This window comes from Streptomyces sp. TAA040 (assembly GCF_000424845.1).
The window spans coordinates 284011-341681 of record NZ_AUKR01000001.1 but is presented as its reverse complement, the minus strand read 5'-3'; the positions used below and the strand labels follow the sequence as shown (position 1 = coordinate 341681).

Below are 57671 nucleotides of genomic sequence, written 5' to 3'. Positions count from 1 at the left end.
CCTGGGAGCGCGCACCGAGGTCGACCATCGTGGGGATCAGGGCCGGGGGCAGGTTGTCGACGACGAACCAGCCCAGGTCCTCCAGGCACTTCGCCGCGGTGCTGCGGCCCGCCCCCGACATCCCTGAGATGATCACCAGTTCGGGGATCTTCGCGTTCTCGGCGCCGGGCTCGGCCGGCGTGGCGGTGTTCACCTGTGCTCCCGTTCCATCTGCGTCGCTCATGGGGTCCCCCGGATCTCGGCTGTGCCTGTGCGGTGTGGAGCTCTCACTCCCCATCATCGTCGATGAGCTCACCGGTCGCCGTGTTGACCGCCGGCCGGGCGGCCGGGCGCTCGCCCAGAGCGGCCACCACCGTCTCCGCCGTGCGCCGTCCGACGCCCGGGACCTCGCAGAGCTGTTCGACGGTGGCGCTCCGAAGGCGCCTGACGGAGCCGAAGTGCTTGATCAGCGCCTGCTTGCGGCTCTCACCCAGCCCCGGCACGGAGTCCAACGGACCGGCCCTGAGGGACTTGGCCCGCTTGCTCCGCTGGTAGCGCAACGCGAAACGGTGCGCCTCGTCCCGTACCCGCTGGAGCAGGTAGAGGCCCTCGCTGCTACGCGGGAGCACCACCGGGTCGTCGTCCCCCGGCACCCACACCTCCTCCAGCCGCTTGGCCAGCCCGCAGACCGCGACGTCGTCGATGCCGAGGGCGTCCAGCGCCTCCTGCGCGGCGGCGACCTGCGGCTGCCCGCCGTCCACCACCACCAGTTGCGGCGGGTAGGCGAACCGCCTGGGCCGCCCGTCCTCCTCCCGGCCCCCGGCCGCGGCTCCCCCGGCTCCGGCCTCGCCGGGGGCCGGAGCCGCGGCGGAGGCTCCGGGGGGCCGTGCCGCCTCCGGGGCGGAGGCCCCCTCCGGCCCGGAGGCGGCGCCCGGCTCCGGATGGTCCGGCGCCGGGGTGCCGTCCCACTCGCCGGAGCTCTGCTTCTCCTGGAGGTAGCGGCGGAAACGGCGGTCGACCACCTCGCGCATCGCGCGGGCGTCGTCCTGCCCCTCGAATCCCTTGATCTGAAAGCGGCGGTACTCGCTCTTGCGGGCCAGTCCGTCCTCGAAGACCACCATCGAGGCGACCACGTCGTCCCCCTGGAGATGGGAAATGTCGAAGCACTCGATGCGCAGGGGCACGGAGTCCAGCTCCAGTGCCTCGGAGATCTCCTCCAAGGCCCGGGAGCGGGTGGTGAGGTCGGAGGCCCGCTTCGTCTTGTGCAGGGTCAGGGCGTGCTGGGCGTTGCGCTCCACCGTCTCCATCAGCGCGCGCTTGTCGCCGCGCTGCGGGACCCGCAGGCTCACCCGGGCCCCCCGGCGCTCGGTGAGCCACGCCGCCACCGGCTCCTCCGGTTCGGGCAGCGCCGGCACCAGGACCTCGCGCGGCACCCCGCCGCTGCCGCCGGAACGGCCGGTGTCGCCGCGCTCCTCACCGTAGAGCTGCTGCAGGGCGTGCTCGACGAGGTCCGCCGTGGTCACGGCCTCGACCTTGTCCGTGACCCAGCCGCGCTGCCCGCGCACCCGGCCGCCGCGGACGTGGAAGATCTGCACGGCGGCCTCCAGCTCGTCCTCCGCCAGGGCGATCAGGTCCGCGTCGGTGGCGTCGGCGAGCACCACCGCGTTCTTCTCCATCGCCCGCCGCAAGGCTCCGATGTCGTCGCGCAACCGGCCGGCGCGCTCGTACTCCATCTCCTCGGCGGCCTCCTGCATCTGCTCCTCCAGCCGGCGCAGGTAGGCGCCCGTCCGACCAGCGGTGAAGTCGCAGAAGTCCTCGGCGAGTGCGCGGTGCTCCTGCGGGCTGACCCGGCCGACGCAGGGCGCCGCGCACTTGCCGATGTAGCCCAGCAGGCAGGGGCGGCCGATCTGCGCGGAGCGCTTGAACACCCCGGCGGAGCAGGTGCGCACCGGGAAGACCCGCAGCAGCAGGTCGACCGTCTCGCGGATCGCCCAGGCATGCGAGTAAGGCCCGAAGTAGCGCACGCCCTTCCGCTTCGCGCCCCGCAGCACCTGTACCCGGGGGAACTCCTCGTTCATGGTCACCGCGAGGTAGGGATAGCTCTTGTCGTCGCGGTACTTGACGTTGAACCGGGGGTCGAACTCCTTGATCCAGGTGTACTCGAGCTGGAGCGCCTCGACCTCCGTGCCGACGACCGTCCACTCCACGGAGGCGGCCGTGGTGACCATCGTCGCCGTCCGGGGGTGCAGGCCGGCCAGGTCCTGGAAGTAGGAGGAGAGCCGCTGGCGCAGGCTCTTCGCCTTCCCCACGTAGATCACCCGGCGGTGCTCGTCACGGAAGCGGTAGACCCCCGGCGAGTCGGGGATCTCCCCCGGTCGGGGCCGGTAGGTGGAGGGATCTGCCATGCCGGACACCCTACGGCCCGGCTCCGACACCCCGCCGGGGGCGCCGGGGTGTCACCAGCCGCGCTCCCGCCACTCCCGCAGCGCGGGGCGCTCGGCACCGAGCGTGGTGTCGGCGCCGTGTCCGGGGTAGACCCATGTCTCGTCGGGGAGCACGGCGAACAACCGGTTCTCCACGTCGTCCAGCAGCCGGGCGAAGTTGTCCGCGTCGCCGAAGGTGTTGCCGACGCCCCCGGGGAAGAGGCAGTCACCGGTGAAGACGTGCGGGTGACCGTGCGGGTCGTCGTAGACGAGCGCCACCGAGCCGGGGGTGTGGCCAGCCAGGTGGCGGACGGTGAGCGTGCAGGCGCCCACCTCCACCGTGTCGCCGTCCGCGAGCGGCAGATCGGTGGCCACCGGAATGCCCTCGGCATCGTGCTCTCCGGCGCAGGTGCGGGCGCCGGTGGTCGCCACGACGGCCTCCAGCGCCTGCCAGTGGTCCCCGTGCCGGTGGGTGGTGACGACCGTGCGGACACCGTCGTCCCCGATGAGCCGCAGCAGGGTCGCGGCCTCGTCGGCCGCGTCGATCAGCAACTGCTCACCCGTGGCGCGGCAGCGCAGCAGGTACGCGTTGTTGTTCATCGGGCCGACGGCGACCTTGGAGATCATCAGGTCGGCCAGTTCATGGACATCGGCCGGTCCGCCGACGGTGACGTTGCCGGTGTAGGGCATCGGTGGTCCTCATTCCTCGGTGGGAGGGGGCGGGTTCCCCGCGGGTCCGGGAGACACCACCCCGCGGGACGGGTTCTTCGGACGGGTCCTTCGGGGCATACAAAGGCGCGAGCGGTGCGGGCAGGTCTCCTCGGGGCACCGCGGGGCGCGTCAGAGCGCAGGCAGCACCGGCAGGGCCCCGCCGTCCGTGCCGAGGTCGGCCCCGGGGGCGCGGCCGGACAACCATCCGACCAGCGCGCCGGGCGTGCCGGTGACCAGCACCGGCCGGTCGGGGCCCGCCGCGGCCTCCGCACGGCGGCCGGTGCGCCAAATCCGGCCGTCCGCCGTGCGCACCTCGGCGGGTGAAACCTCGGGACGGCCCGCGAACCGGTCGGCGAGGTACCCGATCGCCCGGTCGGCGAAGTCCTCCGGAAGGTCGTCGGAGGTCGGCCCGATACCCAGGTCGACGAGGTGCAGCTCGACCTCGACCCGCCGCCGGAACGGGATGTTCAGCAGCAGGTCGGTGACACCGTTGCGCAGCTCCACGCGCTGACGCCACCGCTCGGCCGGCACGTCGGCCAGCAGCGCCGCCAGCCGTTCCGCGCTCACCCGCACGTCCTCGACCTGCTCGGGCAGCGGCCGGGGGGCGCCGGCCTCGATGTCCGCGTCCCGCGCCTCGACGCCGGTGTACATCGGGCGGCCGCTCACGACGTTCCGCAGGGCGTCGGCGTTGCGGGCAAGATGGGTCAGGACGTGTCCGCGGGTCCACCCGGGCAGCAGCGAGGGCGCGCGCACCTCCGGGGCTTCCCCGGTGGCGCCGGACACGGCGGCCAGCAGCCGGTCGGTGGACTGCCGCAGTACGGCGAGTTCCGCTCGGGCGGGCTCGGGCTGCGCGGCGTGCTCGGGGGGAGTCATGATCCAACGCTAGCCGGGCCACACCTTCGAGTGAAGTGGGTGGACATCGGCATCAATTCGAATACGCGTGCTATAAGCTCACCGTGAAGCATCTCACCGTCATCCGCCTCGCGTCCGCCCTACTCTGGGTGGGGGCGGCGTCCGTTCCCGCTCCCACCACACACGAAAGGTGCCAACCGGCGTGGTCGACCGTCTCATCGTCCGTGGCGCTCGCGAGCACAACCTCAAGAACGTCTCGCTCGACCTCCCCCGCGACTCGCTCATCGTCTTCACCGGGCTCTCCGGGTCGGGCAAGTCCTCGCTCGCCTTCGACACGATCTTCGCCGAGGGGCAGCGTCGCTACGTCGAGTCGCTCTCCTCCTACGCCCGGCAGTTCCTCGGGCAGATGGACAAGCCCGATGTCGACTTCATCGAGGGCCTCTCTCCCGCGGTCTCGATCGACCAGAAGTCGACCTCGCGCAACCCCCGCTCCACCGTAGGCACCATCACGGAGGTCTACGACTACCTTCGGCTGCTGTTCGCCCGCGTCGGAAAGCCGCACTGCCCCGAGTGCGCGCGCCCGATCAGCCGGCAGTCGCCACAGGCCATCGTGGACAAGGTCCTCGGGCTGGAGGAGGGCAGCCGGTTCCAGGTGCTCTCCCCCCTGGTGCGCGAGCGCAAGGGCGAGTTCGTCGACCTCTTCGCCGACCTCCAGGCGAAGGGGTACAGCAGGGCCCGGGTGGACGGCAGCACGATCCAGCTCTCCGAGCCTCCCGCACTCAAGAAGCAGGAGAAGCACACCATCGAGGTGGTCGTCGACCGCCTGACGGTCAAGGACAGCGCCAAGCGCCGCCTGACCGACTCCGTGGAGACGGCTCTGGGCCTCTCCGGCGGCATGGTCGTGCTGGACTTCGTCGACCTCGACGCGGACGAGCCGCAGCGCGAGCGGATGTACTCCGAGCACCTCTACTGCCCGTACGACGACCTCTCCTTCGAGGAGCTGGAGCCCCGCTCCTTCTCCTTCAACTCGCCGTTCGGGGCGTGCCCGCAGTGCACCGGCATCGGCACCCGCATGGAGGTCGACGCGGACCTCGTCGTCCCCGACGAGGAGAAGTCCCTCGACGAGGGCGCCGTCCACCCCTGGTCCCACGGCCACAACCGCGAGTACTTCGGCCGGCTGATCGGAGCCCTGGCCGACGCCCTGGGCTTCCGTACGGACATCCCGTGGGCCGGTCTCCCGCAGCGGGCCAAGAAGGCCCTGCTCAACGGCCACCGCACCCGCATCGACGTCCGCTACCGGAACCGCTTCGGCCGGGAGCGCTCGTACACCACCGCGTTCGAGGGGGCCCTGCCGTTCGTCCGGCGCCGGCACGCGGAGGCGGAGTCGGACAGCGGCCGGGAGCGCTTCGAGGGGTACATGCGCGAGATCCCCTGCCCCGCCTGCGAGGGCACCCGGCTCAAGCCGATCGTGCTCGCCGTCTCGGTGCAGGGGAAGTCCATCGCCGATGTCGCGGCGATGTCGATCAGCGAGTGCGCCGACTTCCTCCGGGACATGACCCTGACCGCGCGCGAGAAGACCATCGCCGAACGGGTGCTCAAGGAGGTCAACGAGCGGCTGCGGTTCCTGGTCGACGTCGGCCTGGACTACCTCTCGCTGAACCGCGCAGCCGGCACGCTCTCCGGGGGCGAGGCGCAGCGGATCCGGCTGGCCACCCAGATCGGCTCCGGCCTGGTGGGCGTGCTCTACGTCCTGGACGAACCCTCCATCGGGCTGCACCAGCGGGACAACCACCGGCTGATCGAGACGCTCGTCCGTCTCCGGGACCTGGGCAACACCCTGATCGTCGTCGAGCACGACGAGGACACCATCAAGACCTCGGACTGGGTCGTGGACATCGGCCCCGGTGCCGGTGAGCACGGCGGCAAGGTGGTGCACAGCGGCCCGTACCAGGAGCTGCTCTCCAACGAGGAGTCGATGACCGGCCTCTACCTCGCGGGGAAGAAGAACATTCCGATCCCGGAGGCACGCCGACCTGTCGACCCGCAGCGCAAGCTGACGGTGCACGGCGCGCGGGAGCACAACCTGCAGAACCTCAGTGCGGACTTCCCTCTCGGCGTGCTGACGGCCGTCACCGGGGTTTCCGGCTCCGGCAAGTCCACCCTGGTGAACGACATCCTCTACGCGCACCTGGCCCGGGAGTTGAACGGCGCCAAGGTCGTGCCGGGCCGGCACACCCGGGTCACCGGGGACGACCTGGTGGACAAGGTCGTCCACGTCGACCAGTCCCCCATCGGGCGCACCCCGCGCTCGAACCCGGCCACCTACACCGGCGTCTTCGACCACGTCCGCCGCCTGTTCGCGGAGACGATGGAGGCCAAGGTCCGGGGGTACCTGCCCGGCCGCTTCTCCTTCAACGTGAAGGGCGGCCGGTGCGAGAACTGCTCCGGCGACGGCACCATCAAGATCGAGATGAACTTCCTGCCGGACGTCTACGTGCCGTGCGAGGTCTGTCACGGCGCCCGGTACAACCGGGAGACTCTGGAGGTGCACTACAAGGGCAAGAGCATCGCCGAGGTGCTCGACATGCCCATCGAGCAGGGTTTGGAGTTCTTCGAGGCGGTCCCGGCGATCGCCCGCCATCTTCGTACCCTCAACGATGTCGGCCTGGGGTACGTCCGCCTCGGGCAGTCCGCGCCGACTCTCTCCGGGGGCGAGGCCCAGCGGGTCAAGCTCGCCGCGGAGCTGCAGAAGCGCTCCACCGGCCGGACGGTGTACGTGCTGGACGAGCCGACCACCGGTCTGCACTTCGAGGACATCCGCAAGCTGATCAAGGTGCTGGACGGCCTGGTCGACAAGGGCAACTCGGTGATCGTGATCGAGCACAACCTCGACGTCGTCAAGACGGCGGACTGGGTGGTCGACATGGGGCCGGAGGGCGGCTACGGCGGCGGCCTGATCGTCGCGGAGGGCACCCCGGAGCAGGTCGCCGGCGTTCCGACGAGCCACACCGGGAAGTTCCTCCGGGAGGTGCTGGGCAGCCGGGTCAGCGACGCCGCGACGAGCACGGCCAAGGGCCGGAACGCGGGCGCCGGACGCAGGTCCGGCGCGGGTGAGCCGGCCGGGGCCGCGTCCTCGTCGGCCGCGGGCAAGCGTGCTCCGGCGAAGAAGGCCACGAAGAAGGCCGCCGCTTCGAAGGGCTGAGAACGGCTCGCTCCTCGCGGCCAGGGCACGCACGCCCGCACCGCGAGGAGCGAGGACGGAACACAGCACGGTGGCCGGTGCCTTGAGGCACCGGCCACCGTGCTGTGTTCCGTCCGTCCGCGCCCGGGCCGGGCACGGACGGACGTGTGTCAGCGTCGTTCGCTGTCCGCGTCCCGGTGCTCACCGGATGCCGTTCCGCGGCCCTCGGCAAGCGTGTCGGCGTTCGTGCCCAGGGCGGCCGCCCTCGCGGCAGCGGGCCCCTCCCCGACGGCGGCCTCCTCCGTGCCCTGTCGCCGGCTGGCGAGCAGGCTCGTGACCGTGGTGATCACGAGGACCCCGCAGATGAAGCTGAGGGACACCGGGATGCTGATCTCCGGCACACCGACACCCGCCTCGTGCAGGGCGTGCAGTACCAGCTTGACCCCGATGAAGCCGAGGATGACCGAGAGCCCGTACGAGAGGTGGACCAGCTTCTTGAGCAGTCCGCCGATCAGGAAGTAGAGCTGCCGCAGACCCATCAGGGCGAAGGCGTTGGCGGTGAAGACGATGTACGGGTCCTGGGTGAGGCCGAAGATCGCCGGAATCGAGTCCAGGGCGAACAGTACGTCGGTGGTCCCGATCGCCAGCATCACGATCAGCATGGGCGTCATCAGCCGCTTGCCCGCCCGCGTGACGAACAGCTTCGTGCCGTGGTACTGGTCCGTGGAGGGGAAGCGCCGCTCCACCATCTTGAGCAGGCGGCTCTCCTCGTAGGCCTCCTCGTCCTTGTCCGTCGCCCGAGCCTCCTCGATCAGCTTCCAGGCGGTCCAGATCAGGAAGCCGCCGAAGATGAAGAAGACCCAGGAGAAGGTGGAGACCAGGGCAGCACCGGCGGCGATGAAACCGGCCCGGAGGACCAGCGCGATCAGCACACCGATCATCAGCACCCGCTGCTGGTAGATGGCGGGCACCGAGAACTTCGCCATGATGAGCACGAAGACGAAAAGGTTGTCGACGCTCAGGGACTTCTCGGTGATGAATCCGGCGAAGAACTCACCTGCGGGCTGGGGACCGACCACGAGGTACAGGCCGATTCCGAAGATCACGGCCAAGGTGATCCAGACGGTCGTCCAGATGCCGGCCTCCTTGAGGGAGACCTCGTGCGGTTTTCGGCCCCCGATGAAGAAGTCGACGGCGATCAGGGCGCACAGGACGACCAGGGTAAGCGCCCAGGTCTGGACGGTGACATCCATGCAGCTCTCCTCCGGCTGTGGTTGCCGGAGGTCTCTTCCACCCGCGCTTTCGCGTGGGCCGGTGCCCCGGGATCGGATGTGCCGATCCGTATTGACGAGAACACCGCAGCAGGGAGTACTCCCCTCCGTTGGATGAAGCATACAGCTTGGTCAAACGGAGGCAAAGAAAAGATCATTCGGAAGTAAAGCCCCTCACCCGGCCGCTCTGCGCCGGGCTTCCGCGAACGTTCCGAGAACCTCCTCGACGACCCGGCTGCCCACCGGGGCGGACGGGGGTTCGAACGTCCAGGCGTGCCCGACCCACGGGTCGGCGAGGTACGCGTCCGGCACCGGGGTGATCCGCAGCAGCCCCCGCCACAGCGGGTCGAGCACCGGTCCGAACTCCTCGGCGTCCGCCCGGTCGGCCACCATCATCAGGTGCACCCCGACCGCCGGACCCTCCTCCGCGAGGTACCGCAGCTGGGTGACGCCCCGGTCGTCGAAACCGTGCGGGAAGTCGTGGACGACGAGGAGCTGCTCCGAGGTGTCCAGCTCCGGAGGGAGCGAGTCGAGCGCACCGCTGCGCCGGGCCATCTGGACCAGGTCGATGCGTCGGGTGAGGGCGCCGAGCACCGCCGCCACCCCGGCCGCCCCCGCCACGGGCGGTTCGGCCGGCGCCCCGGCCGCGACGAGCGGGGCGAGCGTGGCGGCCGACGCCCCGGCCGCGTCGATCACCCGCACGGTGAAGTCCCCGACCGGGTACACCGCCAGGAGCCGAGCGGCGATGGCGGTGGCCAGCTCGCCCGCGAGCCGTCGGACCTCCTCGGGGGCGAGCAGCGCCGCCGCCTGGGAGCCGCGGCCCGCGTCGACCCACAGTCCGCGCTCCAGCGGCAGCCGCACCAGCATCGGGATGCGCAGACCGGCGCGTTCGGGAAGGCTGAGATCGCCCATCCGGACGGCCATCGGCGTCTCCATCGGCATCCGGTGGCCGTGCCAGACCGGGTTGTCCCAGCGGGCGAAGGCAGCAGGGAGTGCCGGCTCGACGACCTCGGACTCCGCCACCAGCCGCCGGAGATCGCGATCCAGAACGGACTGCGCCCGTGCAGCGAGTTCCGCGTGCCGCTGCTGCGCCTCCTCGCGGACGGCCTCCGCCGCCGGACCGTTGCGGGTGCGGGGATCGGAGGGCACCCCGTCGAGCTCGCGCTCCTGACGGGCGTCGGCGAAGTCGATCGCACTGCGGAAGGCGGCCACCGTGCGGGCGAGGTCCTCGAACATTCCCCACGCCTGGTTGTACAGCCGCTCTTCCCGGGACCAGCCGGGTGCGTCCCCCGCCACCGGCTCCCCCGCCGTCCGGCCCGCCGGAGCGGGCCGCGGCGGGGCCGGAGGCACCGGGGCCGCGGCGGTCGGCGGGCCTCCCGGAGCCGCCGCGGGCCTCGACGGGTGGCGGTAGTCGACGCCACCGCCCGCGGTACGGGCCCCGGCCTCCGGACGCGCCGGATCCGAGGCGGGCGCCCCGGACGGGTCCGCGCGGCGGCCGCCGCGGTCCTGCGGCCCCGCACCGGGCGGGCCGGCACGGCCGGTGACGGCGGCGCGGTCGGTGGGGGCCGCGGCCACGGACCGGGCCATTCCGCCGGCCACCGCCTCGTGGATCTCCGCAGCCAATTCCCGGTGCCGCTGCACCCCCTGGTCGGCGAGCATCGCGGGCAGTCCGTCGGCGTAGCCCTGGCCGATCGCCCGGACCTTCCAGCGGTCCGCGCGCCGGTACAGCTCCAGGGCGACCACCGCGGACTCCGCCGTCAGGCCGAGCAGGGTGTAGGTCACGAGCTCGTCACCGTCCTGCCCGAGCACGGCGACGAAGGGCGCGGCGAGCTCGGCGAAGTCGGCCGGACCACCGAGGCCGAGGGGGAGCGCCAGCAGCACGTGGGTCCGGTGGACCGCCTCGGGCAGGGCCCCCAGGTCCACCGCGAGCCGGTGCTCGGCGGCGGCCTGGACGGACACCTCCACGCCGGGCAACCGGGGCGAGCCGGGGTGCGCGAGCCAGCCGTCGTCGCGCATCCTGTCCTGCGCGTCCGCCAGGGCGACACCGGCCAGCACCGGCTTCCCCGCGGAGACCCGGATCTCCAGCCGGGTCTGCGGCAGGGGGTGGTTCTGCCCGCGGACCAGCTCGACGGCCATCGCTGTGCCCTTTCGCTCAAGGCCACGTCCACGCGGGGGCGGCGGCCGGTCGGGTCCGCACGGCGGACCGGTGGGAACGGGAGTCGGCCCGGCGACGTGTCGCCGGGCCGACTCCCGTTCAGGAGTGCTGTCGGGTGCCGGAGTGCCGGGAGCGACGGCCATCGCGTCCGGCGCAGCGCCGCCTCCGGTACGGCGCCGCGTCCGGCGGGCGCGTACCGGGGGCGCTCAGAGGTGCGGGACGATCGTCGGCATCAGGTCCTGGAAGGTGCGGCCGTTGGCCGGGGCGCCGATGGCGGTCATCGACCAGCCGCCCCCCTGCCGGTGCACCTTGGCCATGATCTGGGCGGTGTACTGACCGCCGCCGGCGAGAGTGTAGCGGGCCAGCTCCTGGCCGTTGGTCTCGTCCACCAGTCGGCAGAAGGCGTTCTCCACCTCGGCGAAGGTCTGCCCGGTGAAGGAGTTCACGGTGAAGACGATCTGGTCCACGTGGACCGGCACCCGCTGGAGGTCCACCAGTACGGCCTCGTCGTCACCACCCTGGCCCGCGCCGCCCACGAGGTTGTCGCCGGTGTGCTGCACCGAGCCGTCGTCGCTCGTCAGGTGGCGGAAGAAGACCACGTCGATCGGCTGCTTGTCGGCGAAGAGGACCGCTGAGGCGTCGAGGTCGATCTCCTTCGTGCGCTTGCCGAAGAGCCCGCGGCGGGGAGCGGCCTGCCAGCCGAGCCCCATGCGCACGGCGGTCAGCGTGCCTCCGTCGCTCTTCTGCAGGCTGATGGCCTGCCCCTTGGACATGTTGACCGACACGTGCGTTCCCCTCTCGACATTCTCCCCGCCGAAAACCGTCGACGGCTTGGTGGCACCCTATGCACTGGTCCCGACCAGCGGGAGCGAGCGGGACGTTTGTGGCGCTCCTGCAACACGGCACGGCGCGTCCGCCCCGAGCGGGCCGGAGGCAGGGCGGTGCCTCCCCGCCGGTCCTCAGCGCAGCCCGGCTTCCCTCATCTGCCGCAGCTCCTTCTTGAGTTCGCGCACCTCGTCCCGGAGCCGGGCGGCGACCTCGAACTGGAGCTCCGCCGCGGCGACCCGCATTCGCTCGGTCATCTGCTCGATCAGCTCGGCGAGCTCGGTGGCCGGACGGTCCGTGGGAGCCTCGCCCTCCGAGGCCTCGCGGGCGGCTTTCCGGCCGCCGAGGGCGGGCACCGGGGCGCGGCCCCTGCGTTCGCCGTCCGTTGTCCTGCGGTAGCCGGTGCCGAGCAGCTCCTCGGTGTCGACCTCCTCCCGCGCGATGTTGGCCACGATGTCACCGATCTTCTTCCGCAGAGGCTGCGGGTCGACGCCGCGCTCCTCGTTGTACGCGATCTGCTTGGCCCGCCGGCGGTTGGTCTCGTCGATGGCTCGCTCCATCGCCGGGGTGACCTTGTCGGCGTACATGTGCACCTGCCCGGAGACGTTGCGCGCCGCTCGGCCGATCGTCTGGATCAGCGAAGTGCCGGACCGCAGGAACCCTTCCTTGTCGGCGTCCAGAATGGCGACCAGCGAGACCTCGGGCAGGTCCAGCCCCTCGCGGAGCAGGTTGATGCCCACCAGGACGTCGTACTCGCCGGAGCGCAGCTCCCGCAGGAGCTCGACGCGGCGCAGCGTGTCGACGTCGCTGTGCAGGTAGCGCACCTGGATGCCGAGTTCGAGGAAGTAGTCGGTGAGGTCCTCGGCCATCTTCTTGGTGAGGGTGGTCACCAGGACGCGCTCGTCCTTCTCGGTGCGGGTGCGGATCTCGTGCACCAGGTCATCGATCTGGCCGTCCGTCGGTTTGACCACGACCTCCGGGTCCACCAGGCCGGTGGGCCGGATGATCTGCTCCACGACGCCGTCGGACCGGCTGACCTCGTAGTTGCCCGGGGTGGCCGAGAGGTAGACCGCCTGGTCGATGCGCTTCTGGAACTCCTCCCACTTCAGGGGGCGGTTGTCCATCGCGGACGGCAACCGGAACCCGTGGTCGACCAGGGTGCGCTTCCGGGAGGCGTCGCCCTCGTACATCGCGCCGATCTGCGGGACGGTGACGTGGGACTCGTCGATGACCAGCAGGAAGTCCTCGGGGAAGTAGTCCAGAAGGGTGTGCGGCGGCGAGCCGGGCTCCCGGCCGTCGATGTGCAGCGAGTAGTTCTCGATGCCCGAGCAGGTGCCGATCTGCTGCATCATCTCCAGGTCGTAGATGGTGCGCATCCGCAGCCGCTGGGCCTCCAGCAGCTTGCCCTGCTTCTCCATCCGTGCCAGCGTCTCCTGGAGCTCGGCCTCGATCGCGGCGACGGCCCGGTGCATCCGCTCCTCCCCCGCCACGTAGTGGGTCGCGGGAAAGATGTAGGTCTCGCGGTCCTCGGTGATGACCTCGCCGGTGAGCGGGTGCAGCATGGAGAGCGCCTCGATCTCGTCCCCGAACATCTCGATCCGGACGGCCAGCTCCTCGTAGACGGGGAAGACCTCGACGGTGTCCCCGCGGACCCGGAAGGTCCCCCGGGTGAACGAGACGTCGTTGCGGGTGTACTGGATCTCGACCAGGCGGCGCAGCAGGGAGTCCCGGTCGACCTCCTGGCCGACCTTGAGCGGCACCATGCGGTCGACGTACTCCTGCGGGGTGCCGAGACCGTAGATGCACGAGACCGAGGCCACCACGACGACGTCGCGCCGGGTGAGCAGTGAGTTGGTGGCACTGTGCCGCAGCCGCTCGACCTCCTCGTTGATCGAGGAGTCCTTCTCGATGTACGTGTCGGACTGCGGGACATAGGCCTCGGGCTGGTAGTAATCGTAATACGAAACGAAATACTCCACCGCGTTGTTCGGCAGCAGCTCACGGAACTCGTTGGCGAGCTGAGCGGCGAGTGTCTTGTTCGGGGCCATGACCAGTGTCGGCCGCTGCAGCTTCTCGATCATCCACGCGGTGGTCGCCGACTTGCCCGTGCCGGTGGCGCCGAGCAGGACGACGTCCTTCTCGCCGGCCTCGACCCGCCGGGCGAGCTCGGTGATCGCCGCCGGCTGGTCTCCGCTGGGCTGGTAGGGGCTGACGACCTCGAAGGGCGCCACCTTGCGTTCGATCTCGGATACGGGCCGCATGATTCCACGGTACGACCCGGCACTGACAAAGTTCGCCTCGCCGCCATCCCGCGCCCACCGTCCGCCCGCCCCACCGCCCGGCGGGGCGGGCAGGCTCCCCGGGAGTGCGGCTCACCGAACCGCCCCCGCTGTGACACCCGCCCCCGAGCACCCCGGCTGACATCCGGCGCCCCGCCGACACCGCCCCGAGCCCCCTCACACCGCACCATCCCGCCCGGTGTGATGCCCACGCGTCACCCAAGCCCGTCGCCACGCCCGGCACCGGTCACTTTCCGCAACCATGAGGAGCCCCTGTGTCTCTGCGCACCGCCGTCATCGCCACCGGATCGATCCTGGGAGCACTGGCCCTGGCACTCACGGGGCCCGCCGCGGCCCACTCCGGGACGGGCGCTCCCGGCCCGGGGCCGTCCGGGGCGCACTCGCCCCGAGCCGCCTCCCAGGCCCCGGTCACCGTCGCCCATCGCGGCGCCTCCGGCTACGCCCCCGAGAACACCCTCGCCGCCGCGGACCGCGCCGCCGCGCTGGACATCGACTGGGTGGAGACCGACGTCCAGCGCACCCGCGACGGCGTGCTCGTCCTGCTGCACGACGCATCACTCGAACGCACCACGAACGCCCGCCAGCTCTTCCCCGACCGGTCTCCGTGGCGGGTGGCCGACTTCACCTCGAAAGAGGTCGCCCGCCTGGACGCGGGTAGCTGGTTCGGGTCGGACTTCGCCGGTGAGCGGGTTCCCACTCTCGGCCGCTTCCTCGACAGACTCACGGGCAACGGCCAGAAGCTCCTGCTGGAGCTCAAGAACCCCGCCCTGTACCCGGGCATCGAGCGGGAGGTGCTCGGGGAGCTCGGCGACCGGGGATGGCTGGACCGGTCGGGTTTGCGCAGCCGCCTGGTCGTGCAGAGCTTCGACGCCAACTCGGTGCGGACCGTCCACCAGCGGGAACCGGCGGTGAAGACCGGGTTCCTCGGCAGCCCCGACACCTCCGAGCTCGCCTCCTACACCGCGTTCGCCGACCAGATCAACCCCCGCTGGACGGCGCTCACCGCGGAGTACGTCTCGGCGGTGCAGTCCCTCCGCGGGCCGCACGGCACGCCGATGGAGGTGTACACCTGGACGGTCGACGACGCGGCCACCGCCGTACGGACGGCCGCGCTGGGGGTGGACGGCGTCATCTCCAACCGGCCCGACGTGGTGCGGGGCGCCACCGGGACCCCGCGCACGGCCACCTCCGCACCCGGCCGGGCGGACGCCCCCGCGGTCGGGCTGCCGCGCGCCCCCTCCGGGGAGGCCGCCCCGGCGGCCCGCCGCTGAGCATCGCGCCGGCCGCGGGTGGCTGCGCCCCGCGCGGGGTCCCGCGGCAGGCGCGGCGCGGAAGGGCCGTCCGGGCGGGTTGGTACCGGGCCCGGAGCGGAAAGAATCCCGGTGTCCCCCGCTGCGTTCCCCGGCCAAGGAGTGTGACGATGGCGCCTTCCCCCGAGCCGACGACCCTCACCTACCTCTCCCAGGACACCCTGCTCGCCCGCGGCTGGTCCCCCGCGCTGATCAGCGCGTACCTCGGCGCACCGGACCTGCGGAAGCCCGACCTGCTGTTCCTCACCCCCCGGGTCGAGCAGGCCGAGGGGCAGGCGGACTTCCTGCGTGAGCGCTCCCTGCGGCGCAGGCGCTCGCAGGCCCTGCGGGCGGCCGCCGCCCGGCGGCGCGAACGCGCGCTCGCCGCCATCCGGAACACCCCGCTGGAGCTGCCCGCGCTGAGCGGCCCGGAACTCGCACGGCGCGCGGTGGCGCACCACAACCTCCTCGACGCGCAGCGGGCCTGCCACCAGTGGGGCCATCGCCCCCGCCGGGCCACCACGGAGGCACTCACCCCCGCCGAACTGGCCCAGTGGCAGGTGGACTACCTGCTGAACCTGCTCGCTCCGCACCGACTCCTGCTGGAGGCGCTGCCGCCCGGGGACTGCCGTCCGCTCGGCGTCGGGCTGCTCCGCGAGCGGATGCACGAGGCGGTGGCCGCGGCCTATCCCGAACTGGGCCGGGAGTGCCGGCGGCGGCTCGGCCGCGCCCGGGCGGCCTGACGGAGCGGACGCCGCCCCGCCGCCGGGGCGGGTGCGCGTGCCCGGGTGCCCCGGCCGCACTGTGCCGGTGGCGAAACCCGGTGTTGCCGTGCACGAGCCCGCTGGCACACTGCCCGGGTGAAGAACACGGCCGGAACTCCCCGCCCCGCAGTCGGCCCGCCCGCCGGGGAACCGGCCGCCACCGCGGCCGGCTCCGCGCCGGCCGCGCTGCGCCGCCGCACCACCGCGGTACTGATGGCGAGCCAGGTACTCGGCGGGCTGGGCGTGGCGACGGCCATCGCGCTCGCCGCCGTCCTGGCCGAGGAGATCAGCGGCTCGCGGGCGCTGGCCGGGCTGGCGACGACCTCGTCGGTCGTCGGCGCCGCCGCGCTCTCCCTGCCGCTGGCCGCGCTGATGTCCGCCCGCGGCAGGCGGCCTGGGCTGACCCTGGCCTATCTGATCGGCGCGGTCGGCGGCGTCCTGGTGGTGACGGCAGCGCTGGTGGAGAGCTTTCCGCTGCTGCTGGTCGGCATGGCGGGCTTCGGAGCCGGTTCGGCGGCCAACCTCCAGGCCCGCTTCGCCGCGGCGGACCTCGCGGAGCCGACCGTCCGCGGCCGGGCCATCGCACTCGTCGTCTGGGCGACCACGATCGGTGCCGTCGCCGGGCCGAACATCGCGGGGCCGGCGGGCCGCAGTGTCGCGGGGTGGGGCGTACCCGAGGCCGCCGGGCCCTTCGTCTGGGGCACCGCGATATTCGTCCTGGCCGCGCTGCTCGTCTGGACGCTGCTCCGCCCCGACCCGCTGCTGACCGCCCGGACCCTGGCGGATGCGGATGCCGGTGGTCCCGCTCCCGGCGGGCGGTCGCTGCGGGCGGGCCTGACCGCGGTGGCCGCGTCCCGGCGGGCCGGACTGGCGCTGCTGACGATCACCGGCACGCACACGGTGATGGTCTCGGTCATGGTGATGACACCAGTCGACCTGCACCACCACGGCGCGGACATCGAACTGATCGGGCTGGTGATCAGCGGCCACATCGCCGGGATGTACGCGTTCTCCCCGTTGATGGGCTGGCTGGCCGACCGGTTCGGGCGACTCGCGGTGATCGGCGCGGGCGTCGCCCTGCTGGCCGCCGCCGCGCTGGTGGCCGGGACGGCCGGCGCTGACCACCGGCAGAGCGCGGCGGGCCTGTTCCTGCTCGGGCTGGGCTGGTCGGCCGGGCTGGTGGCGGGCTCCGCGCTGCTCACCGACTCGGTCCCCCAGGCGGCTCGGGCGGCGGTGCAGGGCCTGTCGGACATGTCGATGAACGCGGCGGCGGGGCTCGGCGGCGCGCTGTCCGGCCTGGTCGTGGCGCAGGCGGGGTACGGCCGGCTGAACGCCCTGGCCGCGACGCTGCTGGTACCGGTCGCCGGGGCCCTGCTCCTGACCCGCCTGCGCCGGACCGGCTGACCGCCGCCCTCCCCGCCCCCGGGTACCCCACGCCCGGGCGGGGCGGGGCACCCGTACCGCTGCCGGAGCCACCAGGGGACGCGGCCTGCCCTGCTGCGGCTCGGGTCAGCGCCAGCCGTACCGCTGCTGGAGCCGGTGCACGACCAGGCCGAAGCGGGCCCGGTCCAGCGCACAGGCCTCCCGCCGCATGCCCGCCGGGTGGATGCGCAGCACCCGGTCGAGATCGACCCAGGAGTCCCGGCCCCGCCGGTCCCAGGGACCGCTGCCGATCGGCACCCACTCGTGGGTCTCGTCCCGGCGCCGGCTGGTCAGCTGCACGGCGAGCAGGGTCTCCCCCGCCTCCCTGGCCACGACCAGGACCGGCCGGTCCTTTCCGCGCCCGTCGTTCTCCTCGTAGGGCACCCAGGTCCAGACGATCTCGCCCGGGTCGGGGTCGCCGTCCGGCTCCGGGGCGTACGCCGTCCGCACCGGACCCACCCGCTCCGGGTGGGCCTCCCGGGTGGCTCCGGGGCCATGCCGGCCGGGCGAGGCGACTGCGGGCTCGTGCTGATCGTTGAGCGGGTTCACGCCGCTCACCGTACCGTCCGGGACCGCCCGGCGGTGCCGGGAACGCGGCCGTCCCCGTCCCGGCACCGCACGTTGCGCCGGGACGGGGACGGCCGCGTCCACGGCGGGTCAGCCGCGGGGGCGGCGCACCAGCAGGTAGCCGCCGAGGGCGGCGACCGCGGCGAGCACGCCGCCGGCGGCACTCCACAACCAGCGGCCGGACCACCAGGAGCCCGACCAGCCGGCCTCGGGCTCGGTGAGTGCAACGGTGCCGTCCTGCTCCCCGGGGGCGGTGTCCTCGTCCGCACCGTCCTCGGGGTCTCCGGACTCGGTGCCGGCGTCCGAGGGCTGCTCGGCACCGGGCGGCGACCCGGCCCGGACGGCGGGCAGCAACGGCGAAGGCAGCGAACCGCCGGTGCGCACGGCCCCGTCGGCGGCCGTCGCGGACGGGACCACCTCTGCCGTGACCGGCAGGCCGCGATCCTCCTCCGCCATGCCCACCGCCGTCAGCCGCACGTAGTAGGCGCCCGGCAGCGGGGCGCTCGACCACTGCTCGGCCCAGGGCCGGACGGCGCGCAGCGTGCAGCTCAGTTCGAGCGTTCCGGTCTGCGCGTCCTCGGTCCGGCGCGGTGTGCCGCCGGCGCAGGGCTGCAGTCTGCGCAGTCCGTCGTAGAGGTCCAGCTGCCAGGTCATGCGCCCCTCGCGGCTGGAGGGCTCCGGCAGTTCGACGGTGGCCCGTACGGTCGGCACCTGTCCGACGGCGGCCGGGAAGACCCAGTACAGGTAGTCGCCGCTGGCGGCCACGGCCTCCGCGCGGGTGTCCTGCTCCAGTACCGCCGCTGTGCGGAACCCGGTGCCCGCCTCGATCCGCTCGACCTCCGCGGAGTCCGCGGAGGCGCTCTCCGCGGTGTCGTCGGCGGCGGCCGGCAGTGCCGCGCCCATCAGTGTCGCGACAGCCGCCGCAGCGGCCGCCGTCAGTCTCACGCCACGCATCAGTGGGTCCTCCGGACGGGGTTGCGAAGTCGGCCGAGCCAGCCGCAGAGCACTCCGGCCAGCAGTCCCACCGCGGTCAGCAGCACCAGCGGCACCCAGCCGCGGGCGAGTCCCAGCCAGGCCGCGTCCCCCGGGCCGCCGGGCGCCTCGACCACGTCGAGGGTGAGCTCCACCGGCATGCCGGGTTCGCGCTGGACAGAAGCGGGAGCGGAGAACGAGTGGCTCGCCTCCAGGCACACCGTCCGGTCCTCCTCACCGGTCCACGGGTACCGCAGCCCGGTGGAGACCACGTCCGTGCGTCCGTACCCGGCGCCGTCCCCGCGGACCAGTTCGCGGCCCTCCTCCGTCACCGCGCGCAGCAGCACCCCGTAGTCGCGGTCGACCGCCCGGTCGGCGGCCACGCTGACCGAAGCACGCAGCTCCTGACCGGACTCCAGGTCCACCCGGTACCAGCGGTGGGCGCCGAACTCCGCCCGGTCGCTGTACACCCCGGCGGACAGACGCGGCGCCTCGGCACAGCGTTCGGCGCCCCGAGCGGGCTCCGGGTCCTCCAGCGGGGTGTCGGCGGAGCGCCGGACGAGTTGCTGGAGCCGGCCCGAGAGCTGCTCGGTGTCCTGGACGGCCGAATAGGTGCCGCCGGTCGCCTCAGCGATGCAGTTGAGCTGCTCGCGCACGGCGGGGTCCGCGGCGAGGCCGAGGGTGTCCACCGTGAGACGGGTGCCGTCGGCGGCGAGCTCCCGGGCGACCTCGCAGGGATCGGGCTGCCCACAGGAGTCCTCGCCGTCGGTGATCAGCACGATCCGGCGCGTTCCCCCGCTGTCGCCGAGGTCCTTCACCGCGCCGCGGAGCGCGTAGCCGATGGGCGTCCAACCGGTGGGCCGCAGGGTGGCCACTGCGGTCTTGGCCTCGGTGCGGTCCACCTCCCCCACCGGGTAGAGCTGTGCGCTGTCTGTACAGCCCCGCTCCTTGTCCTCCCCGGGGTAGTCGGCACCCAGGGTGCGGATACCGAGGTGCACTCCCTGGGGCACCGCGTCGATGACCTCGTTGAAGGCCTGCTGGGCGGCCGCCATCCGGGATGCGCCGTCCACGTCCTTCTCGCCCATCGATCCGCTCACGTCGAGGACGAGTTCGACCTTGGGCGGATCGGGCGGTTGCTGCTCGTCGGGGGCCGATGGTTCCGCGGCCGCGCCGGAGGGCAGCGCGCCGAGTGCCAGAGCCGTCAGAAGTCCGCACAGGACTGCCGCGGGCCGTCTTCCTATGATCATTCGGCGGATCCTATTGACGGCCGGGCGATCCGCCAAACCGCTGCCACAAAGGCGACATGACGCCCCGTCGAGCGTCACGCGCGCCCCTGTCGCGCGCCGTGCTCCCCGCGGCGTCCGGCACCCCTCGACAGGCAAGTGCTTGCTTGCCTATTGTGGGGCCATGGCCGAGGACATATTCAAGGCCCTTGCCGATCCGACCCGCCGAAAGATCCTCGACGAACTCGCCGAGCACGACGGACAGACCCTGTTCGAGCTCTGCGCGCGACTCACCACCAGGCACGGCCTGAACTCCTCCCGGCAGGCCGTGTCCCAGCACCTCGCCGTGCTCGAAGCGGCCGCCCTGCTGACGACCCGCCGCGAGGGGCGCTACAAGTTCCATCACCTCGACACCACGCCGCTGGAGCACCTGCTCGGGCGGTGGCTCACGGACCGGCCCACGGAGAACCGATGCGCATCACCCTGACCAACGTTTTCGTGGACGATCAGCGCAAGGCCCTGCGCTTCTACACCGAGGTGCTCGGCTTCGTGAAGAAGACACAGGTCCCGCTGGGCGACGTCGACTGGCTGACGGTCGTCGCACCCGACGACCGGGACGGCACCCAACTCGTCCTCGAACCCGACGGCCATCCCGCTGTCGGACCGTTCAAGGACGCGCTCGTCGCCGACGGCATCCCCTGGAACTCCTTCGCGGTCGAGGACGTGCACGCGGAATACGCCCGGCTGCGCGGGCTCGGCGTCCGGTTCACACAGGAGCCCACCGAGATGGGCCCGATCACCACCGCCGTGTTCGACGACACCTGCGGCAACCTGATCCAGATCGCCCACCAGAGTTGACCGTCCGGCAGCCGCTGAACACGGGCTGCCCGATCCACGTACAGAAGGTCAGGACCAACCGCGGCCCGCAGGGTCCGCACCTGTAGGAGGCACCGTCTTGACTGTCGCCGTCGGCAACGCGCTCGACCTCTTCCACACCTCCGGGGCGCACAGCCCGTCGCTCTTCGCGCTGAACCGCGCGGCCCAGCAGGCGGGCGGCTACAGCGGGACGGGTCTCGTCGACTTCTGCATACCCTGCAACCCGTACTTCCCCACCCCCGAGATGTTCGACCAGCTCATGACGCGGATGCGGGAGATCCTCACCTACTACCCCAGCAGCACCGAGACCATCACCGAACGCCTCTGCGCCACCCTCGGCCTCAACCCCCGCACGGTGGCCATGGGAAACGGCTCCACCGAACTCATCACCTGGATCGACCACCTCCTCGTCAGGGACTCGCTGGCCGTGCCCGTCCCCACCTTCGGCCGATGGACGGACCAACCCATGGAGACGGACAAGCGGGTGGACATGTTCGTCCTCCCGGAAGAGGCCGGCTTCACCCTCGACCCGGCCGCCTTCATCAACTTCGTGCGGATTCGCGGCTCCCGGACCGCGGTGATCTGCAATCCGAACAACCCGGACGGCGGCTACCTGCCGCGACAGGCCGTGCTCACCATGCTGGACGCCCTGGTCGACCTCGATCTGGTGGTGGTCGACGAGTCCTTCCTCGACTTCGTCGACGCCGAGGCCTGGCCCAGCGTGGTCGACGAGGCGGTGCTCCGGCCGAACGTCGTCGTCCTGCGCAGCCTCGGGAAGAACTTCGGCCTGCACGGGGTCCGCTTCGGCTATCTCGTCGCCAACCCCGGCCTCGCCGGCCGGATACGAGACGCCCTGCCCAAGTGGAACCTGAACTCCTTCGCCGAGGCGGTGGTGTTCATGCTCGCGGAGTACCGGCAGGAGTACGGGGACAGTCTGCACCGGGTGAGCTGGGACCGCCAGGAGATGTACCGCCAGCTGCGGACGCTTCCGGGACTGACGGTCTACCCCTCCCAGGGCAACTTCCTCTTGGTCCGCCTACCCGAGGGGGCCGACGGCACCGTGCTGCGCGACCGGCTGTACGCCGAGCACGGCGTACTGGTCCGCGAGTGCGGCAACAAGCTCGGCAGCAGCAGCAGGTTCCTGAGACTGGTGGTCCGGCCCCAGGCGGATGTCGGCCGGCTGCTCAACGGGCTCAGCCGGGTCCTGTACGGCAGCGAGTGGTACGCCCCACCGCCCTCGCCCCACGGCTTCCGGGCACCGGCAGCCCCCGCCCGGCTCCCGGCACCCGCCGGGCAGCTCCCCGCAGTAACGTACGGCACCGACCCGCAGTTCGCCGGAGCCCAGTTCCTCAGCGCTCCGTTCCCCGAACCGCACCTGGGCGATCCGTACCTCGGCGGCGCCCAGTACCCCACCCGACCCGCCCTCTCGTACGCGGTCCAGCCCCCGTACGGCGAACAACCCGCGTACCCGTCGCAACCTTCGTACGCGGCACCCGCCTCGTACCCGGCGCAGGGGTACCCCGACGCCGCGCCCGCGCACGCGTACTCCGAGGCGTTCGGACAGTCCGGCGGACCAGCCCTGCCCGGATACCCTCTGCCCGCCCCCGGCCGGTACCCCGGTGACAGCGACCACCGCCCCGCCGCGCTGCCATCGGCCAGTTCGCAGGACCTCACCCCCGCCATACCGACCGGCTACCCCGTCGGGCCGCCCTTCTCCGAAGCCATACCGCAGCAGCCCGGCCTCCGGCAGAGTGACGCCCCGCCGTACGTGCCCGGCACGCCCTACGGCACGGGCCCCGCTGCCGACGGCGGATACTCCGCGGCCGGTTCCGCGGAGACCGCCCTGCTGGAGCCGGTACCGGCAGAGGCGGCCACCGCGTCGGCGGAGCGCTTCCCGGATCAGGGGCCGGTCCCACCGGGCCCGCCGCTCGATCTGGCCCATCTGCCCGCCCCGATGCTCCTGGCCCGGTGACAGCCCGGGCCGTCCCCGTCCCCTGCCGCCGGCCGCCCCTCGGCCGCGGTAACGCCGGAACGCCCCGGCGCATCGGGAACTGGCAGCCGGGGGACCCAGCTGCCACACTTCGGGAGGTCGCCGTCCCCGCCCCCGCGCCCGGACGGCGGCACGGGCGGTATGGCCTTCCGGCCAGCGCGGACCCCGGTCCGCGGGCCGTCCCGCCTCCGACCGCCGGTTCCGTGCAGGGTCACGGGCCGCTCGCGCCACCAGGAACGGATCCCCAACGATGCACTCCCCCCGTCCGGAGCCGACCGGCCCGGAACCGGCCGGCCAGGGCAGCTCCCCGCCCGACGCCGAGCGCCTGATCGGCCGCAGCGGCGCCCTCAAGCGTGAACTGGTGGAGTTCGCGCAGGGCCCGCGGTTCGCCCGTCCCCTGCGTGCCGCCCTCGAAGCGGCCGCGGGGGCCAGGGGCGGTGAGCTCGACGAGGACTCCGCCGTCCTCGCCTTCGACCGTTTCGCCCTGGAGCACCGGCTCCCCGACGGGCGTGCCCTGCCCGCACGGTTCGCCGCCGAACGTCGCCCGGCCCTGGACCCCGCGGAGCGGGCCATGGTGGTGGGCTGGCAGGACGTGGTAGAGGGCTGTTTCGAGGTGTTGCGACTCGACGGCGAGGCCGTGGAGCTGCACAACCTCGTCGATGACCTGCCCTACCGGGCCCGCTCCAACGTCGGCAGCACCGTCTTCGGCGATCTCGAGCCCGGTGCGTTCCTGATCGGCCGGCTGGTCCCGGTGCATCCCACGCACCCGGAGTGGCTGGTCAGCGGCGGCTTCGGCGTCCACCCCGCAGCCGCCGCCCATGAGGTCGCCCGGGTGGCCGCGGAGACAGTGGTGGCCGCCCCGGACCTCCTACGCCGCAACCCCACGCTGGTGCGCCGCGCCTGGGAGGTCCAGGAGGCGCACCACGAGACCTTCGTCGAGTTCTTCGGCGGCCCGCTGGTGATCCTCCCGCCGGACGAGGCCCGCGAGAAACTGCGCGCCTTCCACCTCCGCCTCGCCCGCACGGCCCCGGATGGGGAGCCGCGGGAACTGCCGTCCGGAGGGGACACGGATCTGCCCGCGAGCGCCGGGACGGAGTCCGTGGCACTCGTCCACGACCGGCTCGAAGGGCTGCGCCTGTACGCCGGATTCGACCGGCTGGACGCGATGTTCGCGGACCCGGCGCGGGCCGCGACCCCGCAGGATCTGGCGCTCCTGCGCTCCTACCTCCAGGACGACTCGGTATCCGCCCTCCCGTTCCGGCTGCTGGCCGAGCGCCATCCCCAGGGCGTGGACCCGGTGTTCCGGGCACTGCTTCGCAGACCCGGCTTCCGCTGGGAGCGAGACGGCGCGGAGCTCCTCCGGCAGCGCAAGCCGTATGCCCCGGGGCACGGCGAGGTCGAGCCGGTGCCGGCCGTCTCCGTACTCGGGGAGCGGCTGAACGAGCTGCTCACGGCCCACCGGCCATGACCCGGCAGGAGCAGGGCCGTGGCCGTCGCTCGGCCCAGGACGAGTTGGCGGCCGCCGTCGCACTGCTGCGGCACCCGGGTACGGCACCGAGCACGGCGGAGCTGGACGCCGCCGCGTCCCGGTTGTCCGCGGACGAGCGGCAATGGGCGTCGCTGAGCCGGGCGCTGCTCGCCGTCAGCACCCCCCTCCTCGTCTCGCTGTGGCACCGCGGGTGGCAGCCGGACGATCTCCTGCGGGCCGTCCGCAAGGAGCTCGGGCCCGCGCACCTGCGCCTGACTGCGCTGCTCGTCGCGGCGGAGTCCCTGCGCTACCCGGCCGCCCACCTCCCCCCGCACTGGACCGCACAGCTGCGGGAACTGGACGCACCGCAGCCGTGGCCGGGCGACGACGCGTTCCTCTCCGGCTGGACCACGGCGGAGAGGCTGGACCGGTTCGGCGCGGCAGGAGCGGTCCTGGAGCTGCTCCGCCTGGTCTGCCGGCTCCCCCCACTGGAGCTCCTGGCCCCGCCCCCGGGAGCGGCCGCTGCTCCCGGGACACCGCCGCCGGGCGGCGGGGCCGGGCTTCCCCTCCCGGGGGACGCCCGCGCCCGACGCCGGGGCGACACGCGTCTGCTGGGCCGGGTGCGAGCCCTGCTGGCGAAGGCCGAGTCGACCGGGTACGGCCCGGAGGCCGAGGCGCTCTCCGCAAAGGCGCAGTGGCTGATGACCGAGCACAACCTCTCCGAAGCACTGCTGGACTGCCGGCTCGGGGGCGGTGAAGCGCCGGCCGGGCGGCGGCTGACGGTCGAGGGGCCCTACGAGCAGGCCAGGGCCCTGCTGCTGGACGCGGTGGCCTCGGCGAACCGTTGCCGTTCGGTGTGGTCCGAGGACCTCGGATTCGCCACCGTCATCGGCTATCCGCCCGATCTGGCATCCGTGGAACTGCTCTACACCTCGCTGCTGGTGCAGGCCGGGACGGCGCTCCGGGAGGAGGCCGACCGCCGGACCGCGACGCGGGGTTCGCGCTCCCGCGCCTTTCGCCGTTCGTTCCTGGTGGGCTACGCCGCCCGGGTCGGTGAACGGCTCAGGGCGGCCGAGTCGGAAGCGGCGGCGGCAGCGGGGGGCGTGGCGGACGGCTCCCACGGGAGCGCGCTGCTGCCGGTGCTCGCCGCCCGCCACCGGGCGGTGGACGACGCGATGGCGCAGGTCTTCCCCCGGCTCACCACCTCGCGGGCCCGGCAGGCCCGCCACGCGGAGGGGCTGGACCGCGGCCGGGTCGCGGCGGATCGGGCGGGCCTGGGCCGGGGCCGGGATGCGCTGCCGGACGGCTGAGCGGGCGGCAGCGGCACCCCGCGGGGAAACCGCCGCGGCCCGTCAGCCGGCGCTGAAGCGCGACGGCGCCTCGGTCGGGGCGTTGCCGGTGGGGAGGCCCTGGTCGGTGCAGGTTTCCAGCACTCCGGACATCGCCTTCTTCTCCGCCTCGGTGACCCAGAGTTCGTACTTCTTCTTCACCGCGACCTGCGAGGCGACGTAGGCGCAGCGGTACTCCTTGTTCGCCGGCAGCCAGGTGGCCGTGTCGCCGTCCCCTTTCTGCCGGTTGGCCGAGGCCTCGACGGCCAGCAGGTTCAGCGGGTCGTTGGCCAGTGCTATCCGCTTGGCCGGCTCCCAGTTTTGCGCGCCCTTCTGCCAGGCGTCCGACAGGGCGACGAGATGGTCGATGTCGACTTCGCTGCGCCCGCGTTCGAAGGTGATCTCGGTGCCCGTGTAGGGGTCGTCCGTGAGCACGCCGGACTCGACCTCGCAGCCGTCCTCCCCCGTCTTCACCTCGTCGAGGTCCCGCTGGAGGATGTCGTCGCGGGTGGGGCAGCTGTTGCCGTCGACGTCCGCCCAGGGCGAGCCGAAGGCGTCCCGGTCGTAACCCGTCTTGGGCGCCCGGCCCTTGACGGTCAGTCCGGCCAGGGCGGAACTCGCCCGGTCCGAGCCGCCGGGGGCGGCGTCCGTCGGCGCTTCCGAGGCAGCACCCGGCCGCTCGGGGAGATCCTCCGGGGAGCAGCCGACGGCTAGCAGCCCGATCAGCAGGACGGCGGCGGCAGGTGTGCGTGGTTTCACGGTGGGGCCCCCGAGTCGGCGAAGCGCGTGTGCAGAGGGCGGAGTACGCCCACCGTGATAATAGGCCCCGGGAACTCGTCCGGACAGAATCCTCCCGGTGCCGCCGGCGGCACCGGGAGGGCGGCGCCGGACGGGGCCGGGCGGGGTCAGGCTGCCGGGCCGCCGTCCCCCTCGGGTTCGGCGAAGTCGGCGGCGTGCCAGAAGTCGGGGCGCGGATCCAGCGCGGCGGCCAGCCGGAAGTGACGTGTGGCCTCGTCAGGGCGGCCTGCCCGCTCCAGCGTTCGGCCGAGGGCGAAGTGCGCGAAAGCGTTGTCCGGTTCGCGCTCCAGAACAACACCGAACTCCTTCTCGGCGGCCCGCAACTGGGCTGCGAGGAAGAAGGCGCGTGCGCGGAGTTGCCGTACCGCGGTGTTGTCCGGGTACTCCTCGACCACGGGGTCGAGGAGCTTCACCGCGCCCCGCGGGTCCCTGGCGGCCAACAGGTGCTCCGCGGCGCGGAAGCCGATGATGTGCGTCTCGGGCGTTGCGGACATGAGTGCCTCCTCTTGCCGGGACAACGGCGGCATCGGGCGGAGCATTCCCGCGCACCGCCACGGCCACGCGCGGACCCCGGGGGACTGCTCAGATCCGCGTACGCAGTTCCTCCCACACCGCCCGCACTTGCGGGCCGAGGGCCTCCAGCGGGCCGTCGTTGCCGATGATGAGGTCGGCGATCGCCATCCGCTCCTCCCGGTCGGCCTGGGCGGCGATCCGTTCCCGGGCATCCGCCTCGCGCATGCCGCGCACGCGGACCAGCCGGTCGAGCCGGGTCTCGAAGGAGGCGTCGACGACGACCACCACGTCATAGTGCGGGGCAAGGCCGTTCTCGGTGAGCAACGGCACGTCGTGCACGACGACCGCGTCTTCGCCGGCGGCCCGCTCCAGCTCGGCGGAGCGCTCGGCGACGAGCGGATGGACGAGTGCGTTCAGCGCCGCGAGACGTTCCGAATCCCCGAAGACGATCCGTCCCAGCCGGGGCCGGTCGATACCGCCCTCCGGCAGGACCACCTCGGGGCCGAACTCCTCGGCCACCGCGGCGTGTCCCGCAGTACCCGGTGCGACGACCTCCCGGGCGATCCGGTCCGCGTCGACGACCACGGCCCCCCGCTCGGCCAGCAGCCGGGCCACCTCGCTCTTGCCTGCCCCGATCCCGCCCGTCAATCCGACCTTCAGCATGCCCCCAGGATACGACCGGGCGGGCCCCGCTCCCGCGGGGGCGGGGGCGGGGGCGGGGGCGGGGGCGAGCTCAGTTCTCGGAGTCGCCGTCGCCCCGCTCGCGGTCGGCGAGAAACCGCTCGAACACCTCGCCGAGTTCCTCCGCCGAGGGGAGTTCCGCCGGTTCGGCGACCAGGTTCCCGCGGCTGGCGGACCCGGCCAGGGCGTCGTACTGCTGCTCCAGCCCCTGGACGACCGACACGAGTTCCTCGTCGCCCTCGGCGAGTTGCCGCTCGATCTCGTTCTGCGCACGGTGCGCCCGGTTGCGCAGCTCGTGAGTCACGCCCGGCAGCACCAGCCCGGTGGCGGAGGTGAGCACCTCGACGATCACCAGGGCCGCGTCCGGGTAGGCGGACCGGGCGAGGTAGTGCGGCACATGCGCGGCGATGCCCAGGGTGTCGTGCCCGGTCTCGGACAGCCGCAGCTCGGTGAGCGCGGCGGCGCTCCCGGGCACCTGGGCCTCGTCGAAGAGGTCGGGCTGGCCGGGGACGAGCTCGGCTCGGCTGCCGTGCGGGGTCACGCCCACCGGGCGGGTGTGCGGCACGCCCATCGGGATGCCGTGGAAGGTGACCGAGATGCGCACCCCGAGCCGCTCGACGATCTCCCGGATCGCGGAGGTGAACAGCTCCCACTCGGTGTCCGGCTCGGGGCCGGAAAGCAGGAGGAACGGCGTACCGGTGGCGTCCCTCAGCAGTTGCAGCTCCAGCGCGGGAGCGTCGTAGCCGACCCACTGGTTGCGGCGGAAGGTCATCAGCGGCCGACGGGCCCGGTAGTCGATCAACCGGTCCACATCGAAACGGGCCACCGGGACCGCCGACTGGCCGTCGAGCAGGCGCTCGATGATCAGCTCGCCAGTCTCCCCGGCGTCGATGAAGCCCTCGAAGTGGTAGACCATCGCCAGGCCGCCACCGACTCCGCGGTCGATGATCTCGTCAACCGCTCGGAGCCCGCTGGGCTCCCATTCGTACAACTCGTGCGGTTTGTGCACCGGTGTTGCCCCTCCTTCTTGGGTTCCCCCACGTCAACGCACTTGCGGGCACAGGCATTCCCGCCTTCCTGACGCCGCACCTGGCCGACCCTCTACCGCATATGATCACACGCTCGCCTCCCCGCCTGCCGGGTTGCGGCAGCACCCACGAGCGGCCAGGAGACCCCCACATGCGCCTCCGCACTCCGTTCCGCCTCTCCCTCACCGCCCTGCTGGGCACCGGCGCGCGGCTGTCCGGTTCCGCCCGCGGCCCTCGGCGCCGCACCGGACGCCCCTGCGGCGACCGAGGTGACCACCGCGAACGAACTCCGCGCGGCATGGGCCGACGCGGCCCCGGCGACACCATCCGGCGCGCCGACGGAACCTCCCGGGGCACTTGCGAGGCCACCCGCGCGGCATGGGCGAGGGCGTGTACGTCGGGAGTACCGGCGGGACCTCGGACCGCAGCGACCATGTCCTGATCGAGAACAACGTGATCGGCCCCGGCGTGCGCGGGGAGTCGGTCGACGTCAAGGAGGGCACGAGCAGCGGACGCGTCCTCGGCGACACCTTCGACGGACGCGGCATGACCGAGGCCCTGGCAACGGCTCGTGGAGTGGCCTCCTGCAACACCGTCACCGGGAGGCCGGGGCCTGGCCTCCCGGTCGGCTGGCGCCGCCGGCACCCACGGCACGACGAAGCCCGCCCCCTCACATGGCGTGAGGGGGCGGGCTTGACTGACGTCGGCCGACGCCGACCCTTCGAGGCGGAGCCTCAGTGGGTCAGCTCTGACCGCCGGCGAGCTTCTCGCGAAGCGCCGCGAGCGCCTCGTCCGAGGCCAGCGCACCGGAGTCGTCGGAGGACTCCGAGGAGTACGATCCGCCGCCGCCCTGGCCACCGCCGCCACCGGTGCTGCCACCGGTGCTCTGCGGCGCCGCCGCACCCGGGGTGGTGCCCTCGGCCTCGGCCTGGGCGTCCGCCTCGCGGGACTTGACGACCTGTGCCTGGTGCTGCTCGAAGCGGGTCTGCGCCTCGGCGTACTGGTGCTCCCACTCCTCGCGCTGCTTCTCGTACCCCTCCAGCCAGTCGTTGGCCTCGGGGTCGAAGCCCTCGGGGTAGATGTAGTTGCCCTGGTCGTCGTAGGACGCGGCCATGCCGTACAGGGTCGGGTCGAAGTCGACCGCCATCGGGTCGCCGCCGAACGACTCGTTCGCCTGCTTCAGCGAGAGGCTGATGCGACGGCGCTCGAGGTCGATGTCGATGACCTTGACGAAGATCTCGTCGTTGACCTGCACGACCTGCTCCGGGATCTCCACGTGGCGCTCGGCCAGCTCGGAGATGTGCACCAGACCCTCGATGCCCTCGTCGACGCGGACGAACGCACCGAACGGCACCAGCTTGGTGACCTTGCCGGGGACGACCTGGCCGATCTGGTGGGTGCGGGCGAACTGCTGCCACGGGTCTTCCTGGGTCGCCTTGAGTGACAGGGAGACGCGCTCGCGGTCCATGTCGACGTCCAGGACCTCGACCGTGACCTCCTGGCCGACCTCGACGACCTCGGAGGGGTGGTCGATGTGCTTCCAGGACAGCTCGGAGACGTGCACCAGACCGTCCACGCCGCCCAGGTCAACGAAGGCACCGAAGTTGACGATGGAGGAGACGACGCCGGAGCGCACCTGGCCCTTCTGGAGGGTGGTGAGGAAGGTCTGACGGACCTCGCTCTGGGTCTGCTCGAGCCAGGCGCGGCGGGACAGGACCACGTTGTTGCGGTTCTTGTCCAGCTCGATGATCTTGGCCTCGAGCTCCTTGCCCACGTAGGGCTGGAGGTCGCGGACCCGGCGCATCTCGACGAGCGAAGCCGGCAGGAAGCCACGGAGGCCGATGTCGAGGATGAGGCCACCCTTGACCACCTCGATGACGGTACCGGTGACGATGCCGTCCTCTTCCTTGATCTTCTCGATGGTGCCCCAGGCACGCTCGTACTGGGCGCGCTTCTTCGAGAGGATCAGGCGGCCTTCCTTGTCCTCCTTCTGGAGGACAAGGGCCTCGATCTCGTCACCGACGGCGACGACCTCGTTGGGGTCGACGTCGTGCTTGATCGACAGCTCTCGGGAAGGGATGACACCCTCGGTCTTGTAACCGATGTCGAGCAGGACCTCGTCCCGGTCGACCTTCACGATGACGCCGTCGACGATGTCGCCGTCGTTGAAGTACTTGATCGTCTCGTCGATCGCGGCGAGGAAGGCTTCCTCGGAACCGATGTCGTTTACCGCAACCTGCGGAGTGGTCACGGTGGTCTCGGTGCTGCTCGTCATGTGGTAAAGGGCTCCGGTACGGACAAGAAGTCGTAGGTACTGCTACGCCGTGAGCCCGTATCGCAACCGCCGAAGCCGGACAGCCTGAGAGGCGTGAATCCATCTAGCCGTGCTAGAGCGAAACCGCCTCGACAACCGAGGGGACATACAACAGATGCGAGCGCAGCCTGCTCGGTCCGAGGCGCGCAAGCCCGCAGCGCAACTTGTAGCATACGGGCGCAGACAGGCAGGGTCAATGCGCCCATGCGCACAACTGGGACCGCGTGTCCCCGCCCGGCAGGTGACGGCGGATTTGCCCGCCGCGCACCCGAAACCACAAGGTTTCCTGGAGCTTACGCCACCGGGCCGGGGAGGGGTACACCGCCTCGGCCCCGGCACTCCGTGGGCCGGCGCGGCACTCCTGCGGCCGGAGCCTCGGCAGCACGGACACCAGACGATCGGAACGGGCCACATGACCGGGCACACCTCCTTCCCTCAGCCGCTTCCGGACCCGGACGGCACCGACCCGGACGGGGCTCTACCGGTCCGGCGGAGCGCCGACGAGCCCGAGAGCAGTCGCGCCAGCCGCGGCTGGTGGGACCGGAACGCGGACGACTACCAGGCGGAGCACGGCGGCTTCCTGGGCGACGACCGCTTCGTCTGGGGCCCGGAGGGCCTGGACGAGGAGGAGGCCCGACTGCTCGGCGACCCGGCCGGGCTGGCCGGGTCGCGGGTGCTGGAGATCGGCGCGGGCGCCGCGCAGTGCTCCCGTTGGCTGGCCGCCCGGGGCGCCCGGCCGGTGGCGCTGGACCTCTCGCACCGGCAGCTCCGCCACGCGCGGCGGATCGGCACGGACGGCTTCGACGTGCTTCAGGCCGACGCCGGCGCGCTGCCCTTCGCCGACAGCTCGTTCGACCTCGCCTGCTCGGCCTTCGGCGCCGTCCCGTTCGTCGCCGACCCCGAGCGGGTCTTCCGCGAGGTGCACCGGGTGCTGCACCCGGGCGGCTCGTGGGTCTTCTCGGTGAGCCATCCGATCCGCTGGGCACTGCCCGACGACCCCGGTCCGGAGGGGCTCACCGTCACCGCCTCGTACTTCGACCGCACGCCCTACGTGGAGCAGGACGAGGAGGGGCACGCGGTCTACGTGGAGCACCACCGGACCCTGGGCGACCGGGTCCGGGACGTGGTCGCGGCCGGGTTCAGGCTGGTCGACCTGGTGGAGCCGGAGTGGCCGGCCTGGAACGGCCAGGAGTGGGGCGGCTGGTCGCCGCTGCGTGGAGCGCTGATCCCGGGTACGGCGATATTCGTCTGCCGCCGCGACCGCTCCCCCGGCGAGAGCCGAGGCGCTCCGGAGCGCCGACGCCCCGGCCCGGCCCCGGGGGGCCCGTACTGAGCCGCAGTACTCCGCGAATGTTTCGAAGCCCAGCCGCGTGCCCGTCAGAGCCCGTCCGACCATGATCCGCCGGACAGACTGCCCTCACGGGCACGCACGGGGGCCGACGCCGTGCTGTTGCGCACCACGAGGGTGGTCGCGAGCTCGATCCGGGTCATCGGGGGTCGCTCGCCCCGCCCGAGATCGAGCACCATCCGCGCGGCCGCCTCGGCCATCTCGGTCAGCGGCTGGCGCACCGTGGTGAGCGGTGGGGCCACCCAGCGGGTGAGCGGCAGGTCGTCGAAGCCGACGACGCTGAGGTCCTCGGGAATGCGCAGACCCAGTTCGCGGGCGGCCTCGTAGAGGCCCAGGGCCTGGAGGTCGTTGCCGGTGAAGACGGCCGTCGGCGGGTCGGGCAGCCGCAGCAGCTCCCGGCCGACGCGGAATCCGGCCTCGTGGTGGAAGTCGCCCTCCCGGACCAGGTGCGGGTCGACGGGCACTCCGGCGCCCTCCAGTGCGGCACGGTAGCCGTCGATCCTGGCCCTGCTGCACAGCACCCGCCGCGGGCCGCCGATGACTGCGATCCGCCGGTGCCCGAGTTCGACGAGGTGGCGGGTGGCAGCGAGCCCGCCCTGCCAGTTGGTGGCACCCACTGAGGGGACCAGATCGCCGGGGTCCCCGGCCGGATCTATCACCACGAAAGGGATGTTGCGGCTGGTGAGCTGGGCCCGCTGGGCCTCGTCGAGCCCCGACAGCACCAGCACGACTCCGTAGGGCCGGCGGGCCAGCATCCGCTCCACCCAGGTCTGCCCGGGGGTCAGCCGCCCGTCGCTCTCGGAGAGCACCACACCGAGCCCCTCCTGCCGGGCGACGTTCTCCACCCCCCGGATGACCTCCATCGCCCACGCGCTCTCCAGTTCGTGGAAGACCAGGTCGAGCAGCGGCGACTGACTGGCCTCGGCCCGCCTGCGGCGGTAGCCGTGGCGCACGAGCAGCTCCTCCACCCGGGTCCGCGTTGCCGCGGCGACATCGGCCCGCCCGTTGAGCACCTTCGAAACTGTCGGGGCCGACACCCCGGCCGCCCGAGCGATCTCGGCAAGCGTGGCGGTGCCGGCCGAGCGGCGGTCGCGGTGCGGCGGCTGGGCGTCGCGGGGCTGCGCTGCTGCGGAAGTCATGACGGCGATGGTAGCCCCGACCGACCGTCGACAGGAGGACGGGCGCCGCCTCCGCCGGACCGAAGGCAACCGCGCACAACATCGTGACGCCGCCCATGGGGCCCTTACGCTGCTCGATACTTCGGACCCAAGACCGAAATATTTCGACGGAGGCGCTGCCATGACCGCGGGTTCGTTCAGCGACAGGACCTACCGCAGGCGCGAGGTGCTGACAACAGGCGTCTCCGCCCTGGCAGCCGTCGCGGTCTCCGGCTGCGGGTCGGGGGCCTCCCCCGGCCGTGCTGAAGGCCGCGGAGACCGTCAAGACCCTCATCGCCGAAGGCGCCTTCGGCGAGAACTTCCAGTGCTCGGCCGGATGCCCCTGGAGGAGGAGAAGACAGCCCAGCTCTACGGGATCTGGGTCGGCGCGGACACCGGGGCGAGGGAGCGCCCCGCACCAGCACGAGATGACCGAAGCGGCGGACTTCGAGGCGCTGCTCCCGCGCGGCCTCGGCCAACTGACCCACGCCTTCGGTACTGCGCCGGTGGACCCGGCGCCGGGAGCCCTCGGCCTCGCCCGGGCCCGGCAGCGCATCGTCTCGGCCGGACGGTTCGGCATCCCTGCGGTGGCGCACGAGGCGTGCCTGGCCGGTTTCGCGGCGTACGGCGCCACCGCCTACCCGATGCCACTGGTCTGGGGCGCCACGTTCGATGCGGGCCCGATGGCGGCGATGGTCCGCCGGATCGGGCACGACCTGGCCTCGGTGGGAGTGCATCAGGGCCTGGCACCGGTGCTCGACGTGGTGCGCGACCCGCGCTGGGGCCGGGTGGAGGAGACCATCGGCGAGGACCCGTGCCTGGTGGGCAGTATCGGAGCCGGCTACGTCCGCGGGCTGGACGAGGCCGGGATTGTCGCCGCCCCCAAGCACTTCGCGGGGTACGCCGGGTCCACCGGTGGCCGCAACCTCGCGCCGGTGCGTGCCGGGCTGCGCGAGATGGCCGGCGTCGTGCTGCCGCCCGTCGAGACCGCCCTGCGCGAGGGCGGCGCCTGCTCGGTGATGCACTCCTACGCGGAGGTGGACGGGGTGCCCGCCGCCGCCGACGCACTGCTGCTCACCGGACTGCTGCGGGACGCCTGGGGCTTTCACCGGCACCGTCGTCGCCGACTCCTTCGGCATCGGCTTCCTGGAGACGCTGCACCGGGTGGCGGACGGTCCGGGCGACGCGGCACGCCTGTCGCTGACGGCCGGGTGGACACCGAACTGCCCACCGGGCACTGCTACGGCGACGCGCTCGTCGCCGCCGTGCGGGCCGGACGGGTCGAGGAGGAGGTCGATCGCGCGGCACGCCGGGTGCTCCGGCAGAAGTGCGAACTGGGACTGCGCGATCCCGGCTGGTCCGCCCTGCCGGCCGCGCTCGCCGACCGCCCGGCCACGGTGGCGGGCGGCACGGCCGGCGCGCAGTCCGGACCCGCGGTCGCCGGCGTCCTCTCCGGCCGGGTGAACCCCGCCGGGAGGCTGCCGGTCAGCGTCCCGCACGGGCCCGGCGGGCAGCCGTGGACCTGCCTCCGCCGTCGCCGGGGCTGGCGGGCGAGGCGAGCAGCCTCGACCCCACGCCGCTGCACCCCTTCAGTCACGGCCTGCCCTACACCTCGTTCGCCTGGACGGACGGCGGGATCGCGGACCGCGAGGTGCCGACCGACGGCGCGACCGACCTGTGGGTGACGGTCCGGAACACCGGGGAGGTCGCGGGCACCGAGACCGTGCAGCTCTACCTGCACGACCCGGTCGCGACGACGACCCGGCCCCACGTGCGGCTCGTGGGGCACGCCCGGGTCCCGCTCGCCCCCGGCCAGTCGCGGCGGGTCTGCTTCCGGTTCCACACCGACCTGCCCTCCTTCACCGAACGGCCCGGCGAGCGGAGCGTCGAACCCGGTGTGCTGGAACTGCGACTGGCCGCCTCCAGCAGGGACGTGCGGCACACCGAGGAAGTGCGGCCGACCGGTCCCGTCCGGACGGCGGGCCTGGACCGGACACTGCGGTGCGGGACGGTCCTGGAGTGACCCGGCGCCGGTGGGCCCCGGCGAGGCGGCCGACCGCCTCGCCCTGCGGGCTCCGCCGCGACCGGCCGCCGCCGCTTGCGACTGTCAGCCGAACCAGCGGCCGAGGGCGGTGGCCAGCGCCCTGATCGGTGACGGGGAGGAGGACGGGGCGTCCGTCTCCCCGGGGCCGCCGGACGGGGTGCTGTCGGCGCCGTCCTCGTCGCCGGCGCCGTCGGAGGGCTCACCACACGGCTCGTCCGTGCCGCCCGACTCCGAGGGCTCCGGGCTGCCCTGCTCGTCCTTCTCGGACTCCGCTTCCGGGCCGCCGCCGTCCTCGGCACCTCCGTCGGCGCTGCTGCCGGGCTCAGGGTCGGGCGAGGCCGAACCGCTCTCCGAACCGGAGGGCGACGGAGAGGCGGTGTCCGTCGGGCACTCCGTCGGCTCGCCGCTCGGGTCCGGGTCCTCCGTCGGCTCGCCGCTCGGGCCGGAGCTCTCGGTGGGATCGTCGCTCGGGCCGGGGCCCTCGGTGGGCGTCCCCGAGGAGGAGCCGGTCGGCTCCTCCGAACCGCCGGGCTCGTCGTCCGGGTCGCCCGGCGTGGAGCTGTCCCCGGGGTCCGCGGGCAGCGACGGGGTCCGGGTGACGCTGGCCGAGGGGGAGGCCGATCCGGTCGGCTCCTCCGAGACCCCGTCGCCGTCCGAGCCGCCGTGCTCCTTGCCGCCGCTGCTGCTGCCCTTGCCGCCTACGGTCCGGTCGCCGCCGGGAGACCCCGGACTCGCGGACTGCCCCCCGGTCGAGGGGGCACCGGTCGACGGCCGGGCCGGGTTCGCCGGGTTGCCCGCACCGGGCGAGTCCGGGAGCGAACCAGTGCCGTCCGGCACCTCGTGGATGCCCTTGCGGTAGAACTCCAGCCAGGTCAGCACGGTGTCGAGGTACTCGCGGGACTGGTTGTAGCTCAGCACTGCGGCTTCCAGGCCGGCCGGCGTCGACAGGTCGCGCTCGTTCGCGCAGAGGTAGCGGGCCGCGCCGAGCGCCGCGTCGTGGATGTTGTTCGGGTCGTCGACGCCGTCGCCGTTGCCGTCCGCCGCCCACGCCGCCCAGGTGCCGGGTATGAACTGCATCGGCCCGACCGCGCGGTCGAAGTTCGCGTCGCCGTCGAACCGGCCACCGTCGGTGTCCTCGATGAGGGCGAAGCCGTTGCCGTCCAGCACCGGTCCGCGGATGAAGGCGAGAGTGTTGCCGTCACTGTCGAGGGCGCCGCCGCGGGCCTGGCCGGACTCGACCTTCCCGATCGCCGCCAGCAGGTGCCAGGGCAGGTTGCAGCCCGGCTGCTCCTGCTTCAGGGTGCGTTCGGCACGCTTGTACGCGGCCAGCACCGTCGCGGGTATGCCCGACTCGGCACGGTCCGCCGCGTCCTCGTCGGTGCCGCCGGTTGCCTCGGATCCGTCCGCGCCGTCCAGCGACGGAAGGTCGGTGTGGTAGGGGGAGTTGCCGTCCGCCGGATGGTCGGCACCGGCCGTCGGATCGTGCCCGTCCGCACCGGGCCGGTTCAGGTCCATCCCCGGAGCCTGCGAGGCGGTGAGTGCCACCATCGCCGCGGCGGCCACCGCCGCGCTGGTCATACCCCGACGCACGCTGCCCGTGCCAGCCGTCATCGGCCGTCCCCTCATCGCCACGCCCACCTGTACCGTCCGTTCCCCCGGCAGATGCAACCGAGGTGACTTTACGACAAGGACTGGCTTCAGGTCACGTGCCGGGCCCGGGTCGTCGGGAACGCTCCCGACGACCCGGGCCCGCTGGCCGGTTCAGTGCGCCGCGGACTCCCAGTCAGCACCGGAACCGACCGACACGTCGAGCGGGGCCCGCAGTTGGACCGCACCGGCCATCTCCCGACGCACCAGTTCCTCCACCGCGTCCCGCTCCCCCGGTGCGATCTCCAGCACGATCTCGTCGTGCACCTGGAGCAGCAGGCGCGAGGCGAGCCGCTGCGCGGTGAGCGCCTCGTCGACCCGGAGCATGGCGATCTTCACGATGTCGGCGGCCGTGCCCTGGATCGGGGCGTTGAGCGCCATCCGCTCCGCCATCTCGCGTCGCTGCCGGTTGTCGCTGGTGAGGTCCGGGAGGTAGCGGCGGCGGCCGAGCATCGTCTGGGTCCAGCCGACCGCGCGGGCCTCCTCCACCGCGCGCTGGAGGTACTCCCGCACACCGCCGAACCGCTCGAAGAAGGTGTCCATCAGCTTGCGGGCCTCGTCCGGGGCGATACTGAGCTGCTGCGACAGCCCGAAGGCGGACAACCCGTACGCGAGGCCGTAGGACATGGCCTTGATCTTGCGCCGCATCTCCGGGTCGACCTCGTCCTTGCCGACCGAGAAGACCTGTGAGGCGACCGTGGTGTGCAGGTCCTCACCGGAGGTGAACGCCTCGATCAGGCCGGCGTCCTCGGAGAGGTGGGCCATCACCCGCAGCTCGATCTGGCTGTAGTCGGCCGTGAGCAGCGACTCGTACCCCGCGCCGACCACGAACCCGCGGCGGATCGCCCGACCCTCGTCGGTGCGCACCGGGACGTTCTGCAGGTTGGGTTCCGTGGACGAGAGCCTGCCCGTGGCCGCGACCGTCTGGCTGAAGGTGGTGTGGATGCGGCCGTCCGCACCGATCGTCTTGATCAGGCCCTCGACGGTCGTCCGCAGCTTCGCCTGCTCGCGGTACCGCAGCATCAGCACCGGGAGGTCGTGCTCGGTCTGCCCCGCCAGCCAGGCCAGGGCGTCGGCGTCGGTGGTGTAGCCCGTCTTCGTCTTCTTCGTCCGGGGCAGCCCCAACTCCCCGAAGAGGACCTCCTGGAGCTGCTTGGGCGACCCGAGGTTGAACTCGTGCCCCACCGAGGCGTGTGCCTCCCGCACCACCTGCTGCACCGCGTCGGCGAACTGCTGCTCCAGGCCCGTCAGCCACTCCCGGTCGGCGGCGATACCCGCCCGCTCCATCCGGGCAAGCAGCGCCGAGGTGGGTAGCTCCATGTCGTGCAGCAACTCCGTCGACCCGACCTCGGCCAGCCGGCCGGCGCAGGCCTCCGACAGATCGAGCACCGTACGCGCCTGCCCCATCAGGGCGTCCGCCTGCGCGGCCTCGTCCCCGCCGAGGGTCAACTGGCCACTGGCCGTCGCCGGGGTGGGCAGCTCACGGCCGAGGAACTCCACGCTCAGCGCGTCCAGCGCGAAGCTCCGCCGACCCGGCTGCACCAGGTAGGCGGCCAGGGCGGTGTCCATCGTGACGCCCGCGAGCGTCCAGCCGTGCTCGGCGAACACCCGCAGCACCGCGCGGGCGTTGTGCACCGCCTTGGGAGCCTGCGGATTAGCGCACCAGGCGGCGAAGGCCTGCTCGTCGGCGGCATCAAGCTCCACCGGATCGAACCGCACCGCCGGGCCCGAGGCGGCCGCCAGCGCGACCTCGCGCACCTGCCCGGCACCGAGCCGCCAGTCGTCGACCCCGACCAGGCCGAGCGGCTCACCGCCGTGCTCGGCCAGCCAGGGAGCCAGCTCGCCGGCGCCCGCGGACGTGCCGTCCACCTCGACACCGGTCTCGGGCTCCACCGTCTCCTCCGCCGCCCCCGGGTCCGCGGCGAACAGCCGCTCCCGGAAGTTCGCGTGCCGGAACTCCAGCGCGTCCAGCACCACGCGCACCGCCTCCCGGTCGTACGGGCTCCGGCCCAGCTCCTGCGGCCCGCACTCCAGCTCGACGTCCCGGACCATCTCCGTCAGCCGGCGGTTCAGCCGCACCGACTCCAGGTGCTCGCGGAGGTTCTGGCCCACCTTGCCCTTGACCTCGCCGGCCCGGTCGAGGAGATCGGCCAGCGAGCCGAACTGGTTGATCCACTTCGTGGCCGTCTTCTCGCCCACGCCGGGGATGCCCGGCAGGTTGTCCGAGGGATCACCGCGCAGCGCGGCGAAGTCCGGGTACTGGCTCGGCGACAGACCGTACTTCTCCTGCACCTTCTCCGGGGTGAAACGCGTCAGCTCCGAGACACCCTTCGTCGGGTAGAGGACCGTCACCCGCTCCGAGACCAACTGGAAGGAGTCCCGGTCGCCGGTCACGATCGACACGTCGAAACCGGCCGCCTCGGCACCGGTGGCGAGGGTGGCGATGACGTCGTCCGCCTCGAAGCCGTCCACCGCGAAGCGCTTGACCCGCATGGCGTCCAGCAGCTCGCCGATCAGCTCCACCTGGCCCTTGAACTCGTCCGGGCTCTTGCTGCGGTTCGCCTTGTACTCCGCGAACTCCTCCGACCGCCAGGTCTTGCGCGAGACGTCGAACGCCACCGCGAAATGCGTGGGCGCCTCGTCGCGCAGCGTGTTGGCCAGCATCGAGGTGAAGCCGTAGACCGCGTTCGTCGGCTGCCCCGTGGTGGTGGAGAAGTTCTCCACGGGCAGGGCGAAGAACGCCCGGTAGGCCAGGGAGTGCCCGTCCATCAGCAGGAGTCGCGGGCGGTTCGGTGCTGTCTCTTGCGATGCTGTCTTTGCCACGTGCCGATCCTCCCACGTGCCGCCGACAACCGTGCCGCAGCGCACCCCGGACGCGGTCGGCCGGGACACCCCGGGTCCCGGCACGCCGTCGGTGGTGTATCGGAGGCATGACGCGCACCCCGCCGAGCGGCGACCCGCCCCAGGACGACCCCCGCACCCGGCCGCCGCAACGCGCGGCGGCCGGGCTGCCGGCCGTCGCCCATTCCCTGCGCACCGCCCGGCGGCAGATGGGGGCTGCCCGCACCGCCCGCACCCTGCTGCGGGTCAACCAGAAGGACGGCTTCGACTGCCCCGGGTGCGCCTGACCCGACCCCGAGCACCGGCACACCGCCGAGTTCTGCGAGAACGGGGCCAAGGCCGTCGCCGAGGAGGCCGCCCGCGACCGTGTGGACCCGGCCTTCTTCGCCGAGTGCTCCGTCGCCGACCTCGCCGAGCGCTCCGGCTACTGGCTCGGCCGGCAGGGCCGCCTCACCCACCCCATGCACCTTCCCGAGGGGGCCACCCACTACGAGCCGATCGGCTGGGACCGCGCCTTCGACATCATCGCCGAGGAACTGCACGCCCTGGACTCACCCGACGAGGCGGCCTTCCTCTACCAGCTCTTCGCCCGCGAGTTCGGCACCAACAACCTGCCGGACTGCAGCAACATGTGCCACGAGTCCTCCGGCTCCGCCCTGACCGAGACCATCGGCGTCGGCAAGGGCAGCGTGCTCCTGGACGACCTCCATCGAGCCGATCTGATCATCGTCGCCGGTCAGAATCCCGGCACCAACCACCCCCGGATGCTCGCCGCCCTTGAGAAGGCCAAGCAGGGCGGCGCCCGCATCCTCACCGTCAGCCCGCTGCCGGAGGCCGGCACCGAGCGCTTCCGGAACCCGCAGACCCTCCGCGGGCTCGCCGGCGGCGGCACCCCGCTCACCGACCTCTTCCTCCAGATCCGCATCGGCGGGGACCAGTCCCTGTTCCGCCTGCTGGGCCGGCTCGTCCTGGATACCCCCGGCGCGGTGGACGAGGACTTCGTCCGCGCGTACACCCACGGTTACGAGGACTTCGCCGCCACCGCCCGCCGCACCCCCCTGGGACGAGGCCCTGCGGGCCACCGGCCTGAGCCGGCCCGACGTCGAGAAGGCACTGGAGATGATCCTCGCCGACCTCACCAGCGAGACCGCCGACGGCACCGAGCGCACCGCCCCCGGCTTCCGGGTCGTCCACTACCCCACCGCCCGCGGCTGCGCCGCGGCCTACTACCCCGAGACCAACGTCCTGGTACCGCTGGACGCCACCGCCGACACCAGCAACACCCCCGCCGGCAAGTCACTCGTGGTCCGGCTCACCCGCGCCTGAGCGACCGCTCAGCGGGATGATAGGACAGAGCCCCACGAGAACGACCCCGCGTCGAGCCGATCGGAGCAGCACACCATGGGCGAGTACACCGGCCCGAAGATCCCCCAGGAGATCATCGACGAATGGTCCGGCACCGGCCTGGACCTCCTCTCCTTCTTCTCCGCCGGCGACCTCGGGCAGCGGATGGGACTGGAGATCACCAGCGCCGCACCCGACCGGGTCGTCGGCACCCTCCCCGTCGAGGGCAACACCCAGCCCTACGGGCTGCTGCACGGCGGCGCCTCGGCCGTACTCGCCGAGACCCTCGGCTCGGTGGCGGCCATGCTGCACGGCGGCCCGCACCGGATCGCCGTCGGCGTGGACCTCAACTGCACCCACCACCGCGGCCTGCGCACCGGAGTCGTCACCGGCACCGCCACCCCCGTCCACCGCGGACGCACCACCGCCACCTACGAGATCGCCGTCACCGACGAGCAGGACCGCCGCGTCTGCTCCGCCCGGCTGACCTGCCTCCTCCGCGACGCCGACCCGGCCGCCGCCGGCTCCCGACCCGCACCCGCCTGAGCCGGCGCACCGCTCCGGCCGGACGCTCCGCCCCACCCGCCGGAACCGCGCGGCACGGAGACCGGCGGGCCCGCAGGACCCGGGCCCGCCGGCACCCGCTACGCGGCGCCCTCCCCCAGGTACGCCGCCCGCACCCGCGGGTCGGCCAGCAGCGCCGACGCGTCGTCCGTCATCGCCACCGCGCCGGTCTCCAGCACGTACCCCCGGTCCGCCAACTGCAGCGCCTGCGAGGCGTTCTGCTCCACCAGCAGCACCGTCGTGCCCTGCTCGTTGATCTCCCGCAGGATCTCGAAGATCTGCTGCACGATCAGCGGCGCCAATCCCATCGACGGCTCGTCCAGCAGCAGCAGCTCGGGCTTCCCCATCAGCGCCCGGCCGATGGCCAGCATCTGCTGCTCACCGCCGGAGAGTGTGCCGCCCAACTGGCTCCGCCGCTCGCCGAGCCGGGGGAACAGCGTGAACACCCGGTCCATGTCCACCGGATCGGGCGCCTTGAACCGGTAGGCCCCCATCTCCAGGTTCTCCCGCACCGTCATCCGGGCGAACACCCTGCGGCCCTCCGGCACGTGGCCGATACCGAAGTGCACCAGATCATGCGACCGGATGCCGTCGATCCGCTCACCGTGCAGCAGCACCCGGCCGCTGCGCGGCGCGATCATCCCCGACGCGGTGCGCAACGTCGTCGACTTGCCGGCGCCGTTGGCCCCCAGCAGCGCGACCACCTCACCGGCGTGCACCGTCAGGTCGATGCCCTTGAGCGCCTCGATCGCGCCGTAGAACACCCGCAGCTCGCTCAGCTCCAGCACCGGCGTACCCGTCGGCGCGGCGCCCCCCGGCTCCCTCGTCAGCTCTGTCGCCCCACTCATCGGGTCTCCTCCCCTGCGGCGCCACCGGTCGCCGGCGGCTGCTCCGGACGGTCCGCACCGTCCGCTTCGGAGGCGGCCGACTCCTCCTCGGACGCCACGCCCAGATAGGCCTCCACCACCGCCGGGTCCCGCTGCACCTGCGCCGGGGACCCCTCCGCGATCTTCTTCCCGAAGTTGAGCACCATCACCCGGTCCGCCACCGACATCACCAGGCGCATGTCGTGCTCGATCAGCAGCACACTGATGCCCAGATCCCGGTTGATCCGCCGGATCAGCTCCTCCAGCTCCAGCTTCTCGGTCGGATTGGTGCCCGCCGCCGGCTCGTCGAGCAGCAGCACCTGCGGATCCGTCGCCAGCGCCCGGGCGATCTCCAACCGCCGCTGGTCGCCGTAGCTCAACGACCCCGCCAGTTCGTTGATCCGGTCCACCAGGCCCACGAACGACAGCACCTCGTGCGCCTTGCGGTCACCGGCGCGCTCCGCCCGCCGGGCGTTCGGCAACCCCAGCATGATCGACACCGGTCCGGCCCGCAGCCGGGTCTCGGCACCGATCTTGACGTTCTCCAGCGCCGTCAGCGCTCCGAACAACCGGATGTTCTGGAACGTCCGCGCCAGCCCCAGACGGCTCACCAGATGCGGTTTGCGGCCCCGCAACTCGTGGGTGCGGCCGTCGCTCGGCCGGTAGGTGATCCGGCCCTCCTGCGGCAGATACGCCCCGGTCAGCGAGTTGAACAGCGAGGTCTTGCCGGCTCCGTTCGGACCGATCACCGCGAGGATCTCCCCCCGCAGCATCCGCAACTCCACGTCGTTCAGGCTGGTCACACCACCGAACCGCAGCGTGACCCCCTCGGTGTGCAGCACCGGATCGTCCTCGGACGCCGACCGGCCCGCAGCCCGGTCGTCCTTGCTCACCTGGGTCGTCATGACACCTTGCCTCCTGCCGGACCGGTCGCGTCGGCCCCGGCCGTTCCGTGCTCGGCCATCCTGAGCTCGCGCTGCCGCCGCCGGGACGGGATCACGCCCTGCGGCCGGTAGATCATCATCAGCACCAGCAACCCGCCGAGATACATGTAGCGATCCCTCGGGTCGACCCAGTCCCGCAGGGCCTCCGGCAGCCACACCAGGAACGCCGCCCCGAAGAGCACCCCGGGAATCGACCCCATGCCGCCGAAGATCACGTAGGCGAGCACCAGGATCGACAGCAGCAGGACGAAGTTCTCCGAGTTGATGTACCCCGTCTTGCTCGCGTAGGCCACCCCGGCCACACCCGAGGTCGACGCGCCGATCGCGAAGGCCATCAGCTTGTACCTGACGGTGTTGACCCCGGTGGCCGCGGCAGCCACCTCGTCCTCACGGATCGCCGTCCAGGCCCGGCCCACCTTCGAGTGCTCCAGCCGCAGGAACAGGAAGACCACGACCGTCAGGAAGAGCAGCAGCAGCCAGTAGTACGGCATCGGATCGAGCTTCCACTCGTAGCTCCAGAAACCGAGGTCGAGGCTGAACCGCTCGACCTTCACCCCACTCGTGCCGCCCGTGTAGCCGTCCATGTTCTTCGCCGCCAGGTACACGATCTCGTGGAACCCGAGCGTGACGATCGCCAGGTAGTCCCCGCGCAACCGCAGCGTCGGAGCACCCAGCAGCACCCCGGCCACCAGGCAGGTGAGTACCGCCAGCGGGATCACCGCGAAGTTGTTCAGCACGATCGGCGGGGCCACCGGCAGCGCACCCGTCCAGAAGGCCGCACTGTAGGCACCGATCGCGAAGAAGGCGATGAACCCGAGGTCCAGCATGCCCGCCCAGCCGATGACCACGTTCAACCCGACGGCCAGCAGCAGGAAGATGGCGATCTGGTCCACCATCACCGTCTGCCAGTACCGCTCGAACGCCAGCGGCAGGAACGCCGCCAGCACCAGCGCGGCCAGCAGCCCACCCCAGCGCACCCGGCGGTCCGCCCCCCACAGCGCGCGGACGGCACCGGCCGGCCCGCCCACGGTCTCCCTGGAGGCCCGCCACGCCCTGGCCAACTGCGGCCGGAAGAACTCCCGCAGCGCCCACACCGCCACCGCGGCCAGCACCCAGATCGGGAGCGCCGGTCCGGTGAAGTTCTCCTTCAGCGCGAAGAACAGGTCCCGATGGGTGCCCTGCGCTCCGGTCACCAGTGCCATCATCAGCCCCAGGGCCACCATGGCACCCAGTCGGCGCCACCGCGGCTCCTGGTACCAGCGTGCCGCCCGCAACCTGCGGGCCGCCCGGGCGCTCGCCACCGTGTCCGTACTCATGCCGTCCTCCCCACACGCTCGCCGAGAAGTCCGGTCGGCCGGAACATCAGCACCAGCACCAGCACCGCGAAGCCCGCGACGTAGCGCCACTCGTCACCCCAGACGAACACCGTCATGGTCTCGACGATCCCCAGCACCATGCCGCCGAGCATCGCCCCCCTGACGTTGCCGATCCCGCCCAGCACCGCTGCCGCGAACGCGGTGATGCCCGGCAGGAAGCCCATGGTGTACAGCACCTTGTTGTTCACGCCGAAGAGGAATCCGGCCGCACCGCCCAGCAGGCCGCCGATCACGAACGTCCGCGACACCACCTTGTCGATGTCCACACCCATCAGCGAGGCCACCTCCGGATCCTGGGCCACCGCCCGGATGCCCGACCCCAGCTTCGTGCGGTTCACGATGTAGTCGAGGCCGACCATCATCAGCACCGCGGAGAACACGATGAGCAGTTGGGTGACGTTGAGCGTCGCACCGAAGAGCGTGAGGACCCGGTCGTTGTCGTACATCTTCGGCATCGAGATCGAGTTGCGCCCGAACAGCTTCCCCGCCAGGTTGTAGAGGAAGAACGAGGCGCCGATCGCGGTGATCAGGAAGACCAGCCGCGGCGCCTTGTGCCGTCTCAGTGGGCGATAGGCCACCTTCTCCAGGCCGTAGGCGACCGCACCGCCGAAAGCGGCACCCGCCAGCATGCCCACCACCACGTACAGGGCCGACTGCAGCCCGGAGGGCTCGGCGACCGGAGCCCACGCGGTGAGCATGATGACCCCGCCGAAGCCGCCGAACATGAAAACCTCGCTGTGCGCGAAGTTCAACAACTGGAGCACGCCGTACACCAGCGTGTACCCGATGGCGATGACGGCGTAGAGACAGCCGAGCACCACCCCTAGGACCAGATAGTCCCAGAATTCGTTGAGGGACATCGAACTGACTTCCTTGTGGGAGCAAGCCGTCGCACCGCGCGTTCGGCGCGGGACGGCGACGGCGGAGGAACGGGGCGGGCGCGGACACCTCGTCCGCCCGGGGACACGCCGGTCGGCGCGGCGGAGCCGCGCCGACCGGATCAGGAGGGGCCGGACTCAACCGGTCACTGGCCCGCCAGTTCGTCGATGTTGCCCACGTACGCGATCGCGCCGTCCTCGACCTCGTACATGTAGATGGTCTGGTTGGTGAACTCGCCCTTGTCGTCGAACGAGAACTCCTTGGTCAGACCCTGGTACTCGACCCCCTTCAGCGCCTCCAGCAGCGTCTCGGTGCTGACGTCGTCCTTCAGTCCGGCGATCTGGTCGATGATCATCTTGGCGACGTCGTAGGACTCCGCGGAGTACGTACCGGGCTTGCGGTTGTACTCCTTCTCGTAGTCCGCGGCGAACTTCTTCGTCGCCTCCTCCTGCGTCGGGTCGGTGCAGGGGCAGGTCAGCTTCCAGTTGTTCGCCGCCTCGCCGGCCAGCTTGATGAACTGGGCGTCGTTGGTGCCGTCACCTGACATGGCCACACCGTCGAAGCCGGCCTCGTCCAGCTTCTTGGCGAACGGGCCCGCGTCCTCGTAGTAACCCGCGTAGATCATGCCGTCGGCGTCGGTGTCCGCCACCTTCTTGGCCGCGGCGCTGTAGTCCGGGGTCTTCTGCGGAGTGCTCTGCCGGATCGCCTCGATGCCCGCCTCGGTGAGCGCCTTCTCGGCGACGTCGGCCAGGCCCACCCCGTAGTCGGTCTTGTCGTCGACCACGACGACCGACTCGACGTCGGTGTTGTCCTTGAAGTACTTCGCCATACCGGCACCCTGCGCCGAGTCGTTGGGAACCGCCCGCAGGAAGGAGTCGTAGCCCTTCGTCGTCAGGTCGGGCCGGGTGGCGGAGGAGGACACCGCCGGGATGCCGGCGTCGGCGTAGTACTCGGCCGCCGTGTCGGCCGGTCCGGAGAAGGCCGGACCGATGACGGCCACCACCTCGGCGTCGATGGCCTTCTGCGCCGCGGAGGTCGCCTTGTCCGGCTGACCCTGGTCGTCGGCGGGGAAGTACTCGATCTCGAAGTCGAACTCACCGGAGGCGTTCGCCTCGTCGATGGCCAGCTTGATCCCGTTCTCCATGTTCTCGCCCAGCTGGACGTTCTCACCGGAGAGCGGGCCCTGGAAGGCAATCTTGTACGCGTCGCCCCCGCCGCCGCTGTCACCACCGCAACCGGTGAGCGCCAGAGCACCCACCGCCAGCGGGGCGGCCAGCTTCACGATGGTCTTGTTGAGCACTGTGGAACCCCCTGAATCCGGCCCGGAACGTGACGGACTGCCGCCCTGCCCCGGCGTCGCAGGCCGCACGTACGTACGGCTGGGCCGGAATCTATTGCCCAAATCACAGCACAGACAGAGAACCGACTCAGATGTGATCGCCCTGTGACCTGCGCCATGCGCCGGAAACAGGACGGTCCTTACCGCTCATCGAACGAAAGGGAAGATCCTTTACTCGGCGCCCCAAAACACCTCTCGCCCGGAACATCCCGGTAAAGGCACAGAAGAGCCGCCGGGGAGCGGCTCCGCAGCGCCCGGCGGCACCTCGTGCAGCGCACCCCGAGGGCGCGGGGCGCGCCGCCGGACCCGGGCGGACGCCTCCCCGGGGAGGGCGGTCGGGAACGGCAACCGAGGGGACCGGAGCCCGGCGACCACCCGGAGGGGACTTACTTCTGCGTCTTCTCCGCCGCGTCCTGGATGACCGCCTCGGCGACCTGCTGCATGCTGAGCCGACGATCCATCGAAGTCTTCTGGATCCAGCGGAACGCCGCCGGCTCGGTGAGGCCGTACTGGGTCTGGAGCACGGACTTCGCCCGGTCGACCAGCTTCCGGGTGTCCAGCCGCTGGGCGAGGTCGGAGACCTCCTTCTCCAGCGCCTTCATCTCGGTGAAGCGGGAGACCGCCATCTCGATGGCGGGCACCACGTCGCTCTTGCTGAACGGCTTCACCAGATAGGCCATCGCCCCGGCATCCCTGGCCCGCTCGACGAGCTCGCGCTGAGAGAAGGCCGTCAGCATCAACACCGGGGCGATGCTCTCGGCGGCGATTCGCTCCGCGGCCGAGATGCCGTCCAGCACGGGCATCTTGACGTCGAGGATGACCAGGTCGGGGCGGTGCTCACGGGCGAGGTCGATCGCAGCCTGGCCGTCACCGGCCTCCCCGACCACCGTGTAGCCCTCCTCCTCCAGCATCTCCTTGAGGTCGAGCCGGATCAGTGCCTCGTCCTCGGCGATCACCACACGTGTCGTCACCGGTGGAACGTGGGCGTCGCCGCCTCCGGCGGTGTCGGCCGGCGGGTCGGACTCGGGGACGTCAGCGGTGCTCACTGGACTCCTCGCTTTCGGGCAGGTGGGGCAGCACGAGCCTATCGAGTGCCACACCGGCCCGGTCACCGGGTACACTTCGGAACAGCAGACCGGCCGGGTTGGCGGAACTGGCATACGCTGATGGCTCAAAACCATTTGCCCGAGAGGGCATGCGGGTTCGAATCCCGCACCCGGTACTCGAAATACCCCTGCTTCACGAGTTCGAGTGAAGCAGGTACCCAGTAGTCACCACAGCGAAGACGCTCGAAGCACCATGGGTCGATGCACACTCCTGGTGAACGCCATGCGGCCGCAACCACGAATCCCGCTGGATCAGCTTCTCACATCCTCCCCTCTCAGCCCAGGAAGTCCACTCGCGTATCGCAGAGGACGACCAAGGGGCCGCCAGACCTCTGGGAGGGACGCCAGGGGGAGCATTGCGACCATTCCGGCGTCTGGCCGCTGAACGAATCGGCCTACGCCTACCTGCTCGGTCTCTACCTGGGTGACGGTCGCATCGGACATCACCGCGGCCATCGAGTACCGAACCTCATGATCGCGTGTTCGGACGCCTGGCCGGGCCTCATGGACGAGTGCGAAAGCGCCGTGCAATCGGTACTCCCCAGCAACTCCGTGCGCCGAGTGCGCAAGCAGGGGTGCCACAACGTAAGAATCTACGCCCACCATCTCCTCTGCTTGTTCCCCCAGCACGGGCCGCGGAATAAGCACGAACGCCCCATTTCTCCGGCGAACTGGCAGAAGCGTGTCGTGGAACGCCACCCCTGGGAACTGATCCGAGGGCTCATCCACTCGGACGGCTGCCGCGTGACGAACTGGGCCACCCGCGTCGTCGGCGGAGTACGCAAGCGGCATGAGTATCCCAGGTACCTTTCCACGAACAAGTCCGAGGACATCCTCGGCGTCTACTCGAGCGCCCTCGATCTCGTGCCTGTCGAGTGGCGCGTCACCAGGCGGGGCCAGCAGCCCTGCAACGTCTCCGTGGCGCGGCACGGGTCGGTGGCCCTGCTGGACCGGTACGTCGGGCCGAAGCGCTGACGCGCGGGCGCCCGGGTGGCCCCGGGCGGCAGGCCCGGGCGCCGGGGCGGCGTCAGTCGGAGACGGGGAGCGGGTGCCCGGCCTCGTGCGAGTGGTGCGGCTGCGGTGCGTCGTCCTCGCCGACGTGGTGCACCCGTACGAGGTTGGAGGTACCGGGCATGCCGGGGGGCGAGCCGGCGATGATGACGACCATGTCCCCGCGCTCGCAGCGGCCGATCTTGAGCAGGTGCTCGTCCACCTGGTCCACCATCTCGTCGGTGGTCTGCACCATCGGGCCGAGGAAGGTCTCGACGCCCCAGGTGAGGTTGAGCTGGGCCGCGGTGGCCGGGTCGGGCGTGAACGCGAGGACCGGCACAGGAGAGCGGTAGCGGGACAGCCGACGGGCCGTGTCCCCGCTCTGGGTGAAGGCGACGAGGTACTTCGCGCCGAGGAAGTCGCCCATCTCCGCTGCGGCCCTGGCAACGGCTCCGCCCTGGGTGCGGGGCTTGGTGCTGGGGGTGAGCGGGGGCAGGCCGTCGGCGAGCAGGTCCTCCTCGGCCGCGGCGACGATCCGGCCCATCGTGCGGACGGTCTCGGTCGGGTACTTGCCCACGCTGGTCTCGCCGGACAGCATCACCGCGTCGGTGCCGTCCATCACCGCGTTGGCGACGTCGGAGGCCTCCGCGCGGGTGGGCCGGGAGTTCTCGATCATCGAGTCGAGCATCTGGGTCGCGACGATGACGGGCTTGGCGTTCCGCTTGGCGAGTGTGACGGCGCGCTTCTGTACCAGCGGCACGGTCTCCAGGGGCATCTCCACCCCGAGGTCCCCTCGGGCCACCATCAGTCCGTCGAAGGCGTCCACGATGTCGCGCAGGTTCTCGACCGCCTGCGGCTTCTCCACCTTGGCGATCACCGGGCGGTGGACGCCTTCCTCCGCCATCACCCGGTGCACGTCGCGGATGTCGTTGCCGCTGCGGACGAAGGACAGGGCGATGACGTCCGCGCCGATGCGCAGCGCCCAGCGGAGGTCGTCGGTGTCCTTCCTCGACATGGCGGGGACCGAGACGGCGACGCCGGGGAGGTTGAGGCCCTTGTGGTCGGAGACCATGCCGCCCTCCACCACCCGGGTGCGGACGCGGGGGCCGTCGACGGCGACCACTTCGAGGGTGACGCGGCCGTCGTCGACGAGGACGCGCTCGCCGGGGCTGACGTCCCTGGCGAGGCCGGCGTGGGTGGTGCCGCAGCAGTCCTGGTCGCCCTCTGTCTCCTCGACGGTGATGGTGAACTCGTCACCGCTCTCAAGGAGTACCGGTCCGTCGCGGAAGCGGCCGAGTCTGATCTTCGGACCTTGAAGGTCGGCGAGGATGCCGACATTGCGGCCGGTTTCCTCGGAGGCCTCCCGGACCCGGCGGTACCGTTCCTCGTGCTCGGCGTGGCTGCCGTGGCTGAGGTTCAGGCGGGCGACGTCCATACCGGCTTCGACGAGCGCTTTGATCTGCTCGTACGAGTCGGTGGCCGGTCCCAGGGTGCAGACGATTTTGGCGCGACGCATGGTTCGAGCCTACGACCTACCAGTCGGTAGAGAACTGTCCGAATGCGACCGTGCGCGGTCGTCCGCGTGAAGGAATGCCGGCAAGACTTGAATATGGGCGGGAAGTTGCTCGCATGAGCGGAAGGTGGCACCGCCACGCATCGTGGTGGGGAGCGGTGCCCCGCCGCTGTCCGACCGCTTCAGCCGCCGGGCGGACGGCGGCTCACAGCTGTGGTGGCGTGATGGTAAAACGGGCGTTGACCTGCGCGTAGACGGTCTGGCGGCAAGGTTCGAGGGCGAGTGCGGGCGGTGTCTCGGGGGCTGTTCCGCCGCCGAAGCCGCGCATCACCGCCCCGCGCGGCAGGGGGGCCGGCGAATGTGCTGGGCCCTCGGCCCCGGGATCGGCGAGATCGATCAGTGCGATCAGCTCCGCGCCGAGCGCCGCGGCGTATTCACGAGCACGGGTGACTGCTTCCTGAACGGCCCGCTGACGCGCACACCGGTGCACGGGCGAGTCGGGACGCAGGTCCCACCAGGGACCGTCGACGCGGGTCAGTTCGGAGTCCGCGAGGCGGGCGCAGACCTCGCCCAGCGCGGTGAAGTCGTTGAGCACCGCGTCGACGTGGACGCGACCGTGGTAGGTGCGCACCCGTTCGCCGCGGCCGTGCTTCCCGAGTTCCGGCGCGAGGGTGAACGCACCGCTCCCGGTCTTCTCGACCGCGGCGCCGTACTCGGCGAGCAGGGCGAGCACCCGGCTGTTGCGGCGGGTGAGGTCGTCGAGAGCGGCACGCCGGTCGCTGCCCCGGGCGGTGACCGTGACGCCGATCCGGGCGATCTCAGGGTCGGCCTCCAACCGCGCCTCGCCGCGCACGGCCACGCGCGGTGCGGCGGCCGTCTCCGATCGCGCGGGCGGGTGCGGGGCGGAGGACGGCGGGGAGTCCGGTGCCGGGGTCATGGAGGCAGCTTCGCAGACGGCGGCGCCGCACGACGGGGCTCCGGCGGAGGTCCGTCGGCTCACCCGCTCCCTCGGGCCCCCGCATCCGCCGGTGTCCGGGGTCAGCTGGCCGTGAGGGGGCGCAGGTCCACGGAGGCCGCCGGGCGGTCCGGGGCGGGTTGCCGCAGTCCGAAGGTGGTGAAGGCGGTGCGTTCGGGCAGGGGGTAGGGGTTACGGCCGGTGAGGGCGTTGAGGATCTCCGCGCTGCGGTGGGCGGCCACTCCGTGACCGGGGCCGGCAGCGCGGGTGTGTTGCGGAGCGTCGTGCAGGTGGATGCTGCCGGTGACGGCGGGGTCGAGGGCGACGCGGTGGCGGTCGTCGACGCGTGGGCTGTGGGCGGCGTCGCGCCGCAGCCAGGGGTCGAGTGCGGCGAGGAGGCGGTCGAGGGGGCGCTGGCGGTAACCGGTGGCCAGGACGACCGCGTCCGTGGTGAGGCGGGTGCGCTCCTCCTGTTCGGTGTGTTCGAGGTGGAGTTCGATGCGCGTGGTGCCCAGCAGGCCGGCGGCGCGGACGAGGACGGCGGGGGTCAGCACGGCACGGGGCCGGCCGCCGCCGAGCGTGCGCCGGTGGAGTTCGCGGTGGATGGCGGTGAGGGTGTCGTGGTCGACGCCCTTGTGCAGCTGCCGGTGCCGGGGCAGCAGCCGCTCGCGGGTCTGCTCGGAGAGTTCGCGGAAGTAGCGCTGGTATTCGGGCGTGAGGTGCTCGCGACCAAGGGTGCCGCGTTCCGCGGGGGTGAAGGCAGGGCTGCGGGTGAGCCAGTGCAGGTTCTCGGCCCCCGCGGGGCGGTGCCGGAGCAGGTCGAGGAAAACCTCGGCGCCGGACTGTCCGGAGCCGACAACGGTGATGTGGCGGACGGTGAGCAGGTGTTCGCGGTGCTCGGCGAAGTCGGCGGCGTGGACGACGGGTACGGCCGGTGTCTCGACGAGGGGGCGGAGCGCCTCCGGGACGTGCGGGGCGGCGCCGGTGCCGAGGGTGAGGTGGCGGGCGCAGGCGCGGCCGAGGGCGTCGGCTTCGCCGTCCTGGTCGAGGCGGGTGTAGTCGAGTTCGAACAGGGCACGGTCCTGGTTCCAGCGGACGGCGTCGATCTGGTGGCCGTAGTGGAGTCCGGTGGCCGGCTCGAGGCTGTCGGGTGCGGAGGCCGCGGTGAGTTCGGTGCTGACCCAGCGGCAGTAGTCCTCGTACTCGCTGCGGGAGGTGTGCAGTTGTTCGGCGAGGCGGAAGGGGACGAGCCGTTCATGGACGCGGAGGTAGTTGAGGTAGCTGTAGCGGCTCGTGGGGTCGGCGAGGGTGACGAGGTCGTCGAGGAAGGGGACGTGACGGGTGCCGTCCTCGGCGGCGGGCGCGGCTCGGGGTGCGGGGGCGGGGCGCTGGTCGAACGCGGCGGTGCGCAGTCCGGAGAGTGGCTGGGCGAGCGCGGCGAGGGACAGGTTGTACGGGCCGATGCCGATGCAGGCGAGGTCGAGGGGTGCGAGGTGCGGGGAGGGTCCGGTTCCCGGGTCGGGAGCGTTCATGGCGGCGGGTCCTTCGGGCGTGGGTGCGGGACGCCCCGAAGGTAAGCGGCCGGGGCGCTCGCGCTGTCACGGTGGCGGGTTGTTCGCCCGAAGGGGTGAAGGGTGTGGCGGCGCGCCGGTTTGCGGCGCGGGCTCGGCCGTGGGATACAGCTCTCCGCCCCTGGCCGGCGGCCACCGGCCAGGGGCGGGGGATGCGGACCGGCCCGCCGGCGCCGCGGGCACGGGCGGGCCGGTCCGCAGGTCAGGCGCCGCGTACGGCCAGGGCCCGGCGGAGGTCGTCGAGTTGGTCGACGAGTGGCCGGTGGAGAGCGGGCAGCGCGCGCAGGCCGGGGAGGTGTTCCTCGCCGCGGTGCAGTAGTTCCCTGGTGACGAGGGGGCGGGGGAACCCGTAGTGGACGGCGAACCGGGCGAGGGAGTCGCCGCGGCGGCGGGCGAGGTCGCCTGCTGCGGTGAAGTACCGCTCGGCGTAGGGGGTGACCAGGCCGAGGTGCTCGGGGTGCCAGAAGCCCTGGGCGGTCGCGGTGAACAGGTGGTTGGAGAGGGTGTCGCCGGCACCGAACATGGCCTCCCAGGCCGCGGCCTTGGCCCGTGCGTCGGGGAGCGCTGCGTGGCAGCGGGCGGCGCCCTCGCGGCCGGTGGCGCTGGTGTCGGCGGCGGCTTCGGCCCGGATATCGTCGGCGCCGGCGGCGCCGAGGACGACGAGGCGGTGCAGAAGTTGCCAGCGCAGTTCCGGGTCGAGGGCAGGGCCGCCGGGTACGGTGCCGGTCTCGCGCCAGGCCGTGAGCGGCGCCGGATCGGTGGCGGCGGCGATGGCGCCGCGGGCGGCGGTGAGCCGCAGGCCGGGGTCGTCGGTGGTGTCGAGGAGTGTCCGGCAGACGGTGTGCAGGGTGCCAAGTGCCGCTGTGCGCCGATCCTCGGGCAGGTAGCGGTCGGCGAGGTCGTTGCGGGCGAAGCCGAGCACTCCTTGGACGATGGCGCTGTCGGTCTCGTGCGGGAGGTGGGTGCGGAGGGTGTCGAGGTAGGTGGTGGGCGGGAGTTCGGCGTCGCGCACCATGTCCCGGGCGGCGTTCCAGACCACAGCGCGACTGAGGGCGTCGGGGAGGCCGCCGAGCGCCTGCTGGGCGGTGGCGAGTGACGCGGGGTCGAGCCGGATCTTGGCGTAGCCGAGGTCGTCGTCGTTGAGGAGGAGCAGGTCGGGGCGGGGCCCGGGGAAGGCGTGGGTGGTACGGCCGGTGTCCGGGGGGACATCGAGGTCGGTCCGGTTGCGGAGGGCGAGGCGTTGCGGGTCGGCGGGGGTGCGGTCGTAGGCGCCGAGGGTGAGGCGGTGGGGTCGACTGCCGCGGTGATCGAGGTGGAGTTGCCAGCCGGGGTCGCCGGTGGCGGGGCGGGCGGGTGGCACCGGGTGCTCGATCTCGGCGGCGAGGGTGTCGATACCGGTGGTGCGCAGCCAGTGCCGGGCCCAGGCGTGGACGTCACGGTCGGTGGCGCCGGCGAGCGAGTCGAGGAAGTCGTCGAGGGTGGCGTTGCCGAAGCGGTGGCGGGCGAAGTGGGTGTTGATGCCGGCGAGGAAGTCCTCGGTGCCGAGCCAGTGGACGAGCTGGCGCAGGGCCGAGGCGCCCTTGGCGTAGGAGATGCCGTCGAAGTTGAGGCGGGCCGCGGCGGTGTCGGGGACGGCGTCGGGGGCGGGGGCGACGGGGTGGGTGGAGGGGCGCTGGTCCGCGTCGTACCCCCAGCTCTTGCGGTTGACGGCGAAGTCGGTCCAGGTGTCGGTCCAGTGGGTGGCTTCGGCCAGCACCTGGTAGCCCATGTACTCGGCGAAGGACTCGTTGAGCCAGATGTCGTCCCACCAGCGCAGGGTGACGAGGTCCCCGAACCACATGTGGGCCATCTCGTGGGCGATGACCATGCCGCGGCTCTGCCGCTGGGTGTCGGTGACGGCGGAGCGGAACACGTACTCGTCGCGAAAGGTGACGAGGCCGGGGTTCTCCATGGCGCCGGCGTTGAACTCGGGGACGAAGGCCTGGTCGTAGGAGTCGTACGGGTAGGGCTCGGCGAAGAGTTCGTGGTACCGGTCGAAGCAGCGCCGGGTGGTGTCGAGGATCTCGGCGGCGTGGCGGTCGAGGTGCTCGGCGAGCGACCGCCGTGCGTGGAGGGCGAAGGGCAGGCCGGCGTGTTCAGTGCGCACCGAGTGGTAGGGGCCGGCGACGACGGCCATCAGGTAGGTGCTCATCGGTGGTGTGGGGGCGCATTCCCAGCGTCCGGGGCGGCCGTCAACGGGGTGGGCGGCGCCGTTGCCGAGGACGGTCCAGTCCCGGGGTGCGGTGACGGAGACGGTGAACGCGGCCTTGAGGTCGGGCTGGTCGAAGCAGGCGAAGACGAGCGGGGCGTCGGACTGGCAGCACTGGGTGTACAGGTAGTCGCGTCCGTCGGCGGGGTCGGTGAAGCGGTGCATGCCCTCGCCGGTGTGCGAGTAGGCCATGTCGGCTTCGACGAGGAGTTCGTGGGTGCCTTCGGTGAGGGCGGTGAGCGGGAGGCGGCCGTCGGTGAAGTCGTCGAGCGGCCGTCCGTCGAGAAGGGCGCGGTGGAGGGTGGCGGGGCGGATCTCGAGGAAGGTGTCGCCGGGGTGGCGTGCGGTGAACCGGATCAGGGTGGTGCATCCGTAGCAGTCCTCGCCGCGGGTGAGGTCGAGGTCGATCGTGTAGCTGTGGACGTCGAGGAGGTGTGCTCGGGTCTGCGCTTCGTCGCGCGTGAGTACGGACATGGGGACATGCTGCCGCAGCCCGCCGGACGTGCGCAGCGAGGTGCGGCGGGGCGCGGGTGCGGGCGACGGCGGGCACGGATGGGGGCCAGGCGGGCGTGGGGGCCGGGTGGAGGCGGGTGGGGCCGGGTCAGTCGCGAGCCATGGTCTCGTGGTGGCGGATGACCTCGGCGATGACGAAGTTGAGCAGTTTCTCGGCGAACGCGGGGTCGAGGCGGGCGTTCTCGGCGAGTTGCCGCAGCCGGGTGATCTGCCGGGCCTCGCGCGCGGGGTCGGCGGGCGGCAGCCGGTGGTCGGCCTTGAGCCGGCCCACCTGCTGGGTGCACTTGAAGCGTTCGGCGAGCATGTGCACCACGGCGGCGTCGATGTTGTCGATGCTCTCCCGCAGGCGGGTCAGTTCGGCCTGGACGGCCGGATCGGTCCCGGTGCCAGGCTGCTCGTCCGCGGAGGCGGGCAGGTGGGCCCGGGCGGGGCCGGGGGCGGGCTCGGCGGCGTCGCCGACAGGTGCACCGGTGTCGCTGTTGGTCATGGTCGTCGACCCTAGACGGGTCGGGGCGGCGGTGTGCGCGGGTGTCCACGCTGCGGATACTGCCGCTTCGTGCGGCGCGGGCGGGACGGCGCGGAAGCGGCCCGCCCGGGGACGGCGCGACCCGGCGCCCCCGGGGGCCTGCGGAGAAGCCCCCTAGGCTCGTGCACATGATCGCAACCCTGCAGAGCACTGTCGTCGACTGTCCCGATCCGGCCGCGCTGGCCGCGTTCTACGCCGGAATCCTGGGGTGGGAGGTGGACGGACGGGAGGCGGACTGGGTGACGCTGAACGGCCCCGGAGGCAGGCAGCTCGCGTTCCAGCAGGCGGTGGACCACGTACCGCCGGACTGGCCGGATCTTTCTCGTCCGCAGCAGATGCACCTGGACTTCGACGTGCCGGAGCATGCCGACGCGGACCGGGCGCGCCGGGAGGTGGAGGCGCTGGGGGCCCGCTTCCTGCATGACAGCGGGGGCGCTCATCGGGGGTTCCTGGTGTTCGCCGACCCGGCCGGGCATCCGTTCTGCCTGTGCTACGGCCAACGGGGCTGACGCACCGCCCGAGCACTGCCGCACACGGCCGACAGCACCGCCGGTGGCGCGCGGCAGCCCGGCCGCTCGCGGGCGGCGTCCTACAGTGGGCCGAGGAGACGGAGCCGGACGACGACGGGGGGGAGCGCGTGGGGAGCGGGCGGAACGTCGAGCGCGGTTACCCGCATCTCGCCGACGTGCGCGCGTCGGTCACGGCGCTGTACCGCAGGCTGTCCCCGGACGGGCTCCGCCCCTTCGCCGTCGGCCTGCCTCCGGTGGAGGTGGCCTTCCTCGACGACGAGGAGTTGTACGCCGGTGCGCAGCGGGTGGCCGGGGCGGTGGTGCGGCATCTGCGGTTGCCGCAGGCGCGGGTAATCGTCGGGTTCCGGGACATGGAGCAGGCGGCGCTGGTGGAGCCGGCGGCGGGGCCGGAGTACTTCGTCGAGTTGAACAGCCGGTTCAAGGGCCACCGCAGGGACATC

44 protein-coding genes, 1 tRNA gene and 3 pseudogenes (2 of these 48 only partly in view) are annotated in these 57671 nt (G+C 72.2%); 18 read left to right on the top strand and 30 right to left on the bottom strand.

Annotated features, from left to right (window positions below; all coding sequences use genetic code 11):
* The 4 genes from rapZ to H300_RS0101505 form a co-directional block, all read right to left on the bottom strand.
* Nucleotides 1–223, bottom strand: partial view of an RNase adapter RapZ gene (gene rapZ / locus H300_RS0101520; protein WP_078515628.1) — the 5' portion only. 710 nt of this gene lie to the left of the window's left edge; 223 of the gene's 933 nt are visible here — the first part of the coding sequence; its start codon is at nt 221–223; its stop codon lies off the left edge, out of view.
* Between the two features lie 43 nt (nt 224–266).
* A complete protein-coding gene (uvrC, locus tag H300_RS0101515) occupies nt 267–2384 on the bottom strand; it encodes an excinuclease ABC subunit UvrC (protein WP_028425987.1) in 2118 nt (705 codons plus the stop codon).
* Between the two features lie 51 nt (nt 2385–2435).
* Entirely contained in the window at nt 2436–3092 is a 657-nt protein-coding gene (locus tag H300_RS0101510) for an MBL fold metallo-hydrolase (protein WP_028425986.1), read from the bottom strand.
* A gap of 150 nt (nt 3093–3242) precedes the next feature.
* On the bottom strand, nt 3243–3986 hold the full coding sequence (locus H300_RS0101505) for a maleylpyruvate isomerase family mycothiol-dependent enzyme (protein WP_051269287.1): 744 nt from the start codon (nt 3984–3986) through the stop codon (nt 3243–3245).
* 181 nt (nt 3987–4167) lie between these two features.
* Between H300_RS0101505 and uvrA the strand changes: the two genes are divergently transcribed.
* Complete coding sequence (uvrA, locus tag H300_RS0101500; protein WP_028425984.1) at nt 4168–7167, top strand: excinuclease ABC subunit UvrA; 3000 nt, start codon at nt 4168–4170, stop codon at nt 7165–7167.
* A 149-nt stretch (nt 7168–7316) separates the two neighbouring features.
* Here the strand turns inward: uvrA and H300_RS24480 are convergent, their stop codons facing one another.
* From H300_RS24480 to uvrB, 4 genes are all read right to left on the bottom strand, one after another.
* Nucleotides 7317–8399, bottom strand: coding sequence for a TerC family protein (locus H300_RS24480; protein WP_051269284.1), 1083 nt, complete (start codon nt 8397–8399; stop codon nt 7317–7319).
* A 192-nt stretch (nt 8400–8591) separates the two neighbouring features.
* Nucleotides 8592–10553, bottom strand: coding sequence for a TerD family protein (locus H300_RS0101490; RefSeq protein ID WP_028425983.1), 1962 nt, complete (start codon nt 10551–10553; stop codon nt 8592–8594).
* Nucleotides 10554–10778: 225 nt separating this feature from the next.
* A complete protein-coding gene (locus H300_RS0101485) occupies nt 10779–11357 on the bottom strand; it encodes a TerD family protein (RefSeq protein ID WP_028425982.1) in 579 nt (192 codons plus the stop codon).
* Nucleotides 11358–11531: 174 nt separating this feature from the next.
* Nucleotides 11532–13658: an excinuclease ABC subunit UvrB gene (gene uvrB, locus H300_RS0101480; protein ID WP_028425981.1), complete on the bottom strand. Its 2127-nt coding sequence runs from the start codon at nt 13656–13658 to the stop codon at nt 11532–11534.
* Nucleotides 13659–13951: 293 nt separating this feature from the next.
* Here uvrB and H300_RS24475 point away from each other — a divergent pair, with 293 nt between their 5' ends.
* The 3 genes from H300_RS24475 to H300_RS24470 all read left to right on the top strand — a co-directional run bounded on the left by H300_RS24475 (nt 13952) and on the right by H300_RS24470 (nt 17154).
* The gene (locus H300_RS24475; RefSeq protein WP_078515627.1) at nt 13952–14968 is read left to right on the top strand and encodes a glycerophosphodiester phosphodiesterase family protein; all 1017 of its coding nucleotides are present in this window, start codon (nt 13952–13954) and stop codon (nt 14966–14968) included.
* Nucleotides 14969–15117: 149 nt separating this feature from the next.
* Nucleotides 15118–15729: a hypothetical protein gene (locus tag H300_RS0101470; protein ID WP_028425980.1), complete on the top strand. Its 612-nt coding sequence runs from the start codon at nt 15118–15120 to the stop codon at nt 15727–15729.
* 117 nt (nt 15730–15846) lie between these two features.
* Nucleotides 15847–17154 (top strand): MFS transporter, encoded by a 1308-nt coding sequence (locus H300_RS24470; protein WP_037978799.1) that lies wholly within the window; start codon nt 15847–15849, stop codon nt 17152–17154.
* A gap of 105 nt (nt 17155–17259) precedes the next feature.
* On the opposite strand, the gene H300_RS0101460 is transcribed toward H300_RS24470, so the two are convergent.
* From H300_RS0101460 to H300_RS0101450, 3 genes are all read right to left on the bottom strand, one after another.
* The gene (locus H300_RS0101460; RefSeq protein ID WP_037978891.1) at nt 17260–17721 is read right to left on the bottom strand and encodes a type II toxin-antitoxin system PemK/MazF family toxin; all 462 of its coding nucleotides are present in this window, start codon (nt 17719–17721) and stop codon (nt 17260–17262) included.
* 108 nt (nt 17722–17829) lie between these two features.
* Nucleotides 17830–18693, bottom strand: a complete 864-nt coding sequence (locus H300_RS0101455; protein ID WP_028425978.1) for a hypothetical protein — start codon at nt 18691–18693, stop codon at nt 17830–17832.
* A complete protein-coding gene (locus tag H300_RS0101450; protein ID WP_028425977.1) occupies nt 18693–19958 on the bottom strand; it encodes a VWA domain-containing protein in 1266 nt (421 codons plus the stop codon). The genes H300_RS0101455 and H300_RS0101450 overlap by 1 nt, the downstream gene beginning before the upstream one ends.
* Before the next feature lie 160 nt (nt 19959–20118).
* Here H300_RS0101450 and H300_RS0101445 point away from each other — a divergent pair, with 160 nt between their 5' ends.
* The 5 genes from H300_RS0101445 to H300_RS24460 all read left to right on the top strand — a co-directional run bounded on the left by H300_RS0101445 (nt 20119) and on the right by H300_RS24460 (nt 25578).
* Nucleotides 20119–20421, top strand: a complete 303-nt coding sequence (locus H300_RS0101445; protein ID WP_028425976.1) for a metalloregulator ArsR/SmtB family transcription factor — start codon at nt 20119–20121, stop codon at nt 20419–20421.
* Nucleotides 20406–20792: a VOC family protein gene (locus H300_RS0101440; protein WP_028425975.1), complete on the top strand. Its 387-nt coding sequence runs from the start codon at nt 20406–20408 to the stop codon at nt 20790–20792. The genes H300_RS0101445 and H300_RS0101440 overlap by 16 nt, the downstream gene beginning before the upstream one ends.
* 97 nt (nt 20793–20889) lie before the next feature.
* Complete coding sequence (locus tag H300_RS29685; protein ID WP_078515626.1) at nt 20890–22782, top strand: aminotransferase class I/II-fold pyridoxal phosphate-dependent enzyme; 1893 nt, start codon at nt 20890–20892, stop codon at nt 22780–22782.
* 268 nt (nt 22783–23050) lie between these two features.
* Nucleotides 23051–24268 (top strand): hypothetical protein, encoded by a 1218-nt coding sequence (locus H300_RS0101430; protein WP_051269282.1) that lies wholly within the window; start codon nt 23051–23053, stop codon nt 24266–24268.
* On the top strand, nt 24265–25578 hold the full coding sequence (locus H300_RS24460; RefSeq protein ID WP_051269280.1) for a DUF2786 domain-containing protein: 1314 nt from the start codon (nt 24265–24267) through the stop codon (nt 25576–25578). Before H300_RS0101430 ends, H300_RS24460 begins: the two co-directional genes overlap by 4 nt.
* 42 nt (nt 25579–25620) lie before the next feature.
* Here H300_RS24460 and H300_RS0101420 read toward each other — a convergent pair whose 3' ends face one another.
* The 4 genes from H300_RS0101420 to H300_RS0101405 form a co-directional block, all read right to left on the bottom strand.
* On the bottom strand, nt 25621–26355 hold the full coding sequence (locus H300_RS0101420) for an HNH endonuclease family protein (protein WP_028425973.1): 735 nt from the start codon (nt 26353–26355) through the stop codon (nt 25621–25623).
* Nucleotides 26356–26501: 146 nt separating this feature from the next.
* A complete protein-coding gene (locus H300_RS0101415) occupies nt 26502–26888 on the bottom strand; it encodes a tetratricopeptide repeat protein (protein ID WP_028425972.1) in 387 nt (128 codons plus the stop codon).
* 88 nt (nt 26889–26976) lie between these two features.
* A complete protein-coding gene (gene coaE, locus H300_RS0101410) occupies nt 26977–27570 on the bottom strand; it encodes a dephospho-CoA kinase (protein WP_028425971.1) in 594 nt (197 codons plus the stop codon).
* Nucleotides 27571–27640: 70 nt separating this feature from the next.
* Nucleotides 27641–28597, bottom strand: a complete 957-nt coding sequence (locus tag H300_RS0101405) for a PAC2 family protein (RefSeq protein ID WP_486583440.1) — start codon at nt 28595–28597, stop codon at nt 27641–27643.
* 391 nt (nt 28598–28988) lie between these two features.
* On the opposite strand from H300_RS0101405, the pseudogene H300_RS32060 reads away from it, so the two are divergent.
* Nucleotides 28989–29174, top strand: a pseudogene (locus H300_RS32060) (right-handed parallel beta-helix repeat-containing protein); the annotation flags it as partial.
* Nucleotides 29175–29358: 184 nt separating this feature from the next.
* Here H300_RS32060 and rpsA read toward each other — a convergent pair.
* Nucleotides 29359–30891, bottom strand: a complete 1533-nt coding sequence (rpsA, locus tag H300_RS0101400; protein WP_028425969.1) for a 30S ribosomal protein S1 — start codon at nt 30889–30891, stop codon at nt 29359–29361.
* A gap of 451 nt (nt 30892–31342) precedes the next feature.
* Here rpsA and H300_RS24455 point away from each other — a divergent pair, with 451 nt between their 5' ends.
* Nucleotides 31343–32263, top strand: a complete 921-nt coding sequence (locus H300_RS24455) for a methyltransferase domain-containing protein (protein ID WP_051269278.1) — start codon at nt 31343–31345, stop codon at nt 32261–32263.
* 44 nt (nt 32264–32307) lie between these two features.
* On the opposite strand, the gene H300_RS24450 is transcribed toward H300_RS24455, so the two are convergent.
* The gene (locus H300_RS24450) at nt 32308–33417 is read right to left on the bottom strand and encodes a LacI family DNA-binding transcriptional regulator (protein ID WP_051269277.1); all 1110 of its coding nucleotides are present in this window, start codon (nt 33415–33417) and stop codon (nt 32308–32310) included.
* A gap of 343 nt (nt 33418–33760) precedes the next feature.
* Between H300_RS24450 and H300_RS24445 the strand changes: the two are divergent.
* A pseudogene (locus H300_RS24445) lies at nt 33761–35458 on the top strand (beta-glucosidase).
* A gap of 84 nt (nt 35459–35542) precedes the next feature.
* Here H300_RS24445 and H300_RS24440 read toward each other — a convergent pair.
* Both H300_RS24440 and polA read right to left on the bottom strand, forming a co-directional pair.
* Nucleotides 35543–37057: a lytic transglycosylase domain-containing protein gene (locus H300_RS24440; protein ID WP_486583439.1), complete on the bottom strand. Its 1515-nt coding sequence runs from the start codon at nt 37055–37057 to the stop codon at nt 35543–35545.
* Nucleotides 37058–37240: 183 nt separating this feature from the next.
* Nucleotides 37241–39949: a DNA polymerase I gene (gene polA / locus H300_RS0101375; protein WP_028425968.1), complete on the bottom strand. Its 2709-nt coding sequence runs from the start codon at nt 39947–39949 to the stop codon at nt 37241–37243.
* Between the two features lie 107 nt (nt 39950–40056).
* Between polA and H300_RS24435 the strand changes: the two are divergent.
* Both H300_RS24435 and H300_RS0101360 read left to right on the top strand, forming a co-directional pair.
* Nucleotides 40057–41098, top strand: a pseudogene (locus tag H300_RS24435) (molybdopterin-dependent oxidoreductase); the annotation flags it as partial.
* Between the two features lie 270 nt (nt 41099–41368).
* Complete coding sequence (locus H300_RS0101360) at nt 41369–41857, top strand: PaaI family thioesterase (protein WP_028425965.1); 489 nt, start codon at nt 41369–41371, stop codon at nt 41855–41857.
* Between the two features lie 98 nt (nt 41858–41955).
* Here H300_RS0101360 and H300_RS0101355 read toward each other — a convergent pair whose 3' ends face one another.
* The 6 genes from H300_RS0101355 to H300_RS0101330 form a co-directional block, all read right to left on the bottom strand.
* Nucleotides 41956–42723, bottom strand: coding sequence for an ABC transporter ATP-binding protein (locus H300_RS0101355; protein ID WP_028425964.1), 768 nt, complete (start codon nt 42721–42723; stop codon nt 41956–41958).
* Nucleotides 42720–43646, bottom strand: a complete 927-nt coding sequence (locus H300_RS24430; protein ID WP_037978798.1) for an ABC transporter ATP-binding protein — start codon at nt 43644–43646, stop codon at nt 42720–42722. Before H300_RS24430 ends, H300_RS0101355 begins: the two co-directional genes overlap by 4 nt.
* Nucleotides 43643–45001 (bottom strand): branched-chain amino acid ABC transporter permease, encoded by a 1359-nt coding sequence (locus H300_RS0101345; protein ID WP_028425963.1) that lies wholly within the window; start codon nt 44999–45001, stop codon nt 43643–43645. Before H300_RS0101345 ends, H300_RS24430 begins: the two co-directional genes overlap by 4 nt.
* Entirely contained in the window at nt 44998–45921 is a 924-nt protein-coding gene (locus H300_RS0101340) for a branched-chain amino acid ABC transporter permease (RefSeq protein ID WP_028425962.1), read from the bottom strand. The genes H300_RS0101345 and H300_RS0101340 overlap by 4 nt, the downstream gene beginning before the upstream one ends.
* A 164-nt stretch (nt 45922–46085) precedes the next feature.
* Nucleotides 46086–47240, bottom strand: coding sequence for a branched-chain amino acid ABC transporter substrate-binding protein (locus H300_RS0101335; protein ID WP_028425961.1), 1155 nt, complete (start codon nt 47238–47240; stop codon nt 46086–46088).
* 425 nt (nt 47241–47665) lie between these two features.
* Entirely contained in the window at nt 47666–48325 is a 660-nt protein-coding gene (locus H300_RS0101330; RefSeq protein WP_028425960.1) for a response regulator, read from the bottom strand.
* Between the two features lie 92 nt (nt 48326–48417).
* Between H300_RS0101330 and H300_RS0101320 the strand changes: the two genes are divergently transcribed.
* Nucleotides 48418–48501: transfer RNA gene (locus H300_RS0101320), tRNA-Leu, on the top strand.
* 571 nt (nt 48502–49072) lie between these two features.
* A complete protein-coding gene (locus tag H300_RS24425; protein WP_078515624.1) occupies nt 49073–49360 on the top strand; it encodes a hypothetical protein in 288 nt (95 codons plus the stop codon).
* A 52-nt stretch (nt 49361–49412) separates the two neighbouring features.
* Here the strand turns inward: H300_RS24425 and pyk are convergent, their stop codons facing one another.
* From pyk to H300_RS0101290, 5 genes are all read right to left on the bottom strand, one after another.
* A complete protein-coding gene (pyk, locus tag H300_RS24420) occupies nt 49413–50891 on the bottom strand; it encodes a pyruvate kinase (RefSeq protein ID WP_051269275.1) in 1479 nt (492 codons plus the stop codon).
* 202 nt (nt 50892–51093) lie between these two features.
* Nucleotides 51094–51825: an SIMPL domain-containing protein gene (locus H300_RS0101305; protein ID WP_028425958.1), complete on the bottom strand. Its 732-nt coding sequence runs from the start codon at nt 51823–51825 to the stop codon at nt 51094–51096.
* Nucleotides 51826–51926: 101 nt separating this feature from the next.
* The gene (locus H300_RS0101300) at nt 51927–53375 is read right to left on the bottom strand and encodes a SidA/IucD/PvdA family monooxygenase (RefSeq protein ID WP_028425957.1); all 1449 of its coding nucleotides are present in this window, start codon (nt 53373–53375) and stop codon (nt 51927–51929) included.
* Nucleotides 53376–53616: 241 nt separating this feature from the next.
* Nucleotides 53617–56136 carry an aminopeptidase N gene (gene pepN, locus H300_RS0101295; protein WP_028425956.1) on the bottom strand — a complete coding sequence of 840 codons (2520 nt, stop codon included), beginning with the start codon at nt 56134–56136 and terminating at the stop codon, nt 53617–53619.
* A gap of 127 nt (nt 56137–56263) precedes the next feature.
* Nucleotides 56264–56590: a chorismate mutase gene (locus H300_RS0101290; protein WP_028425955.1), complete on the bottom strand. Its 327-nt coding sequence runs from the start codon at nt 56588–56590 to the stop codon at nt 56264–56266.
* Between the two features lie 239 nt (nt 56591–56829).
* Between H300_RS0101290 and H300_RS0101285 the strand changes: the two genes are divergently transcribed.
* Both H300_RS0101285 and H300_RS0101280 read left to right on the top strand, forming a co-directional pair.
* A complete protein-coding gene (locus H300_RS0101285) occupies nt 56830–57210 on the top strand; it encodes a VOC family protein (RefSeq protein ID WP_028425954.1) in 381 nt (126 codons plus the stop codon).
* A gap of 128 nt (nt 57211–57338) precedes the next feature.
* Nucleotides 57339–57671, top strand: partial view of a hypothetical protein gene (locus H300_RS0101280; protein WP_028425953.1) — the 5' portion only. It continues 573 nt past the right edge of the window; 333 of the gene's 906 nt are visible here — the first part of the coding sequence; it begins with the start codon at nt 57339–57341; its stop codon lies off the right edge, out of view.

Coding starts and splice junctions, on each gene's coding strand:
- H300_RS24450 (WP_051269277.1), bottom strand. CDS start 33,417: ATGACTTCCGCAGCAGCGCAGCCCCGCGACGCCCAGCCGCCGCACCGC.
- coaE (WP_028425971.1), bottom strand. CDS start 27,570: ATGCTGAAGGTCGGATTGACGGGCGGGATCGGGGCAGGCAAGAGCGAG.
- H300_RS0101490 (WP_028425983.1), bottom strand. CDS start 10,553: ATGGCCGTCGAGCTGGTCCGCGGGCAGAACCACCCCCTGCCGCAGACC.
- H300_RS0101360 (WP_028425965.1), top strand. CDS start 41,369: ATGGGCGAGTACACCGGCCCGAAGATCCCCCAGGAGATCATCGACGAA.
- H300_RS0101355 (WP_028425964.1), bottom strand. CDS start 42,723: ATGAGTGGGGCGACAGAGCTGACGAGGGAGCCGGGGGGCGCCGCGCCG.
- H300_RS0101510 (WP_028425986.1), bottom strand. CDS start 3,092: ATGCCCTACACCGGCAACGTCACCGTCGGCGGACCGGCCGATGTCCAT.
- pyk (WP_051269275.1), bottom strand. CDS start 50,891: ATGCGTCGCGCCAAAATCGTCTGCACCCTGGGACCGGCCACCGACTCG.
- H300_RS0101345 (WP_028425963.1), bottom strand. CDS start 45,001: ATGAGTACGGACACGGTGGCGAGCGCCCGGGCGGCCCGCAGGTTGCGG.
- H300_RS0101430 (WP_051269282.1), top strand. CDS start 23,051: ATGCACTCCCCCCGTCCGGAGCCGACCGGCCCGGAACCGGCCGGCCAG.
- rpsA (WP_028425969.1), bottom strand. CDS start 30,891: ATGACGAGCAGCACCGAGACCACCGTGACCACTCCGCAGGTTGCGGTA.
- H300_RS0101450 (WP_028425977.1), bottom strand. CDS start 19,958: ATGATCATAGGAAGACGGCCCGCGGCAGTCCTGTGCGGACTTCTGACG.
- H300_RS24460 (WP_051269280.1), top strand. CDS start 24,265: ATGACCCGGCAGGAGCAGGGCCGTGGCCGTCGCTCGGCCCAGGACGAG.
- H300_RS0101340 (WP_028425962.1), bottom strand. CDS start 45,921: ATGTCCCTCAACGAATTCTGGGACTATCTGGTCCTAGGGGTGGTGCTC.
- H300_RS24430 (WP_037978798.1), bottom strand. CDS start 43,646: ATGACGACCCAGGTGAGCAAGGACGACCGGGCTGCGGGCCGGTCGGCG.
- H300_RS0101285 (WP_028425954.1), top strand. CDS start 56,830: ATGATCGCAACCCTGCAGAGCACTGTCGTCGACTGTCCCGATCCGGCC.
- H300_RS0101445 (WP_028425976.1), top strand. CDS start 20,119: ATGGCCGAGGACATATTCAAGGCCCTTGCCGATCCGACCCGCCGAAAG.
- H300_RS24480 (WP_051269284.1), bottom strand. CDS start 8,399: ATGGATGTCACCGTCCAGACCTGGGCGCTTACCCTGGTCGTCCTGTGC.
- H300_RS0101455 (WP_028425978.1), bottom strand. CDS start 18,693: ATGCGTGGCGTGAGACTGACGGCGGCCGCTGCGGCGGCTGTCGCGACA.
- H300_RS24440 (WP_486583439.1), bottom strand. CDS start 37,057: ATGACCAGCGCGGCGGTGGCCGCCGCGGCGATGGTGGCACTCACCGCC.
- H300_RS0101305 (WP_028425958.1), bottom strand. CDS start 51,825: ATGACCCCGGCACCGGACTCCCCGCCGTCCTCCGCCCCGCACCCGCCC.
- H300_RS24455 (WP_051269278.1), top strand. CDS start 31,343: ATGACCGGGCACACCTCCTTCCCTCAGCCGCTTCCGGACCCGGACGGC.
- H300_RS0101440 (WP_028425975.1), top strand. CDS start 20,406: ATGCGCATCACCCTGACCAACGTTTTCGTGGACGATCAGCGCAAGGCC.
- H300_RS0101300 (WP_028425957.1), bottom strand. CDS start 53,375: ATGAACGCTCCCGACCCGGGAACCGGACCCTCCCCGCACCTCGCACCC.
- uvrB (WP_028425981.1), bottom strand. CDS start 13,658: ATGCGGCCCGTATCCGAGATCGAACGCAAGGTGGCGCCCTTCGAGGTC.
- H300_RS0101505 (WP_051269287.1), bottom strand. CDS start 3,986: ATGACTCCCCCCGAGCACGCCGCGCAGCCCGAGCCCGCCCGAGCGGAA.
- pepN (WP_028425956.1), bottom strand. CDS start 56,136: ATGTCCGTACTCACGCGCGACGAAGCGCAGACCCGAGCACACCTCCTC.
- H300_RS0101415 (WP_028425972.1), bottom strand. CDS start 26,888: ATGTCCGCAACGCCCGAGACGCACATCATCGGCTTCCGCGCCGCGGAG.
- H300_RS0101470 (WP_028425980.1), top strand. CDS start 15,118: ATGGCGCCTTCCCCCGAGCCGACGACCCTCACCTACCTCTCCCAGGAC.
- uvrC (WP_028425987.1), bottom strand. CDS start 2,384: ATGGCAGATCCCTCCACCTACCGGCCCCGACCGGGGGAGATCCCCGAC.